We start from the raw sequence: 57,671 nt of genomic DNA on the forward strand, positions 1-57,671 counted from the left end.
ATATCACAGAAGAGGCTTTTGGTGCAGACCATCTCCAGGTTGCTTACTCACTTATTAACCTGGGTGCATTGCAAGGAATACAGGGGCGCTATGCCGAAACAGCGACATCACTGCGACGCGCGCTTCGCATCCGAGAACAGGCTCACGGCCCGGACCATCCCGAAGTTGCCATGGTTCTTAATAACCTCGCGGAGACCCACCGTTTGCAAAAGCACTATACTGAGGCGGAACAACTCTTCCTGCGCACACTGGCTATTCGTGAACGTACGCTTGGTGCAGAGCATCCACTCACCGCGCACCCCATAAGTGGCCTGGCGGATATCTATGTTATGCAAGAGAAATACGCGCAGGCTGAAGAATTTTACCGGCGTGCACTCCAGATTCGCGAGCTGAAGCTAGCGGACAAGCATCCAGACCTGGCAGAAACCTGCCTGGGACTGGCGAATCTCTACGCATGCCAGCAGCGATATCAGGAGGCGGAGACCTTATACCGACGCGTCCTGAGCATACGCGAAGAGGTCTTCGGCGACGCCCACCCGCTCACCGAGGAGGCCCGCTCAGCCTATGCCTCGCTTATCAAGCGACAAGCAGAAGAGACCCCCACCAGGCAAGACGGATAGAACCTATAAACAACCATAAATAGGCAATCCACAAAATGCACTGCGAAACGGTGCATTCTTTTATTTACACTTAGATTGCATACGGTATTCTACCAGCACATGCGTACTTAAAGATCTTCTACCATGATTGGAGTGAGAATGCAGCCCATGCATCGGAAGCAACATGTATTCCTGGCGCTCTTTGCCTTCTTCGTCAGTATTTCGCTTGTCGCCTGCGGAGGCTCAAGCACGGCCTCATCAGCGCCCGCAAAGACTCAGGTAACGCCAAAATCCACCAGAATCGTAGACCGTGATAACGGCTACCTCTACTATACAACGCCACAGGGCATCTACCAGATCCATGCCGATACCGGCCATCCGGGCTGGAAGACACCCCTGGGGAGGGCGCAAGTTGCATTAAGTGAGGACCAACAAACGCTCTACATCTCCAGCGAGAATACGTCGGGACAACCCGCGCTTACCGCGCTCGATAACAGTACAAAGCAGCAGAAGTGGAGCACTCCCTTTGATGGGATAACCGCCTTCCTTGTCCACGGGAACAGCATCTATGTGGCGTCCCTGGGTACCCTCTACCGGGTCGATGCCACGACAGGCAAGGCCACCTGGAAGACCGATCCCGCCAACACTCTAGGCGGAGGACGTGCCTTTATTGAAGCGACGGATTCGCTAGTTTACTTCACATATACGTACAGCGTCAATGCCTATGATGCCACGACAGGTAAGCTTGTATGGCAACAAAAGACGGAAACGTCTACAGAGCAAACGAGCGATCTCAAGCTTGTTGACAATATATTGGTCGATATCACCATTGCCCCTGGTGTAGAGGGACATATCGAAGGTTTAAATCCACAGAGTGGGAAGAAGATCTGGTCCGACGGGGTATACGCGGTAACTGATACGATTGATGTCAGCAAACACCTGGTCTACCTGCTCTACAATGGCGGTGATGATAGCCCCTTTACCAGCCAGAGCGGTCTGGCAGCCATCAAGACCGATGATGGCGCGGGCAGCGTGGCCTGGTCCAACCAATTTCACGCGGATAACCAGACGCTTGCTGTTTTCTCGACCACCAACCAGGGGCAACCAACGGCCTATATCGCAGCCCAATCCGCCAGCGACAACACACCCCAGGTTGTGGCCTATAGCTTGCAGGACGGCCATTCGCTCTGGACAAGCAACGCGACCGCGCCGGGTAGCGGCATCAATACCACCGGAAACAGTACCGCGAAGGTGACTGTCATCCAGCCAGGGGCGGGGAGCGACACCAATACGTACGCCGTCCTGGACAACGGCGCCGTCTATGCCTTCGATCCACAGGGGAAGCAGGTATGGAACAAGCAACTCTACGCCATCAATATCATCTCATATGCATCAGCGTCCAGTACAACTCCAGCCCTTTACATCTTAGGCACCGATCCAAGTACCGACCAGACAAGCAACTTCAACCTGAGTACTGGAGCCAGCAAATATAAAGTGACGAGTGCCAATCCCAATAGTGGCGCGAGCCTCTGGCAGTGGAGCATCCCGGTCTCATATCCCCCTAACGAAATATATGCCAGCGACTTATATGCGCGCGTGAGCGATAAATAAGAAGTTGTCAAGCACCATTTGTATATTCAGAAGGAGCACTTATGTCCAGGTGTATATATTGTGGGGCGGAAAATCCCGAGGACGCGCGCTTCTGTGGTCGTTGTGGCCGAAGCGGTCAGGACGAGCAGAACATCACGGCAACCGAGCGGCATGAGCCAGCGGAAGGCGAGCAGACGCTCATCTTGCCAGAGGGTCTAGCGAGCAAGGCACAGGTCAAGAGCGCAGAGAGGCATGAAGAGCCGCCGCTAGAAGGAGCCATCCCACCCATCGGCATAGGGGCGAGCGGGCAGGGCAGTACTCAGGTGCCTGACGCACCTGGCACACCGCAGGCTCCCCAGGTGACCAGCGCCCCGGCACGCCGGGTACGCCTCAGCCCGTCACTAACGCCGCCGCGAAGTTCTCGGCCAACACGCACGCCTCACAGGGCACATCTACAGCCTCTCAACAGGCGCAGAGTGCATCTCACAAGGGCACAGCTCCCAACACGCAGGCTCAGCATACGGGAGCGGCCCACGCCCAGGCCGGGCAAACCGCCGCGCAGCATACCGTGGTTCATACCGCCATTAAAGGAGGGGCTAGCGCAGCGACCAAAGTGATTGTGATCATCGTTGCCGCCATCGTCGTAGCCGCTGGAAGCGTCGGGGCCTTCGCCTTCGCGCGCCAGAACCAGCACCCACAGCAGACCAACAAACCCGCCTCGTCGACAACAACTCAGCATAATACTGGCGTCAGCTCACAGGTAGGACCAAACACCTTTATCATCACAGGCGCGCTCAACGGCACCTTAGCCAATGTCCAATATACTTCCTGCGAGTATGCCTCACATATGGATGGCACTGGTTACTATTTGCGAGTCGTGGGCACCCTCAATAACCAACCGTATAGCCTCTTGCTCGAGGTAATCAACGCCTCCAGGCCCGGCACCTACACCTACCCGACTGCAACATCCAGCCAACCCAAACCCCTTTTGGACTTCGAGAATGATCCAGGCACGCAAACCTGGATCACGGATGGAAGTACTGGTCACGGGAACATTGTCATCAATAATGACGGCCTCTCTGGAACGCTGGCAGCCGTGGATATTCCCGGTGACAAAGGCAAAAGCGGCAAAAAGATCTCTATCACGGGGAACTGGCATTGCCAGGGTTCGTTTAAAGCGACGCCAACCCCCACATCGACGACCCCGCAGGTCACTGCCAATATCTTTACCGTCAGCGGCGCGGTCCACGGTACGCTGACAATTACCAGCTACCTGACCTGTGGTATGATGCCCAACGGGAGTGCCGTGGGCATGCTAGCAACTGGCACGCTTAACGGCGAGACCTATCATCTGAACTTCCTCTATCCCCACTATCATGGGCCAGGCACTTATACCGACCCCTCATCGCCGGGAAACGTCACGCTGAATTTTAATAATAGCTCGCAGACCTGGTCCACCAACGGCAGCGATGCCCAGGGCAGCGCCACGGTCAATAGCGACAACAATTCTGGTACGCTCAATGCCCTGACCGTGCCCGGTGTGAATGGCGCGTCCGGCACCCATATCACCATCACGGGCACCTGGAGCTGTTAGTGAGCACAATCAGTATGTACTCCAGCCAAATTTGCAGCGGAGGTTACAATGTAAAGAGAACTCTTGAAAAGAAAACTACTAATCCAGGAAACCTCCTAAAAACAATCTGGTAGTACACCAAGAAACACTTGTTAACCACGTCTTGACATGGGAAGGCTTGTTTGGGTCGTTTATGAGGACCCAACAAGCCTTTCTTTTTTGCAGAAATTGTGAAGGTGCCGGGCAGGCATTCGCCCGGCACCTTCACAATTTCTGCAAATTGACTCTTGTAATGTATCGATATGGCTGGGTATAATGGCGACAAACACACTCATTCCGCCACATGAAGGGTATATTTAAATATGGAGATATCTGAACAGCCTGGCAGTGATGCCACGTCGCCAGTGTTGGCGACCGAGCCGCGTCCCGTCTCGCTCCTGGAGCAAATCAACATCAACGTCTTCTGGCTCGCGAACCAGTTCCACTGGAACGCCATTATCTCCGTTATCATTCCCAGCATGGTCGCCAAGCTGCTTGATCCAGCACAGAAGGACATCAATCTGACGCTGGTCGTGGCGTGGGGAACGCTGGCCGCCGTGGTCGTCAACCCACTGGTAGGGGCCATCTCGGACTACGCGACCTTCCGCATGGGACGCCGTCGCCCCTTTATGCTCATTGGCACTATTTTCAATATCCTGGCCCTGGTCGCCTTCGCCTTCGCGCCCTATCTGAGTCCCGGCCTGCTGCTCCCCGCCTTCGCCGTACTCTTCCTCCTACTCCAGGCCAGCAATAACCTCGCCAACTCGCCCTGGAGCGCCATCATCGCCGACAAGGTTCCGGTCAAGCAGCGCGGCCTGACGGCGGGCATCAACGGCCTCTGCCTCCTGCTAGGGACCGCCATCGGCTCTGTCGTCGCGGGCCTGATCATCAATAAGCACGACGCCCTGGATGTCTATAAGAATGAGATCGTCTGGATCTTCCTGCTGATTGCCGTGGTGCAGATCATCGTGGTGGCCTACACCATCTTGACTGTCAAGGAGACGCCGCTCCCGCTGGAGGCGCGGCAGCAATTTCGCTTTGGTCCCTTCATGCGCAAGTTCTTCTTCAAGCCCTCGCAGTATCCCGATCTCTCCTGGGTCCTGCTGGCGCGCCTGCTGGTGCAGATGGGCATCTGGACCATCTTCTACTTCCTGCAATACTATGCCGATGACGTCCTGCACGTCTCGGGCGAGCAGTTTATCGGCGGACAGTTCCTCCCCGTCCTGCTTATCGCCTCGCTGCCGACCTCCCTGTTGGCGGGCTGGGCCTCCGACCGCTGGGGACGCAAGGGCCTGGTCTACCTCTCGGGCGCGATGATGACGCTGGTCTGCATCCTCTTCATCTTCTTCCAGTCCACCAGCATCTCCTTGATCGCGGCCCTCTTCTTCGGCATAGGCTATGGCGCCTACTCCAGCGTCGACTGGGCGCTGGTCGCCGACGCCCTGCCACCCACCGACGAGGCAGGCAAGTTTCTCGGCATCTGGTCCGCCATGGGCATCCTGCCGCAGGTCGTGGGCATCGCCATCGGTGGCATCCTGCTCCAGCTCCTGCATAACACACCCAACCACTTTGGCTATACGACACTCTTCGCCGTCACCGTCATCTACTTCGCCCTCGGCACCGCTGTAATTTACCAGGTGAAGGGCGTGAAGTAAACGGCAACCGTCGCTGGCACCCCACGCCTATGCAGGGGCGAAAGGAGTAGTCTGACCCCTTGGCCGCTCTCCTGAAGGGACTACAAAGTTTGAGGCGTCAATCCTCAAGCCCTCTCTCGAAACGTTGTTAAACTCCCTTGCTTATGGTATCCTTCGTTGAGAGCGAGATAGGCAATGCGATGGCTTGGTTCGCAGGTATCGCTCAGCACTGGACACCGAATGCCCGTCCCAAACAGACGCGGAGCATATTTCTCGATAACATGTGCAGAGGTATTCATCTATGAGTGACCAACAGCGCAAGAATGCCCATCGCCTGATAACCTGGGGCAGGGGATCTCTCATCACAGGAAGCCTGATGATCGTTGCCATGCTTTGGGTGGGTCCCTACCTCAACCTCTCCTGGTTAGGTATCCTCGCGGTTCCTATTGTGCTTGCACTTGTTCTTCTGATCATTGGGCTGTGCTTCACATTACTGGGAAACAGGAGCCTTCGTCACGTCTAAGGGCAGTACATGTCTCAAGGCACATTCTAAGTCTGAGAGGTTGCCGCATCAGCATGCTAAAAATGCAACCCGCGTTTAGCATTTTCTGCGCCTACTGACGTACGCGCCTACGCGACTCATGCCTATTTAACGTTACCTCTACGCCATGCCCGCTCTTTCTTCGCCACCTCCACCAGCGTAGGCGCGTACGTCAGTAGCACTCTCGCCATGGTAACGTTTAGCTTAAAAAATTGATGTGACAAAAATCGTGTTTTGTGCGTTATATATTATGGAGATAGCCTAAGCTAGCTTGGACCCTACAATTTATATAGCTACAAAAACTATAGGATATACCTTCTTAGCTTCAATGTCATACCTTGCCCTGCCAACTTGTGTGGATAGCAGTGTGGAAAGTAGGTGTTATGGCAGATTTCCTCTTTATAGAAGGTTCTGATACTGGCGTTATCGTCGTACATCCTGTCAATGGGCCCGCTTCCCCGGCAGTTCGGGGTATCCCTCTAGAACGCGCTCACCCCTCGCTATTACGGCTGCTCTCAGTACTTTTCCCCGCCGATAATGGGCTTCGCTTCCTGGAGGACTTTCTACGCCTGGCACATCTTGAGCCAGGGACGCCGTCTGCCGAAGTCTCTGAGGAAGAAGGCGCATACGCGGTGGTACGCGTGCGCAACCAGCGCGAGCTGGCGCAGCTCCTGGGCGTGGACTATGACCGGATCAATCGCTATGTACTGCTGCTGCAAAAGATGCGACTACTCACCAGGCGTGACGAAGCTAATGGCATCGCGCTTTCCCTCGCCCTGGGTGAGCCTCGCCTGGCCCATCCCGACGCCCTGGACGCTCTGGCAAGCTACCGACCCAAGGTGGGGACCTTCGCGCTTAAGGTCAAGCAGCGCTGGTTGGCCCTCCTCCAGGCCAGTGATGCCTGTACCATAGCCTGCACACCGCAGTTTGAGCAGGCTATACAACCGGAAAAAGCATCCTCTACACTACATGGACAAATGGTCGACCTGGCGGATGTGGAGCAGACAGCCATCAACCTTTACGGAGCAGCGGCCGCGCGCCGCCTGCTTGAACAGCTCACGAGCCGGACGAGCCTACGCGACACCTCCACAGCGACAGAAGTCGCCCTTTCCAGGGGCGAGTCGCCTTTTGAGAAACGCCAGACAAAAGGCGACTCGTCCACACAGAATGGCGAGTCGCCTTTTGGGATAGCGACTCAAAAAGGCGACTCGCCCATACCAAAAGGCGACTCGCCTGCTACCAGGTCGCCAGGCAAATGGCGACTCGCCTGTGAGAAAATAGGCGACTTCAGGGCGACTTCAGCTCATGCAAAAGGCGACTCGTCTCCAGAGGTGGTAAGTAATCTCTCTAACGTTAACGTTACGTTTAAAGAAATTATAAATATAATAAACGTTAACGTTAAGGAGGTAGCAAGCTACCTGTGTCATGTCTTTGGAGAGGACGCCCAGCGCCAGGGCTACTACCACCAGCTCTACAAGCAGCACAGCAATCCTCAGGCCTGGCTGGGAGCACTTTTAGAGACTCTCCTGGCCCAGCAACGCGGCTCTGTCCGTAATCCAGGGGGCTACTTCTACAAGCGCTGCGCGGCCCTACACAAGGCGATCCCAGCCGAGACCGAGCGATTCATCGCGCAGTTTAGCACCTACACCTATGCCCAACTGCAAGAGCACCTGCGTAGCTCTGGCACAACTTCTCAGGTAAACCCTAGCAGTCAGCAACCAGCCGTTCCGTCACGGCCTGACAGCCTGCCACCTGCCGTCACGCTAAACATTCCCCATGATAGCCAGCGTCCAGGCATGAAAAGGGAGACACTCATCGCTCTCTATCAGCGGATTGACGATGACAAACAGGGCTATAAGCTACGGGTTTTCCCCTACCAACAGCAAGACAGCACTGGCATCCTCCTCCTGGTCGATTCTTTCAACCGTCAACGCTGGATCTACACACCCCAGGAGTGGCACGAGGCCAATGCCCTTCTGCACCAATCTGGCCGGCTGAAAGACATCTTCAATATTCCAGCAGCCTAGAAGACACAGGTTCCAAATATAATATGCGGCTCCGCTTGCAAGGCGGTTGCATCTCTCACTGACACTGCTCCGTTTACATATACCCGGAGGTTAAAACATGAAAGAACGTATGATCCCCAATAATATTGATGCCGAAATTTGCCTGCTCGGTAGCATCTTGCTAGATAATGAGGCCCTGGACCTGGTACGTGACTATGTAAATACGGAGGATTTCTATCGCGAGTCGCATCGCCTGATATACGAAGCGATACTCAAACTAAAACACAATCAGAGCGCAATTGACTTCATCACCCTCTGCGATGCCCTGACAACACACAGCAGGCTAGAAGAGGCTGGAGGAGAGGAGTATATTCTCTCACTCCTCGATCAGCTCCCTACCAGCGCCAATGTCAAGCACTACGCACGAATTGTGCGACGAACCAGCACGGCACGCAAGCTGATACAGACCTCAGGAGAGATCGTGGCACAGGCGTATGAGGGGGCAGAGTTAGAAGAGATACTGGAGCAGGCCGAGCGCAACATCTTTGCGATTAGCCAGGAGCACCTGCTGATGCAGGCCACAGATATTGGCTTTAGCACACTTATGCGCCAATATATGGACACTCTCGAAAAGCGCTTTGAGAACAATGGCAATATCACTGGTATCCCTACGGGCTATGATGAGCTTGATTGCCTGCTCGGTGGTTTTCAGCGCTCCGATCTCTGCATCCTCGCAGCACGCACAAGCATCGGTAAAACGGCCTTTGCCATCAATCTGGCCTATAACGCGACCATACGCAATAAAAGACGCGTTGGCATCTTCAGCCTGGAGATGAACCAGGAGCAACTGGCTCAGCGCTTTGTGGCCCTGGACTCCGGCGTTCAGCAACAAAGGTTGCGCACAGGCGATTTTGAAGATCAGCACTGGGAGCCGCTTGTCGCCAGCATTGGCAGGCTCTCGGACCTGGGCGAGTATGGCATTCGCATAGACGATACTCCGGGCATCACGCTGGCCCAGATGCGTAGCCGCGCCCGGCGCTGGGTCGCTAAGTATAACATCGAGCTGATTATCGTGGACTACCTGCAACTCGTGAGCACCGGCGAGAAGAAGGGCTTCGAGAATCGCCAGCAGGAGGTCGCGGCCATTAGCCGCCAACTCAAGGCCATGGCGCGCGAGCTGAGTGTGCCTGTGCTGGCCCTGGCCCAGCTCTCACGCGCCCTGGAGGCACGCCAATCCAAAGTACCCATACTCTCGGACCTGCGCGAGAGCGGCGGCATCGAGAACGACGCCGACGTGGTGATGTTCATCTACCGCGATGAGGTCTATACTCCCGACACCACACGCCGTGGCAAGGCCGACATCATCATCGCCAAGCAGCGCAACGGCCCCCTCGGCGAGGTCACCCTCCATTTCGACCAGGCCAAGTCCCGCTTCAGCACCCTCTCCCAACTCCCCCAATAATATTACCTGTGTTTCTTTTTGCGGTGGGCCTTGCCGGAATGCTTGCCACCTTGCTTGAAGGAGAGAGGGCGCGAGGCTCTGGTTTGGGCCTCCTCCTGAGAGAGATGGGAGATGACGTCCATGTACTTCCCCATCAATTCGATTGTCTCGGGGTGGTCCACGCCCAGGCGCTTCTCATAGTTGGTCAGCGTCTGCTTCAGGAGCTTCTCAGCCTCCTCGTAGCGCCCGAGAAGGTTGTAGACCATGCCAAGGTTGCCGCGCATCTTATCAAGCTGGGCACTGTTAGCTCCATAGAGACGGCTAGAGGTCTCGTAGCTCTGCTTCATCAGTGGCTCGGCCTCCTCATAGCGCCCCTGAGCCGCGTACAGGTTTGCCAGGTTATAACGCCCAGCCAGCAGGTTTGAGTCATCGGGCGGCACAAGCGATGTGATCATCTCAAGCGATTTGAGGTAGAGTGACTCGGCCTCATCCAGGCGTCCCTGGTACTTGTAGGTGAGCGCCAGATTCCCTAGCGCTCCCACAGCTGGAAGCTGATCAGACTTCCCCTGTTGCTCAAATAGCTCCAGGGCATGCTTAAAGAGAACCTCTGCCTCCTCGTAGCGTGCCTCATGCAGAATCCCATGCCCAAGCAGATTCAGCTTCACTGCCAACACCTCATCATCAAGGTCACCCTTCCGCAAGCCTGTTGGCGAGAACAAACGCCGGAAGAGATCATCCGCCTTCGCGTTCTGCTTCTGCCGCAGGTAGAAGAGGGCAGCGCTCCGTAGAATAAGATCCATAGTCGGGAAGAGGCGCTTCGACTTGCGCGCAATCAGGGCCAGGGCGCGCTTATAGCACTTCTCAGCCTCGCTTGCCTGCCCCATAAGGGCGTAGGCGTCACCTAGCTGGCTGATATCTAAAGCCACGTTGGGGTGACTCTTATCATAGAGCCTTGTGGTGATATCAACGGTGGCTCCCAGCAGTGGCTCCGCCTCGGCCGGTCGCACACGCTCCAGGAGATACATGCCCGCGTGGCGTGTCAGTTGCTCCGCGTCATGGGTGTAGAACTCCTCCTGCCTGATCCAGTCGAGACAGCGTACGATATGGGGCAGGAGAATGTCATGTTTATCCCAATGTTCGACGCTATAGCCTTTAGGCATGCACGTATTAAGGAGCACAATCACGGCATCCGCCCATTGTCGCCTCGTCACCAGCGGATATTTGATGCGCGAGGAGCGCAAACGCTCGCTGATAGGGCGCGTCACTGGCTTCTCCTCGTCCTGCTTTTCAGGAAGCAGGATACGCACGGCCTGCTGGACCAGGGGGTGCAGCGAGAACCAGGAGTTCCTGCTCTCACGGGTGAGTAGGCCGTAATTCTCCAGCAGATCGACGGTCTTCTTCCACTCACGCTCATTTTTGGCCATAGGTCCCAGCACAGGCCCCAGAGAGGCATGCTCATCCAGAAAGAGCCGCTCGGGAACATCATCGGGCGCGAGAAAGGCACAGAAACGCAGCAGGACCTGCGCGGCCGGGTGAAGCGCTTCAATAGTAAAAAAGGTCAAGGAGAAGACAGTAAACAGGGAAAGTGGAAATCCTGCTAATTCCTGTGACACAGCCACCGATGCCTGAAGCGCTTTCTGATACATCTGTTGAAAGTCTGCTAGCGAGTACTTACTCTCCTTGATATAAGCGCCAGCCAGGTTTAGGGCCAGCGGAAAGCCCTCCAGGTCACGCGCGATCTGCAACGCCAGCTCGCGATCCTCAGGCAAAGCCTTGCCCAGCGGATCCCCCAGGACGATACGAGAGGTGCGACGTAGCAGCAGCAAGGCTCCATTCTCCGGGGTGAGAGGCTCCACTGTCAATATGCTTGCTACGTCTTCAGGCAATGGCTCTCGCGTCGTAAGCAGAATGTGCCCCTGGCTTTTGGCGGGCAACAGCTCCCGCAACAGCTCCAGATCTGTGATATCATCGGCGATCAGCAGCCAATCGTGCTGCTTCTCCAGCCAGGCGCGCAGGTTTTTTATGAGCGTAGACTGGTTCTTATCCTCATAGCTTGTGATATCAGCCTCGAAGGCAATCATGTTGCATGAGGCAAAGAACGTTGAGCGATTGCGAGCGTTGAACCAGAATATGCCCTTATACTCGTTTTCGTAGCGATTGGCATATTCCTGTGCGAGCTGCGTCTTGCCCACTCCTGCCGGGCCACATAGGGCCAGCATATCCGTATCTTTGGAGCGCAAACGGCTATGCATCTCTTTGAGAGCACTCGCACGCCCTGTAAAAAATGGGTTATGCTCAAAGGGCGTTGTCTCTTCAAGCATCAGCTCTTTGAGCAGGGGATCGTCGGGAGTAATAATCTTGATAAATTTTGCCAGCTCGCTTTCGCCACTCAGTCCTGGCGTCAGTTTCTCTTTGCGCGATCTCTTGTTACCTTCTTCCATAGCGCCTCCATCCCTTCATCTTCGCCTAACCATATCCAGTTATGTTACATTCACATGGTATCTGCGCCTGTTGACCGCAGTATAACCCGTTCGCCACCACATGGCAAGCTCACCCGCTACTTGCATACTATAGCTGGAGTAAGGGAGTGTGCGGGTGGGCTGGCGAAGCCAGCCCACCCGCACACTCCCTTATCCCTCATACTCCTCGGGGCGGATCTGGATGTAGCGCTCGAACCAGGCAAGCATGTGCTCACGCATGGCTATGGACTGGCTGGGTTTGGGGGTGCCACCGTGCCAGGCGCTGGGGACGCGCACCAGGTCGACGGGAACCTGGCCCATGAGTTTGAGCGCCATGTAGAACTGCTCCGATTGCTCGATGGGGCAACGCAGGTCGTTCTCGGGATGGATGAAGCGCGTGGGTGTGGTAACACGGGCAGCGGCGTTGAGCGGCGAGCGCTCATAGTAATAGGCAGCGCGCTCCTCGTCCCAGGGGAAGCCTTTGGACTCATAGGTCATCCAGGGGCCAATATCTGAAGTACCGACGAAGCTGGCCAGGTTGGAGATGCCCGCACGCGGTACCGCCACCTTGAAGCGCTCGGTATGCCCGATGATATACATGGTCATGTAGCCGCCATAGCTGTAACCCGTAACCACAAGACGCTCAGGGTCGGCCACACCCCGCTCGATGCAGGCATCCACGCCCCGCATAATATCCTCGAAATCCTTACCCCCCCAGTCACCCAGGACGCTGCGCAGGAAGGCCTCGCCATGCCCGGTGCTGCCATGAGGATTGCAATAGAAGACGGCATAGCCCCGCGCTGCGAGATAGGCGTCATAGGGACTACGCCCATCGCCATAGCCCCAGTGAGGACCGCCATGGATCTGCACTAGCAGCGGATAGCGTACCCCCTCTTTCGCCCCGATGGGATAGACCAGCCAGCCATCGATCTCCTCGCCCTCCGCGCCCTCGTAGCTAAATTTCTCGACTCTCGGCCAGGCCAGGTCGCGCATGATATCATCGTAGAGCCTCGTCAGGCGCTCTGGCTCGCCCTCGCTCTCCAGGGGCAGGTGATAGAACTCACAGGGATGCTGCGCCTGCTCCTGCGCCACCAGCAGGCCACGCTCCCCCGGCAAAAGGTGCAGATAATACGTAATGCTCTCGCTCGTCAGCTTCTTCAACGTGCGCCAGACGACCTCCAGGCGGTAGACATGTGCCTGCCCACGCTCGGAGGCGATAAAATAGATGGCCTGCCCATCGTGGCTCCACTGGGGCTTGTAGGGGCCAGGCATGCCGAAGTGGCCGCCAACCCACGCCGAGGTCGCCAGGTCCAGGTCAGGGGTCAGCAGTAGTGTACGGTCGCCAATATTTCCCCGGCGCGTCACGAGATAGAGCCGGGCCAGACTGCGCACGATCCGCTCATCCTGGTCCGCCACGACCATCGCCATCTGGCCATCTGGGGACCAGGAGAAAGACTCAATGGCCAGTTTCCCCTCGGTCAGGCAGCGCTCCTCACCGCTCGTGGGATCAATCGCCCACAGATCGCGGACCCAGATGCCCATAAAGCGATCCTCGCGCCGGTTGCTCAGGACGCCGATCTCCTGGCTATCAGGCGTCCAGGCAGGCTGAGCGTGCTCGTAACGTCCACGCGTCAGGCGGCGAATCTGCGCTGGATCTACCGCGCCATTCTTGCCAGGGGCGGGCATAACAAAGAGGTGCGCCTGCGTGTCGTAATAGCCTCGCCCATCACTGCGATAGTCGGGATCATTAATGACGCGCAAGCGGTAGCGCCGCTCCTCATCACGCTTCTTACGCTCGGACTCGGAGAGACTCTTAAGGCCAACGAGCAGGTCGTCCTCGTCCTCCAGTTCAGCAGAGGCAGTAAAGGCGATCCAGCGCCCATCGGGCGACCAGGTGGCCTCGTTGACGCCATGCAGCATTATGGTGAGCTGGCGCGCCTCCCCGCCATCGGTATCAATCAGCCAGAGCTGGTTCTGCTCCCCCTCACGATCCGAGAGGAAGAGCAGGCGCCGGCTATCAGGCGCCCAGGCCGGGAAAGACTCGCTCTTCGCGCTCCGGGTCAACTGGCGTGGCTCGCCCTCAGCCTGCCCCTGCTCATCAAGGTACAAGAGATAGAGCGCGCTTCGCAGCGTATCCGCCTCGCGCTCCGCGTAGTGCATCTCAAAGGCCACGCGCCTGCCATCGGGCGAGACCGCGACCTGCCCCAGCGTGCGTAGCGACCAGAGATCCTCCACGCTAAACTTCCGTGTAACTGGCATACAACTATCCTCTCTTTGCACATGCAGGTTTATTCATTCTCAGGATACATTACAGGAGGAGAAAAAAGTAAGAGTAGGACCGGCAGGCGTGTAACGTTTTGCCCACTCTGACGTTGCACTGGTTGAGATATCTCAAGAGACAAATACAAACGAGGAAAAGAAGTTGCTACATAAAGGAAACATGGATGTTCCCATCCCGCTCCCCCTCTGGGGAGACGCCTCGCTGTGTGCTCAGCTTTACCGTGAGTGTGCGCCAAAACTGCTGGCCTATCTGCGGCGGCATGTGCCCACGCAGGAGGACGCGGAAGACCAGCTACTCGAAGTCTTTCTCGCCGCGCTAGAGCATGAGGCACGCCTGGCAAAGATGGACGCGGACGAGCGACGCGCCTGGCTGGGAACAGTTACCCGCAACCGCGTCATCGATTTTCATCGGCGCACGCGCAGACACCCCATCCTTCCGCTGGAGAAGGCCGAGGAAACGCCCGGCTCTCGCTGGGAACAACCAGAACATCTAGTCTTGCGCCACGAAACATACGCGAACTTACACAGTTCTATTCAGAATCTCTCAGCAATCCAGCAAGAGGTGCTCCAATTGCGCTTCACACTCGGACTGCGCAGCACCGAGATTGCCAAAATACTGCATAAGCGCGAAGGAGCCGTACGAACTATGCTTTCGCGCACCCTGAACGCCTTGCGCGACCTCTACAAGCAGAAGGAAGGAGGGAGAGAGTGAACAAGCAGGACAAGCATACCAGCTTTCACCCACAGACCGTTGACAAACAGATCGACGCCTACCTCGCGGGCAGGTCAGCCAATGGACAGGCATCCGACCGCTATACCCAGGCAAGCGTACGCGACGTACAGGCCTATTTTGCGCCACCCGAGCAGGATGAGGCCCTGCAACGCGTCTGGCAGCGCTTCGCCGCGCAGCGCGCAAATCTCCAGAGGCTCCAGGCGGGACAGCAAACTCCCCAGGTTCTGCCAATAACAGGGAGGAGCAGATCGACGCAACAGAAAAACACTCATCCGCGCGGGCGGATATTGAGCGTTATGGCCGCCGTCATCGTCGTCGCCCTGCTCATCGGGAGTACAATGTTCCTCTTCCAGCAGGCCCGGCAGACTGGCAACCCAGCGGGGCAGGGACAGCACCAGACAGCCATGTTTGCCCGCGTCAACCAGACGCTCTATCGCCTGGATATGCAGACGCACCGCCCCCTCTGGCAATTTCAGGCACCCCCAGGACAGCCCGCACTTGCCACCGTCAATGGGCATTATATCGATGGCATGGCTATTGATAGCACCTATTATGCCTGGGGGTATGACGGTCGGCAGGCGGTGCTGTACGCACTCGATATCGCTAATGGCAAGCTACGCTGGCAACATGATACCTATGGAATGGGGGCTATCGCCGCCTCCGGGAATACGGTCGCTCTCCCATTCATCAAAGGCACGAACCTGGAAGTCGCCGCGCTCGATATCATACATGGCACCCCCAGGTGGGAACATATTCTGAGTCCGGTCGCTAGAACAAAAACGCTGCCATCCACGATCAGCCTCTTTGGGGCCTCGAATACAGCGGTCTATGGAGCCGTAAATATCCCCGAAAATCACAGCGGCCTGCGCTTCGCCCTGAGTGTCCAGGATGGGCAGTTCATCTGGCAGCAGAAAGAGGTATATGATGCCTCCATTTCCTATGCGGCTCTGGACCAGGGATTTCTCAGTGACGATGTATTATGTGTCACGCAGCATCTGAACTGGCAAAATCCTGGGCACATTCCCGAGTCGCAGAGCGTCATCCTGGGTTATGATGCCCACAGCGGCAAGCAGCTCTGGAAGTCCTCATCGATTGCTTGGGCAACAACAGCCACGTTGGCCAATAGAGTTCTATACCTGGAGACACCTCCTGATTCTGCGGGAGCGCACTATGGAAGCATCTATGCCTTCTCGTCCAGGGATGGAAGCTTACGCTGGCAATATCAGGAACCAATACAGAACCCACACCCTCTTATTACCGAAGAAGGGATCTACCTTATACAGGATGGCGGGAAACAGGCCGGGTCAACCCTGGTGGTGCTAGATCCCGCGACCGGCAAGCAACGTTGGACCCACGCCTTTCACAACCCGGTCACCGTTGAGTATCCTCCTGCGGCTGATGATAACCAGGTCTATCTTAGCCTGCCAGGGAACACCATCCAGATCCTGCGTGTATCAGATGGCAAGCCACTTAGCTCGTTCAAAGTAGACCTACAGCATGTCGATCCAAATAATCGTATCCTCTTGCAAATAGTCAAGCTCTAAAATAAACAGGCATACAAAAGGCGTCCTCCATTAGAATGGGGACGCTTTTTGTATGCCTTGAACGAGGCTGGTTCCAGCGATACACTGGCTTATTTTGCTGTGGTCAGGCTAGTTTTCTCGCGTTTGTCACGAACCATATAACTAAAAAAGTAGTCGGTGAAAGATGCCATTGTAGTGCTTCGCACAGAAAGTTCATCAGTAGTTCTACACATAAAACATGCATGGCATGTTTTATGTATGAAATTCAAGGGAGGAACTTGATGAGGCTTTTGCGTCTCTCCACAAAGACGGTTTGTTTCGTTACTTTTAGCGGGCTATGCGCGCTCCTATTGCTCCTTGGCACAACCTTTTCCGCATCAGCGGCCAGTGTCAAGGCAAGCGTACCAACAAAGATTGTAACCCATCACCAGGCAATCGCCTGGGGACCAGGTGGCATGTATGGTAGCACCGGTGTCCCAGTCAATGTCCCTGGCAGTGGTACCGGTGGTGGCGGCAGTGGTGGCCCTGGCAGTGGCACCGGTGGTGGCGGTTGGGGCGGCTATGGTGGTGGTCAAAGTACTGGCGGTGGCTGGGGCAGCCAGCGAGGCGGTTGGAATGGCGGCAACACTGGTTGGAATGGTGGCAACACTGGTTGGAATGGCGGTAGCAGTTGGGGTGGCAACACCGGTTGGAATGGTGGCAACACCGGTTGGAATGGCGGTAGCAGTTGGGGTGGGACTGGCGGCGGTTGGGGCGGTCAAGGCAGCAGTTGGGGCGGGACTGGCGGCGGTTGGGGCGGTCAAGGCAGCAGTTGGGGCGGGACTGGCGGCGGTTGGGGCGGTCAAGGTCGCGGGACCGGCGCGTATGGTTGGGGCGGCCCGGGCACGAGATGTCCTGCTGGTGCCTTTTGTTAATGTCGCTTTGGGACAGAGTCAAACAAAGAGCGTAATGCATCACTAAGAGAGCCTGAAGCAAAGGCGTCTCCCATTCTAATGGGGGACGCCTTTTATAGTGTCTCGTGGAAGGGACGACGCTACTAAAGTACGCGTCTACATATATGGTCATATGTAGACGCGTACTTTAGTAGCGTCGGGCTATCCCTACTGGACGGAGCCTTCGTAGATGCCCATGATCGTGCCCAGGAACTTGAGAGCGTCTTCCTTCTTGCGCTGGAAGGAGTTGCGGCCCATGATTGAGCCAAAGCCGCCACCATCGCGAATGGCGCGCACTTCGTTGAAGACCTGGTCATCGCCAGCGGCCGCGCCACCGGAGAAGATCACGATGCGGCGACCATCGAAGGAACTCTGAATGACGTGCTTCACGCGCTCAGAGAGGGTCGAGATTGGAATCTCATATTTCTGGTAGACCTTCTGAGCCTCGGCCAACTCCACCTTCGCGCTAGGCAGCTTCACCTTAATAATGTCCGCACCCAGTTGTGCCGCGATCTGCGCGGCATAGGTCACGACATCAACGGCGGTCTCGCCCTCTTTGCTGATGCTGCTACCACGGGGATAGGACCAGACCACCACGGCCAGACCGGACGCCTTGGCCTCAGCGGCCAGATCGCGCAACTGCTCATACATGATCGTGCGCTCGGAGGATCCAGGATAGATAGTGAAGCCAACCGCGACACAACCCAGGCGCAACGCATCCTCGACGCCCGCGGTCACCGCCGAAATAGGATCGCGCTCGTCGTTCAATACGTCGTGGTTGTTACATTTGAGGATCAAGGGAATCTCGCCCGCATACTCCGAGGCACCAGCCTCCAGGAAGCCCAGGGGCGCGGCATAGGCATTACAACCAGCCTCAATCGCCAGTTGGAAGTGATAGCGGGGATCATAACCCGCGGGATTGGGCGCGAAACTACGCGCGGGACCATGCTCGAAACCCTGGTCAACTGGCAGAATGACCATCTTGCCCGTGCCACCCAGGCGGCCATGATTGAGCATACGCGCAAGATTGGTGCGCACACCGGGATTCTCGCTGTTATACCAGCTTAAAATTTCTCGAATACGATCAGTCATTTTCTTCGCTACCTCTGTACTCGTCATTAAGTCAGAAAACTACCTTCTTATACAAAAAACAACCCCACTCGCGTGGCTAGCGCTCCGCGCTCAGTTTTTCGCTAGGAAGTATATCCACATACATTGTGGCTGCTCCATTGTACCATGAAATGGCGCAGCCTTACATGTAGCAACATGTTTGCTTTGTGTCCAAACAATATCCAACTCATCTTCATTACGTTAGCATATATTAGCGTTTCAGTGAAGATGTGGTTCGCCAGAACACATATAACATTGTACATCATCTCGTGTGAGATCGGCATAGCAAAATGTGCCATATTGTTGGCATTAAAAATAAGCATATTTTATACATGCCTATACTCCCATACATAAACATACCAATTTATAGCCCGATCATAAATAAGTGTTACTCCTCCCCTAATTGACACGTTTCAATACCAGACAGGGGGGACAAAGTAAACGTTTCATGTTTTGACTGATAGCGATACACAGAGACACGTTCTGGCACAAAGCTGTAAGACCGCAACAGCGAGACCAGAAATGTGCTCCTCATAGCTCTTCATAGCTCTTCTAAAAGGGTAAGCAGCCTTCGTTCTATGTATAGGACAGAGAAGTTGTGTGTCTGCTATTTGTAAGCATGTTTTGAAGGAGTTTTTTATGGGTGGTTTTGAGCATCTTTTGCAGGCAGTGAAGCAACAGCAGCAGTTGATGGGAGAGTTGGAGGCGGAGAATCAGGAATTACGTCGTCAACTCACTGAACTGCGAGAAGGCCAGGGCATTTATCTCGATATCAATGGGCAGCGCTTCGCCCTGACTGTCGATGGTATCATCGCCGAGGCCAGCAGCTCGACCTTCGCACCCGTGGTAACCATCGAGGCGACCGAGGCTGAGGCCAAGGTCGAAGAGGTATCACTTGCCGAGTACAACGTGGTTCCACAACAGGTAGAGGAAGAGGTCGCAGCGGAGGAGGAGCTACCCGCTCTGCCCGCAGCCCCAAAGACACCCTTCCTGGAAGAGATCATGATCGATGAGTTTGTAGCCCAGACGACCAGCCCCATATCTGTCTGGAATGGCCCGGTTAAAGAAAAATCCCTGGAGTCAATCGACGAAGAGCAAAAAGCCGCTCTCCGCCAGGCTCTCTCGGGCAGCTACATCCTCGAATAGAGTATTTACATATCAAGAAAATGGCGACCCGGAACTGAAAGCTCCGGGTCGCCATTTTCTTGACGCATCGCCTTCTACTTGCTTCATTTCACGTCGAACGTGATGGTAGCATCGGTAAAGCCGCTGTTGTCCGGAGCGTGGAGTGTGAGCGTGAGATGTTTCTGATCCTGGGGCACGAGGAAGGTGATCGTACCACTGGTCCCCTGTGTCTCTTTATCAAAGGAGACGGGCAGCGTCGTCAGGGCAGGCTTGGCGGTCGTGCTACCAGCCGCCAGGGTGGCGTAGTCGAAGGCCGAGCCGGGAATGGCCGTCTGCTCCAGAGCGCTATTCACCTTAAGCGTTACCGTTACATAGCGCATCCCCTTGCTGGCCTGCTTACCATCGATGCTCCACTGCGTTGTCGCGCTATCCAGCATCCAGTCGAGACCATAGAAGGATTCTTTGGAGTCCAGAGCCTTGCCGATTTGCGTGGTTTGTGGCTGATAGGTGCTGGCACCAGAGTTCGAGCCAAGAGAAACGTCCATCTGGGCCTCGTTCGCGCCCCCCAGGCGCAGCGCAATTTGCCCCGTATTGGTCCCGCTGGGAACGGCGAAATCAACCCAATCGCTATGGGACTTCCCCGCAGCCAGGCCCGCGTTACCATTGACATACGTCGGCTGGACAACCTTGCCGCCAGGCAGCACCAGCCGCGCGATATCGCTATAGACCATGTTGACGGGCACGTTCGTCTTGTTGTCGGCCAGGAGATGGACACGCAACATGCCATCGCCCGCCGAATGCGGATCATCGACAAAGCGTTGGGCCTGTTCTAGCCTGGTAAGAGTCACATCCACGCCCGCGTACTTCACGGTGGTATTCAGCGTTTGCGAGGTGATCTGAGGCTGTGTGGCATTCTGCACGAGAAGCGCATAGGCCAGGTAGCCGCCCGCACCCACAAAGGCCAGCAACAGGAGGATAATCAACAAGGTGCGCCCAATGCCACCTCGGCGCTTCGGTTGCGGAGGTGGCATCGGAGTTGGCCCTGGCTGATAGGCCCAGGCAGGCTCAGAGGTCGGAGGCGCACCTTGAGGCCCAAAGCCGGGCTGGCTTATCGGTCCTTGCTGAGGGAATGGCGTCTGTGGAGGCATAGGCGAGACTGGTAGTGGCGTGGCGCGGTCCATAGCCTGAACATTCGCGCCCGGCGCATCTTGCCGCGCAAACATATCAAAGTTACAGCGCGGACAATATCTACTGGCTGCCGATACCTCGGCGCCGCAATTGGGGCAATAGCGGGGTTGCACGTCTCTTCTCCTCACTCTCTGAAAAAGCAAGTTTCCTGGTCCCAGTCCCCCCGCCCATCCTCAACGCAATCTACCAGGCATAGATAGCTCTATATCATAGAACGTGTCTGAAGCCATCAAATACACATCCATATATCTCAATCGAATAATCTTGTCTTCTGCTACGTAGTGTAGCATATTTGGCCTCAGGTGCTGTGATCTTGCTTACAATTTGATGCCGAAAGAGGAAAGAGGGGTGCTGGCAATGCGGTTTCGCTGCATTGCCAGCACCCCCTTTCCTCTTTCGATACAGATCCTTCTTAGGGAGCGGCGCTGTAGAAGGCGTCCAGGTTGGGCGTGCCAAGGCCGGTGGCGAAGTCCCAGCCCTGCGAGGCGCGATAATACAGGTTATCGCCCTGGGTGATATCAAAGTAGGCCTGCCCTTTATCCGCCTGGTAGAAGGTCTGCGGGCCATAGGAGAAGCTATGGCGCTGCTGCATCTTGCCCTGGTTAACTAGCGCCATGCCAGTTGCCCAGATGGGTGCCGCTGCGCTTGTGCCGCCTACGGCGCCCCACTGGCCCTTAAAGTAGACCGCCAGGCCATAGGCCGCCGCCGAGACATCCGGCACCTGGCGCATCCCCCGGCTATATTGATTCTTGGTACCAGGAGCGTTCTGCCAGCTCGGCTGCTTAAAGAGGATGCTGTTGCCACCACCGCTGCCCCACTGGTTCTTACAGCTATTCCCCGAGTTATCGGACCAGACAACCTCCTGGTTGCGCTGGCGATTCTGGCTAACCTGGAGGATGGTGCCACCCACCGAGGTAATCCAGGGATCACTGCCAGGATAGCTGACCGCCAGCTTGCCATACTGACGACTACCGAAGGCGCCGCAGTCACCACTGGCAACGAAGACGCTCATATGCTCCACACGCGTCAACTGCTGCAAGGTGCTATCGAGCGCGCGCACATCGTCCTGGGAGACCTCGTTCTCGGGCGCGCCCAGGCTGATGCTGACAACGCTGCCGCTATTGGCACCATTGGTGTTGTCGTCGAGGATGCGCTGCAACATGTCGTTGACGCGCCCCCAGACATTATCATCGGCGTTACCATCGGTCTGATAGAGCTTGATATTGACCGAGCGCGCCAGGCCCGCTGCCATCTGTACATCAAGCGTAGACTCGCCCAGGGCATCCTGCGGGGCGCTATCGACGTTGACGACCGAGAGATGGCCCTTAAATTGAATACAATCAAAGTAGTTCTGAATATCATCCCGATAGGAGCCATCGATCTCGACCAGGTTGACCGTCATATTCTGCCCATTCCAACCCTTGTTCCACATACGATCAAAGCCATAGGCGCCCGCGACATCCTTGGGGAAGAGCGTCTGGTCAGGTGGCGAGCAGTCCTGCTGTGGCGTGCTGGCCTGCTGCGTGGAGAGTATCTGCCCGGAGGTCAGTAGCTGGTGTGAGCTTGTCGCTTGCTGCTTCGAGTTTGTCTGTTGTGTGAGGCCTTGCAGGGTGTGCACGGGCTTGGAACTATAGTTGTCAAGACCCGTGACCGACTCGATGGAGCTGGTCATAAAGGCGGGGACCTTGGGGGCCGTCTCCGGGCCATAGAACTCGCGCCCGTTATACTTGCGCACCACAAATTTAGTCTGCAAGAGCTTTGCCAGCGTGCTGGCCTTAGCGTCAAAGGTCAGGTAGGTATGCAGCTTGTTCAGCTTTAAAGCAATACCCTGAGGCGAGAAGAAGTCCTTGAACTTCTGATAGGTCTGATCATCGATGCCTACCTTCTTCGCGAAATCCTCCAGGTGCGAGGGCTTCCCTGGCTCAATCTTGGTTCCCTCCATCTTCTTGAGCCAGTCCTGGTTCATCTTGAGTGTCACCCCAACATGCAGTTTCTGACTATCGGGAACCGGCCTGACCACGGGCGCCTTCAGCGCGTCAGGCGGAATATTAAGCTGCAAATCCGAGAACTGGACGGCAGTGCTCGGGTCACACGCCGCCAGGGGAAAAATCAGGAGCATTAATCCAACAAGCGCCATCAAAGCACTTCCTGAGCGGCGCCAATTGAAGATGGGCCGCCACGTGCCAGCCCTTTTATAGAATATATTCAATGTATTCATGAACTTACATGCCTCCACAATGAAGCCGCATTCGTCGCCATGTCAGGCGCTCCTCGCGTCTGCTTCTCTCTGGTTTTTACCTGTTATATGACTCTTAATTAAGAGCATATGTACTCTTTGCAATTCTCTGTTAGTATCACGGACAACCCGCGAAAATCAGTTCAAAAACGCAAATCTTCTCCACCCCACCTCACGTGCTCTTCAGCTTGTTGGCTGCTTTATATATAGACAGAGACACAGACAAACGCACATGTATGGTCTGGTCCAGCACAAACAGTAAGTTTGTCGGGAACTCAGAGAAAGGAACACAGCATGTCTAAACGGTTTGCCAGGATGAGCACATATACGCTCATCCTGCTGTGCGCATTCACACTCTATATGTCCTTTGGACAGGCCCACGCGGCTCGTACCGCAAGCATCGCAGCCGTCAGGCCCGACAAGGTTCAGCACCGCATTCAGGGTCCCGGCGAGATCAATATCGGCTTCGGCAATGCTGGTCTGGGCAATGCTGGTCTGGGCAATGCTGGTCTCGGCAACGCTGGTCTCGGCAATCCTATCAACAACCCCAACATCAACATTGGGCTGGGTAATCCTAATCTCAACCCCAACGTCAACATTGGGCTGGGTAATCCTGGTCTCAACCGTTTCAACGTCAACATCGCTACCAATCCTGGCATGGGCAACGTTGGCTTCAACCGCTTCGGTATCGGCAATGCTGGCATCGGCAATGCTGGCATCGGTAATGTTGGCTTCAACCGCTTCGGCATCGGCAACGCTGGCCTCGGTAACCTTGGCTTCAACCGCTTGGGCAACGTTGGTCTCGGTAACGTTGGCATGGGCAACGTTGGCTTCAACCCTAACCTTGGTAACGTTGGCATGGGCAACGTCGGCTTCAATCCGGCTCTGGGTAACGCTGGCTTTAACCGCTTCGGCATCGGCAATGCTGGTCTCGGTAATGTTGGCTTCAACCGCTTGGGCAATGTTGGCCTCGGTAATGTCGGCTTCAACCGCTTGGGCAATGTTGGTCTGGGTAATGTTGGCTTTAACCGCTTCGGCATCGGCAATGCTGGCCTCGGTAATGTTGGTCTCGCCAATGCTGGCCTCGGTAACGTTGGCTTCAACCGCTTCGGTAATGTCGGCCTCGGTAACGTTGGCTTCAACCGCTTGGGCATCGGTAACGCTGGTCTCGGCAACGTCGGCCTCAACCGCTTCGGTAATGCTGGTCTCGGCAACGTCGGCTTCAACCGCTTCGGTAACGTTGGTCTCGGCAACGCTGGCATCGGCAATGCTGGTCTGCGTGGCGTGAATATCAACATACGCTAGCCAATAGCACCTGCCCTGGCTCACCGAGTGAGCGAGCCATCGATAGATGCACTACATGGGACAGAGGCATGCCTCTGTCCCATGTAGTGCATCTATCCCGGCTATACCCAGGCGCTGCAATTCGTGGTATAATGAGCTGAATTTCGAAAAAATATTCTACAACATAGATCCAGTGGGGATGCCGCGTTATGCCAGATTTTAAAGTTGAGTCACCTTTTGAACCGACCGGTGATCAGCCCCAGGCGATTGCAGAGCTTGCCGAGGGCATTCGCAATAATCAGAAATTTCAGACCTTGCTTGGCGTCACTGGTAGCGGTAAAACTTATACCGTGGCCAAGGTGATCGAACAGGTGCAGAAGCCAACCCTCGTGCTCGCACCCAATAAGACACTTGCCGCTCAGCTCTATAGCGAGTATAAAGAGTTCTTCCCCAATAATGCCGTCGAGTATTTCGTCTCCTACTATGACTACTATCAGCCAGAGGCCTATATCGCCCGTACCGATACCTACGTTGAAAAAGAAAGCATGCTCAATGAGGAGATCGAGAAGCTACGCCTCTCCGCCACACGCAGCCTCTTTGAGCGTCGCGACGTCTTGATTGTGGCCTCGGTCTCCTGCATCTATGGCCTAGGCAGCCCCGAGGAATATGGTGAGGTGGTGCTGACCCTCAAGGTAGGTGAGGAGCGCCGCCGCGATAAAATTCTGCGCCACCTGAACTCTATCCAGTATGAGCGCAACGACGCCAACTTCGTACGTGGGCGCTTCCGCGTGCGCGGAGATGTGCTAGAGATCTTCCCGGCCTATGAAGACGTCGCCGTACGCGTGGAGTTCTTTGGCGACGAGATCGAGCGTATGACCGAGATCGATCCCCTGACCGGCGAGGTCCTGGGACAGCGCACACGCCTCGATATCTATCCCGCCAAGCACTGGGTCACAACCCAGGAGCGCCTCAATAAGTCCATCTCTCTGATTGAAGAGGAGTTGGAGCAGCGCCTGGAGGAACTGGAGTCTGAGGGCAAGCTGCTAGAGCATGCTCGCTTGAAACAGCGCACCAACTTCGATATCGAGATGCTGCGCGAGACCGGCATCTGCTCAGGCGTCGAGAACTACTCACGTCACCTGGCGGGCCGGGCCGCTGGCGAACAGCCCTGGACCCTGCTCGACTACCTGCCCGAGAACTTCCTGCTGGTGGTCGATGAGTCGCATATCTCTCTACCCCAGGTGCGCGGCATGTTCGCGGGCGACCGCTCGCGTAAACAGGTCCTGGTCGACTACGGTTTCCGCCTCCCCTCGGCCCTGGATAACCGCCCCCTGACCTTCCCAGAGTTTGAACACAAGCTCAAGCAGGCCATCTTCGTCTCCGCCACACCCGGCCCTTACGAGTATGAGCATAGCCAGGCCATTGTGGAGCAGATCATTCGCCCGACCGGCCTGATCGATCCAGAGATCACCGTTCGCCCCACACGTGGGCAGATCGATGACCTGATCGCCGAGATTCGCATACGCGTCGAGAAGGGGCAGCGCGTCCTGGTCACGACCCTCACCAAGAAGATGGCCGAGGACCTCGCCGACTACATGCAGGAGCTCAGCATCAAGGTCCACTACCTGCACTCCGAGATCGACACCATTGAGCGTGTCGAAATCCTACGCGACCTGCGCCTGGGCGTCTACGACGTCGTGGTTGGCATCAACCTCCTGCGCGAGGGCCTGGACCTGCCCGAGGTCTCCCTGGTCGCCATTCTGGACGCCGATAAAGAGGGCTTCCTGCGCTCAGAAGGCTCGCTCATCCAGACCGTAGGTCGCGCCGCCCGCCACGTCGAGGGCAGCGTCATCATGTACGCCGACAACGTGACACGCTCGATGCAGCGCGCCATCGACGAGACCAACCGCCGCCGCAAGATCCAGGAGGGATATAACGAGCAGCACAACATCACTCCACGCGGCATCAAGAAAGAGGTCAAAACCCTCTCCGAGCGTCTTAAGGCCATGGCTGGTCCCGAGGCAGGGGCCGACGGCAAGACCGCAACCGCCGTCGCAGGCATCCCCAAAGACGAGGCCCTGCGCCTGATCAAAGACCTCGAATCCCAGATGCGCTCAGCCGCCAAGCAGCTCGAATTCGAGAAGGCCGGCCAACTCCGCGACCAGATCATCGAGATTCGACGTCTCATGCTGGAATAGCCAGCGAGTAAACAGTTACAGCCATGGGGGCGAGATCACGCGTGATCTCGCCCCCATGGCTTTTCTCTGCGGCAGAGGTATGTTACACTAAAAAAGTCAAATACACCATATATTCCTATTTCTACAGATACACTGAGGACTCCAAATGATCAATCTTAGCCGCACCGAGGTCGCCTATAGCAACGCCCGCATCTGGAAGCTATAATTGCGCGATACGGGCCGAACGTATGATCGCAATCATCAAATTAAAAACCGCTATCCTAGAAAGGGGAGCATGGCATGGAGACCGTACAGCAAGCTGAAGACGATGCTCAAGATGGAGCAGCATCTCACCTGCCACGCCTGCGCTGGACGCGCATTCTAGCCATCAGCGTCTTTGCGCTGGCCTTAAACTTCCAGTGGGCCGCGCTGGGTACAATTATTCTGCCCAGCCAGGTCTTTAAAATGGTGGGTGATCTTGATAAAGGCACCGCCCTGGCTTTTGTCCTTATCCCAGGGGCCTTCGTCTCCCTCTTCTCTAATCCCTTGTTTGGCTGGTTAAGTGACCGCACGCAGGGACGGCTCGCCATCTGGGGCCGCCGCCGCCCATATATCCTGCTGGGCACCCTGGCGAGCGTGTTCTGCCTGGGCTGGATGGCCACAGCCCCCAATGTCCTCACCCTCGCCATAGCCTACGCCCTCACACAGTTTGTCAGCAACGCCGCGCAGGCCCCGTTTCACGCCCTGCTGCCGGATATCGTGCCTCCCGAACAGCGAGGCCTTACTTCAGGCGTCATCAGCCTGATGCTCATTTTTGGCAATATTGGGGGCGTCCTGGTGGCAGGTAACCTCATCAACTCATCCCTGCCCCTGGCAAGCTACACTCAGGGCCTCTGGCTGACCTACAGCCTGATCATCGCCGTCTTGCTTGTTTTTATGCTGATCACACTCATCTTCGTCCGCGAACTACCAGTCTCGGCACGAAGCAGGGAGGCGGGACAAGCGACAACAGGCACGGCACGCAAGCCCTGGTATACCCTGCCAGCCGTGAGAACGCTGGCCGCCTCGCTCGTGGTAGCGCTGCTGGCCTGGGGTCTTATGACCCTCTGGAATGCCTGGCGCATCGCGGGCCTTGAGATCAGTAGCAACTTTGAGCAGGTCATTATCGAGGTCATCATCACGGTCGGCATCCTGCGCCTCTTCGACTTTCGACCGCGCCGCGATCCCGACTTTGCCTGGGTACTTGCCACACGCCTGATCATGATGCTAGGCATCTACACCATTCAGTCCTTCTTGCAATACTACATGCGTGACGTGATCCATGCCCCACACCCCGAGCAGCAGACAACCACCTTCCTGATTATCGTCTCGCTCACCAGCCTGCTCAGCGCCTTCGCCGCCGGCTGGATCTCCGACTACCTGGGGCGCAAGCGCGTGATCTACATCTCGGGTGCGCTCATGGCGGTCGTGGGCGTGGTCTTTGTCGTTACCCAATCGCTACAACTCGTTATCGCCGCCGGGGCCATCTTCGGCCTGGGTTATGGCGCCTACCAGAGCGTGGACTGGGCGCTCGTCGCGGACACCCTACCCTCGAAGAAGAATCATGCCCGCGACATGGGAGTCTGGAATGTCGCGCTCTCGCTCTCACAGGTCATCGCCCCCGTCCTAGGCGGCCCCCTGCTGGATAGCTTCGCCCGCGCCGGACACCCGGTCCTGGGCTACCAGGTCATTTTCGGTATGTCGATCATCTACTGCATCGTGGGCACCATCACCGTCCGCTTCATCCGCGGCGTGAAGGGGTAAAATATGCATTGATTGTGATGATGTGCAAAGTACATCATCACAATCAATGCATATTTAGAATTCTACCGGCAGGCTAGTGAGGCCCCGCAAGATGGGGCTAGGATTCCACATGAGTTGTTCAGGCTCGCAGGCCAGGCGCAGATTGGGCAGGCGTTGCAGCAGAGTGTTAATGGCAATCTGCCCCTCCAGGCGTGCCAGCGGCGCCCCCAGGCAATAGTGAATGCCCTTGCCAAAGGCCAGATGTTGGTTCTCCCGGCGCGTAATATCCAGTACTTGTGGATCAGTGAACTGGTGCTGATCAATATCAGCGGCCACCAGAGAGACAAACACCATCTCGCCTTTGCCTATGACCTGGCTATGCATCACAATATCCTCGCTCGCCCAGCGAGGGGTAGAGAGCGTCACCGGAGCCGTGTAGCGCAAGAGTTCCTCAATAGCTGATGGCAGCAAAGATGAGTCCTGGCGCAGCAACTCCATCTGCTCAGGATGCAGCAACAACGCCAACATACCATTGCCAATCAGATTCACCGTCGTCTCATGTCCCGCAACGATGAGCAGGAAGATCGTTGAAATCAGCTCGTTCTCATGGAGCCGATCGCCACCCTCCTCGGCCTCGACTAAGGCGCTCGTCAGGTCATCAGCAGGACGAGCGCACTTAGCTACCAGGAAATTCTTGATGTACTGGACAAATGCCTCCAGGGCGGCCAGCGCCTCCTGCGGTTGAGATCCCACAGAGTTCGCTATGATCGTTTGCGACCAGGTACGAAACTGTAGACGATCCTCAACAGGAATCCCCAGCATCTCTGAAATGACTGTGATAGGCAGAGGAAAGGCAAAATCGGCAATGAGGTCCATTCTTCCTGATCCCTGTACGGCCTCCAATAACTCATCCGCGATCTGCTGAATGCGTGGGCGCAGTTGCTCAATCATGCGTGGCGTGAAGGCCCTGGAGACCAGGCCGCGCAGGCGCGTATGATCAGGCGGATCAACGGTGAGCATATCGCGGCGAAAGGCGAGGAAGCGCTTAAAAATGTCTTCCTTCTCATCAGTAGATGCCTGCTCTTGTTCTGTGAGCCCGAATTTCAATGTGTCTTTGGCGAAGCGTGGATCTTTGAGAACGGCTACGGCATCCTCGTACGTCGTTGTCATCCAGGCGCCTGTACCAAAACCAAAGGGTGCCGTGAGAGGAAGAAGCGGCCCCTGCTCGCGCAAGTGCGCAGCAAAAGCGACCGGGTCATGCTTTGTCTCCTGGGACAGGAGATCAGCGAATGATATCTGTTTCATCCTATTGTATGTCCTTTCGTTCATTTTCCAGGCTGTAAGGATCGCGTCCCAATTCCACTCAGGAGCGCATCTACAGCCATTTCTGGCTCAAAAACTGTCTGTGTATTGGGAAAGAGCAGTTCGGTAAAGAGGTTGCCATATGCCAGAGAAATGACAATCTGATAGAGGATAAACGTCGCATCCATATCCTGACGCAGCTCACCACGCTCCTGGGCGCGTTCGACAACCTGGCGAAACTGCTGCAAACGCGGAGTCGCCAGTTTGTCATAAAAGGCCTGGTAGATCTCGGGTCTTGACTTGATCTCGGCAATCATTTTGGTAAGCAACTTGCCCATCAAGGCATTGCGCTTAAAAAGTTCGTGTGCTTCCTTAGCAATATAGAGCAAGTCATCGCGAATATTCCCTGTGTCGGGCAGAGGATGCTCGCCGCGAAACAGGTCCAGCGCCTCTTTGATCACATTCTCTTTTGAGGACCAGCGACGGTAGATGGTGGTCTTGCCCACCCCGGCCCGCTCAGCAATCGCCTCGATACTCAAGCCCTGAAGACCCTCCTCGGCGAATATTTCGAGCGTTGCCTCCAAAATGGCCTGGTGGGACTGGACGCTACGCGGACGCCCAGCCTTACGCACCGCCAGCCCAGGTTCAGTTTCATTCATCTACAGTCGCTCTCCTCTCTCCCTCTTTTGACGCTTTACAAATTCAAATACGATACGGTAACGTATCTATTAAAGGGAGTATACCATTACAAATTACGAAACGCAACGGCATCGTATCATTATCATCAATAAATAGGCCATCATCACGCGAGGCGAGTTCCCTACCATAGATGTGGCTCAGTAGCGGGCTAACGCAGGCCCATCTCGATCAGTAGCTCTTTCATGAGGTCGGGGCGGTTGGTGAAGAGGCCGTCAGCGCCTAGCTCGATAAGCTGGCGCATCAAGGGCTTGTCATCAATCGTCCAGTAGTAGAGGTCCATGCCCCGGCGGTGCGCGCCCCGGATCAGGGCTGAATCTTTCAGATTGACGTTACTATGGACATCGGGAATAGCCAGCAACGTCGATTGGCGACGATAGAACCAGGGCAGGCGCGCCTTATGGGCGAGTACAAAGCTGGTCACCTCGGGCTGGCCCGCGCCAGTTGCCACCTTGCCCCCGCTCAGCTTTTGAAAGCGCGTCACAATCTCCTGTTTAAAGGAGGAGACGATCACGCGCCTCTCCATGCCATATTCCTGGATCAGCGCCCAGAGCTTCTCCTCAATCTGGGAGGGACCACCTTTGGGATAGGTATCTTTGACCTCGAAGTGCAGATAATACTTCGCGGCATACCTGCTGAAGATCTCCTCCAGGGCGGGGATGTAGACCCCCTGGCCGCGATAGCTATAGCGTCCCTCCAGGTCGCGGAAATGATAGCCTGCGTCCAGCTTTTGCAACTCGTTCAGGGTATAGGCGTTCACACGCCCACTCCCATTGGTGGTGCGATCCACCGTCGCGTCATGGATGCCAACGATATGCCCATCCCTCGTCATATGGATATCGATATCCAGAAAATCGACGCCACCGATGGCATCGGCCACATCGAAGGCCGCCAACGTATTGGTCGGCGCCAGCAGCTCACCCCCCTGGTGCGCAAAAATATACGGCTTCTTCAGCTCAGGAAAGAGGTTTGACATATTCTGTATTACCATAGTCTTTTCTTTCGCATACGTTAATTGATTAAATAATGTGGGCTGGTGGGCAGGCTGCGCCCACCAGCCCACATTATATAACCTCTTGCCAGGAGTATTGTTCTGTCATATCCTATAGGGCATTGGCATCACGCCTCCCAATGTTTTATATTCCCATTCCCGGAAAGGACTTTTTCGATGTCGCATCATGACTCTCACCATACAGAGGACGAGCAGCACCAGCAGCACCAGCCAACGCAACAGGAGTATTTAAGCGGGCAGCGCATTTTGCCTAACCGCGTCCGGCCCAATATGACGATCACCGAGTTGATGGACGAGCAGTTCCAGGCCTATAACTCCGCGCGCCTGCACGAGGCGTCGCGCCTCTTCGTGGAGAAGATGCTCAATCCCGAGCAGAATACGACCGTGGGCCTGACCATGGCGGGCGCGCTGACACCTGCTGGCCTGGGTGGCTGCCTGATTACACTGATGGAGTATGGCTTCATCGACTTTATCGTGAGCACGGGCGCCAACCTCTACCATGATATGCACCACGCCCTGGCCCTCTCGCTGCATCGCGGCGACTTCCGCCTCGACGATACCAAGCTCCAGGAAGAGCATGTCGTGCGTATTTACGATATTCTCTTTGAGGATCGCGTGCTGCTGGATACTGACGCCTTTGTGCGCGAGGCTCTCAATAGCCTGCCCAATCGCCCCATCGCGACCTCTGAGCTGCACCATCACCTGGGCACTCAACTCCTTAAAGCAGGCGTCAACCCGGAGTACTCGGTGCTGGCCCAGGCCGCGGCCTGGAATGTGCCAATCTACACCTCTTCGCCCGGCGACTCCTCGATTGGTATGAACGTGGCGCGTAACGCCCTGGAGGGCAGCAAGCTCACCCTCGATCCCCTGGCCGATGTCAACGAGACAACCGCCATCGTACACCATGCCGACCAGAACGGCGTCATCATCCTGGGCGGCGGTAGCCCCAAGAACTTCTACCTGCAAACCCAGCCTCAGCTCTGGGAGGTCCTGGGCATCCAGAAGGGTGGTCACGACTACTTTATTCAGATTACCGCCGACGCGCCCCACTGGGGTGGGCTCTCGGGCGCGACCCCCTCTGAGGCCGTCTCCTGGGGTAAGATTAAGCCCGATCAACTCAATGATACCGCCGTGGTGTATGGCGATTCTACCATCGCGCTACCCCTGCTCACCGCCTATGCCGTCAGCAAGGCCCAGCCGCGCCCGCGCAAGGAGCTGTACGCAAAACGCGAAGCACTGCTAACAGAACTCAAAGATGCGTTTGAGGCCCATAAGCAGTTTCGACCGTAGAATAGACTCGATCTAATCACGAGTCTGGTTTCTCATTAGATGGAGACCCACCTGGCAATTAGGTAGACAAGGAAGCAAACAGCCAGGTGGGTCTCGACTGGTGTTTAGGTGGAGTGCGACTGGTGTTTAGATGGACCCTTGCTGGTGTTTAGGTGGAAGAAAGCTTGTTATTAGATACAATTTCGTCCTATTTTCTTTGCATTTTCTTGACAACCTAATATATAATATCACTCGTGCGTAAAATTTGAAGAAGCGATGCGCACCCGAAGTCTCGGCAATCGTGGCTCCTTATAATTCGGAGGGACACGCCACGCTTTTAACCCGGAGGAAGTAAACGATGCTTGTACATTTGATGTTGGAACTCTACAACTGCGCCCCCGAAACCCTCAATAGCGAGCCCCTGCTGCGTCGCGTTCTCGACCAGTATCCTGATCGCGTAGGCATGGAAAAAGTCAGCCCAGTTCACCTGTATGATATTGAAACATCTAACCCACTAGATGCTGGTATGTCTGGTTTCGTGGTCATCGCTCAGAGCCACATCAGCCTGCACGCCTGGCCCGAGTATGGCGAAGTAGACATCGACATCTGCTCCTGCAAAGAGTTCAGCCAGGAAGATGCCATCGCCTTCGCCAAAGAAGTCTTCAAAACCGACGACGTTGAGTCCCATTTCATCGTGCGCGCAACCCGCTCCCTACGCCCCGACGAGCCAGATCCAAAGCGCCTTGAGGCCGCCATGGAAGCTCGCCGCGCCAAGAAGGCCGCCGCGGAGGTGCGCTAAAGGCAACAAGCGCAAGGCGAAGAGTATCCCTTCGGGTTTCCTCTGCCGCCTCAAATTCTACTGATAATAGAGAGTAAGGTGCCGTTACATCGTAGTTACAGCGTTCTTACTCTCTATTTTATTTATCAAATTTCTCTCCAAAGCTCTTCTATAGTATTCATTACCTCCTCTACATGCCTCTCCCCCTTGACAACTAGCGCCCGTCTGCTACCATATGCACGTAATAGAGAACGCTGCGCTCATTTTTATTGCCTGTGGTGAGCCTCAAAGGTCAACGTTTTCTCTACGTCAAGCATAATTACATCAGAGCTACGGCTCTCCTCGCCACCTGGCGGTGGCTCGCAGGGGTTAGGGGATGTTGTGGGCGTGGCGAATGCCACGCCCACAACATCCCCTAACCCCTGCGAAGCGCCGTAGGCGCAGAGAAAGGCCTTACCAGGCTCTACTGCTCTGTCAACATTGATTGGAAAGGTGGGGAGTGCAGAGGGGCTGACGCCCCTCTGCGTCTAAATCCCCTCCCGCCGTAGGCGGCTTGAAACCTTTCCAATGAAGATTGACAGAGTACTACCTGGTGAATTACAGAAAAAAATAAAAGGATAGAGATACATGGAATATTCTTCCATTAGCCAGTTTGGTGCCCCTGATGCCCCCCACTGCAATCCAGAGACGGCGCAGGTCACTATTATTCCCGCGCCACTAGAATATAGCGTCTGTTATATGAAAGGGACCGAGCATGGTCCCCAGGCCATTCTCGATGCCTCCAGCCAGATGGAGCTGTACGACGAAGAGCTCGACTGCAGCCCCATCGAGATCGGCGTCTATACCCGCCCCGTCCTCGACTATAGCGGCATGGACCACGCCGAGGCCCTCAAGGCAACCGGACAGGCCGTCCGTGAGACCCTGGAGAAGGGCCAGCTCCCCCTCATCCTGGGTGGCGAGCACTCGCTCTCCGCACCCTGCATCGCAGCCGTTCACGAGAAGTATCCCGACCTGACGGTGGTGCATATCGACGCCCACGGTGACTTGCGCGACGAGTACGAAGGCACCCCACTCTCACACGCCAGCATCGAGCGCCGCGTGGTGGATATGGGCATCCCCCTGCTGGAGATCGGCATTCGCAGCTTCAGCCCGGAGGAGGCCGAGTTCCTCAAGTCCGGCCCTAATGTCGCTGTGGTCTGGGCCTACCAGATCGCCAGGGGCATCGCACAGATTCCCTGGGAGCGCCTGGGCAAGCACGTCTATCTGACCATCGACCTCGACGCCATCGATCCCAGCGAGATGCCCGCTGTTGGCACGCCCGAGCCGGGTGGTCTCTCCTGGTACCAGGTCCTCGACCTCGTGCGCGAGATCTGCCAGCGCAGCACGGTCGTCGGCATGGACGTCGTCGAACTCTGCCCCATGGATGGCCAGACCCGCGCCGACTTCCTGGCCGCCAAGCTCGTCTACAAAATGATCGGCTACCGCTTCAACCCCAACCAGAAATAGCATTGTAGGGACCATGCTGGCATGGACTTATTCGCGCAGAGCGAGCACTTCTGCTGGCGAGGAGAGTCCATGCCAGCATGGACCCTACTCGTGGCAATCTTCCAGGCGTTCATATACAATACAAAGAACTTGTTAAGAAAATCTTGTATGGAGAGCACACCTTATGCGCCAGCTTGCCCAGAAGATCACATCCACTCAGCCGCGTATGCCTCGCAGTTTCTTCCTCATCGCGCTGAGCAGCCTCTGCCTCCTGCTCCTCGCACTCGGCCTGGTGGCCTGCGATTCAGGGACCGCGAAGCAGAAACAGATCAAGACGATTCAGCAGGCGAAGGCCAACAAGCAGGTCACCTATAGCGTCGATCCCCAGGACGTGGTTATCCGCACGCTCTATGGCGGAGGACTCAAAGGCTCGCTCTCGCTCAGTCCGGTGCTCAGCATCTATGGCGATGGCACCTACATCCTGGGAACTGAGCGCACAGGCAAGCTCACCCCCGACGCCCTGCAACAGCTCCTCGACGCACTCGTCAACACCTACGATCTCCCCGATTTCAGCCAGAAGCAGTTTATCGACATTCAGGACCTCAACGCCACCTATCTGCAACTCGCGCTCAACAACCAGCAAACAGAGTTTGCTTATGGGAGCTTTGGCTACTACCAACCCAAAGCCCAGGAGCTTGACGAGTATACCCGCCTGGGCAAAGCCCTGACCGCCATCAATAACGCCGTCAACGCAACAAGCAGCCAGCCCTACAAGGCCTCGACCTACGCCCTCCTGGCGCGCAGGACCTTCAGCGCCGATCCCCAGCGCGACTACCCCTTCTGGCCCCTAAGCGACTACACGCTAGAGCAGGCAGCCACCTATGAGTGTGGTAGCATTCCTCCCAATGAGAACACGCCCAACCTGGAGACCCCTTGCCTCAAGTTCACCATCCCCAGCCACGCCCTCCTGCTCAACCACGGGCAATACCAGAGTCTCAAAGCCAGCCTGAACGGCAATAGCGGCACCATGAGCGAGGCTGGACTCTACTACACCCTCACCCTGCGTCCCCTGCTCCCCGACGAGACACAGACCAAAGCGCTCGCCATGTTCGGTAGCCAGCAAACCCAATTCACACCCATTCCCCTGGCCTTTGCACCATAGCCCAAACATATACACACACTGGAAATAACAGAAAAATAGCTGCCAGCCTGGCGTCATGTGAAAGGTTTGCTACAAGGGATCGGCATACATATCTTCGGTCACTCCTAAAATACAATCTCTTCTATATTAAGGATCGCACTACTCAAACCCTCTTGTGGCATTTGCGCTGACCTCTGGGAATACATAGTGCTTCCGGGTGTGTTTATGTTACTGAATAGTCGGCCGAAGAGAAATATGGTATACTGTAGGCAGACGCGCCCCCCTACATAGAAGCATCGAACCCTACACGCTCTTTATGCGCGTCAAAGGATTTTTTCGAGGTTGGTGTGGCATGACCGACGGGAGGGACAAACGATCTTGCCGTTATCCACCATTCTTAATTACATTACATACCCCCATAACAAGAGAAGACACTTTTGAAAGGAACTATGACCAGAAACTTCAATCCACAGCGAAGAGATGGCGCGCGCCCACCGTACCGCGATTCATCCTCTTTTGGTAAATCTGATGGTCAGCAACAGGGCAATACTCAACGCCCAGGCAAAGTACGCCTCAATCGCTCCATTGTTGATCGCGCCTGGCAAAATGGGGCCCAGCGCAATCACGCAGACTACCGCCCACGCACAACCAGCAACAACTCATTCAATACGCCTTCTAATGGTCAGCACTCCCGTCCCAACCATTACAACGGCAATACCGGCGCTCCCAACTATAATCGCCCCAATCAGCATACTGGCTCTCGCCCCGGATTCTCCTCTCCATCACATGACCAGGCCCAGTATCCAGAGCGTCGACGTCCCTACAACAACAATAATAATACGAATACGCCAAATTTCGCGCGCCGTGGCAATGAACAGCCTGAATGGGAGTCGGGGCAGGAGCGTTACCCCTCCCATGGCGGACCTCGCCCACATGGCGGCCGCTTCCAGGGTTCAACTGGCCCTCGCCGTCCCTACGGTGCAGGCCCCAACCGTTTCGAGCAGGACCAGGCACCGCGTCGCTTCGAGCGCGATTCTACACCTCGCCGCTTCGAGCAGGATCAGCCTCCTCGCCGCTTCGAGCGCGATTCTACGCCTCGTCGTTTTGAGCAGGATCAGCCTCCTCGCCGCTTCGAGCGTGATTCTACGCCTCATCGCTTTGGCCAGGACCAGCCTCCTCATCGCTTCGAGCATAATTCCGCTCCCCGGCGTTTTGAGCAGGATCAGGCACCGCGCCGATCCCACACAGGTCACTTCGAGGGCGACTACGAGTCGTTTAACGAAGAGGCTCGCACGCCTCGCCCACGTAACTTTCGCCAGGCCGAGAAGACTCAGCAGCCTGAGTTCCATGTGACCCGCCTCCCCGATGGACGCGTGCTCAAGGGACCTCGCCCGGTACAGCGTCGCAACGCCGAGTTCTGGACCGGGATCGACGAGGACGCCGATAACTTACTCAAGCCCGTCACACCAGCCGAGCCTGCCGAGGGGACACCAGCCAAGAAAAAAGTGGCCAGGAAGCAGGATGCAGACAAGCCGTCAGACGCGAAGGCCAGAAACCCTCGCGCGAAGAAGGCTACCAAGGGTGAGAAGAAACCACGCACACCTCGGGGACCTAAGCCCTCGCATCCCGGCTATAAATGGCCCTCACAGGACTAAGCTACTGGCTCGACACATAGGGTATACTAGGTATATCCGTTGACCAGGACCTGGCCCTAGAGGGTCAGGCATACAAGAACAATTCACGTAAGAGTGTCCGGTCATCGCAGAGAAGGCTGGGCACTCTTCTTAGCGCTAAAGGCGTCTTGACCATATCCGATCATTTCGCAATCTCGCACTTGGAGTTGCCAGATGCTTTATCCCAGTTACCTTCAACTCTATGAAACCGGTGAACTAGCCGAGCGCGCGGCTGCTGCCTGGGAAGTCCTACGCAGTTGTACTATCTGCCCACAGAACTGCCGCTGCAACCGTATCGCGGGCAAGACTGGCGTCTGCCACTCGGGGACCGAGGCCATCGTCGCCTCCTGGAACGTCCATCGCCGCGAAGAGCCGCCCATCAGCGGGACGCGGGGAGCCGGAACCATCTTCTTTGGCTACTGCCAGGCTCGCTGTACCTACTGCCAGAACTTCTCGCTCAGCCAGGGCGGCCTGGGCCATCGTGTCACCCCCGAACGCCTCGCGGACATGATGATGTATTTGCAGAAGAAACGCTGCCACAACCTGGACCTGGTGACTCCAACCCACTTCGTACCACAATTCCTGGCAGCCCTGGTCATTGCCTGTGAAAAGGGGCTACGCCTGCCGATTGTATACAACTGTGCAGGCTATGAAAACCTGGAGACATTAAAACTCCTGGACGGCGTCATCGATATCTATTTACCCGATGCCAAGTACTCAGACAACAAAAACGCACTGCGCACCTCGAAGATGCCTCGCTACGTGGATTATAACCAGGCGGCGCTCCGCGAGATGTACCGCCAGGTTGGTCCCCTACAGCTCGATGAGGAAGGCATAGGAAGACGTGGGCTGCTTATCCGCCACCTGGTCATGCCTGAGGATATCTCTGGTACACGTGAGGTCCTGCGCTGGATCGCCGAGGAACTAGGGCCAGATACTCCCATTAGCTTGATGGATCAATACTTTCCCGCCTGGAAAGCCGTCAACGATCCCGTGCTCAATCGACGCTTAAGCTGGAGCGAGTACCGCACGGCCCTCGATGTGCTCGATGAGTTCGATTTCACCAATGGTTATGTCCAGGAAGACCTGGTCGAGATCGATACCACCGCTGAGGTGTAATAAATTGGTGTCATGGTGTGGAGGTGCCAGGCGGTCTGCAGACCGCCTGGCACCTCCACACCATGACACCAATCGGGATAATTGGAATACCTTAACAAGCTTGGACAAAGCGCGTTATAATCAGATTACTACCTATTAGAAAACCTGAGCGCGAAGCGCTAGCCGCGACAGCGGCGTTGGTTTTCGCATAAGAGGTTAGTAACTACCTTGTTAAACTTTAACATAGCTCTTTTTTATGATCGTTCGTACCTATAAAGTCGCTTGTTTCGCCTTGTCAGAGCGCTGACAGTCAGGGGATGCCTTAGTACTGTGCCTACAGACATCCAAAGGCAACTACCTCCTTATGCGAAAACCAACGCCGCTCACGCGCTCAGGTTTTCGGGAGGCACTACCATGAGGAAATGGAGAATCCTACCATGAACACAACGGCCACTTTGAGCCGACTCTTTGCCGGTATCCAGGCTGATCTCGACACGGTCGATAAGACGTTTCAAGAGCGAGCAACCTCAGGGCTGACGATCCTCAACTCGGCCTCGATGCATGCCCTGGGCGCGCCAGGCAAGCGACTGCGTACCGCGCTCACCCTGCTGGCTGGCAAACTCAATACCTACCGCTTTGAGAAGCTGCTACTCTTGAGTGTGGCCTTCGAAATGACGCATCTAGCTACGCTCATTCACGATGATATCGTTGATGAGTCGAGCACCCGGCGCGGCAACCCCACCGTCAATGCCCTTTTTGGCGATAAGATCGCGATCCTGCTTGGCGACTACTACTTCGCCAAAACGGCGGGCCTGATCGCCGACATCGAGGACCCCCGTATCGATCACCTCTTCTCCGACACTGTCGCCACTGTCTGTGAGGGCACCATCCTGGAGATGATGACGGCAGGCAATATCGATCTGAGTAAAGAGACCTACTATGAGAAAACCAGGAGCAAGACCGCCTGCCTGATGGCCGCCTGTAGCAAGGGTGGCGCGATCATCAGTGGCGCGACCCCGGAAGAGATCGAACTGATGCACGCCTATGGCATGCACCTTGGTACCGCCTTCCAGATCATTGATGATATCCTTGACTATACCCAGGATCAGTCAACGATTGGCAAGCCCGTGGGCAATGACCTGCGCCAGGGCATGGTCACGCTCCCCCTCATCTATGCCTTGCAGGATGCGCCCCAGAACGGGCATTACCAGCAGGTGAAGACCCTGCTTGGGGAGAAGGTCCATAAAGACGAGGAGATCCGCGAGATCGTGGAGTGGGTCACCCAGGGCAACGGCGTGAAGCTGTCGCTGCTGGATGCTCATGCCCAGGCCAACAAGGCGCGCGAGGCCCTCTATCACTTCCCAGCCTCGCCCGACCGCGATGTGCTTGATGAACTGATCGATTTTGTCCTGATGCGGAAGAAATAACTATTCATAAACTCTACAAGGATGCCTCTTAGCTATGTCTGCAAAATTGTCTCTCGAAGAAAAATTTAAGGAAACTGGCGGCAAGAAGCCCTATGTGCGGCGTCTCTTTGGGCGTATCGCGGGCATCTATGATCTCATGAACCGCCTGATGAGCCTGGGACTCGATCCCTACTGGCGCAAGCGGGCCGCACGCTACCTGGCCCTGGCAACTGGCGAGACTGGCCTCGATCTGGGCGCGGGCACCGCTGACCTCTCGATCTCGGTCATTCGCAACTCGGGACCCGGTACCCATATGATCGGGATGGATATCACGCCTGAGATGCTGGAGGTTGGCGAGAAGAAACTCAGGCGCATGGGCCTGCAAGACCGCATCGAGCTACGCGTCGGCGACGCCGAGAATATCGATCTCCCCGACAACAGCGTCGATGGCTGCTGCTCCGCCTTTACGGTGCGCAACCTGACCAATATCGGCAGGGGCTTCAGCGAGATGCTGCGTGTTGTGCGCCCCGGCGGGCGCGTCGTCTGCCTGGAGATCAGTCACCCACCTGGCAAGATCTTCGGTACGCTCTTCTATCTCTACTTCTACAAGCTTGCCCCCCTCTTTGGCACCATCCTGGGCAAAGCCTTCGAGGAGTATAACTACCTGCCCAACTCACTGACGACCTTCCCCAAGGCTCCCCGCGTCAAGGAGATCATGGAGGAGGCCGGCTGGCGCGATGTGCGCTACTACTACCTCAACGGTGGTCTCGTCGCCATCCACGTCGGCACCAAACCCGAGTGAGCAGGGCCGCACGTGGCCCGACGCTGCAAAAGCCCGTATCATTATATGAAGACGCGTGCTTCAGTAGCGTTGGGCCTCTTTCTCATAGAAATCCCTGGCTGGCCCAGACCAGGACAATCACACAGAGCATGATCGCGCCCAGCCAGAGCAGGGATTGCAGCAGATCGTTGCCCTCGCTCATGGGCGGGAGATCCTCTGGCTGTGGAAGCTGTGACTTATCTTCATCCTCCAGGTCACCAAGCATGCTGGGGAGCATCTGGGCCACGCTATCCGTCGAGCGACGCTCGCCCGGGAGGGCGCTATTAAAAGAGACCGGGGCCACGCTGGTAAACGAGGCGCCCGAGGCCGAGACAATCGCTCCCATGCTCGATGTCGTCCCCCCCATGCGCCAGGACAGCAGGTCCTGCTTCAGTTCAGCGGGACTTTGATAACGCTGAACAGCCAGGGGGCGCAGGCCACGCGTAAGTATGGCATCTAACCGCGACGAGACCTGAGGTGCGACCCGCCTGGCGGGCGTAATCGTATTGCTCGCTGGATCATGCTCAGGCGCTCTCCCCGTCACAGCATGATAGGCTGTCGCCAGCAGCGAGTAGAGATCCGAGCGCACATCGAGTTTACCACTTCCCATTTCGGGCGCGGCATAGGGCGAGAGGCGCGCCTGCTCCCGGTCAACCTCATACTGCCCCCCAGAACCAGACTGCACAACCGAGAAACCCGTCAGCGCGTATTGCGCACCATAGCGGCTGATTACAATATTTTCGGGACAGATCAAGCCATGCATAAGTGGGGGCTTTTGCGTTGAGAGCGCCTCCAGGACCTCCGCGATATGCACACAGAGGCACACAACCTCCTGTTCAGAGAGAGGCCCTGCCACGCGTTGTAGGCGTGCTATGAGCGTCTCGCCCTCCAGTGGCTCAAAAACAAAGAAGTTGCGCCCATGCTCCATAAAGGCATCCCAGAGTGCGGGGACACGCGGAAGGCGACCAGCCTCCATCAGGGCCACGGTCGCGTTCCGTAGCAGGGCCTGGGTGCGCTCGCGTCCCTCCGCCAGTTCAACCTCTTTGATTAGCACCAGGGCACCCGCGCGCTGAGCATCCTGGGCACGCCAGGTCGTTTCATAGGTACCTGGCTTCCACTCATGACGCGTTTGCGACTCGCTCAAGCGATAGCGCCCATTCCGCAGAAGGGACCCTGAGACCAGGACGGGCGCGTCAAAGGTTCCTGGCTGACTGGTATCACCCAGCGGGCGCGCCCCCATCCCTGAGCGAGCAGACTCGCCACCCGCCTGCTCGATACTTCGTAGCGACGCAACATTATTGGCCAGGCGGTTCACACGTGCGGGCAGCGACGATGGCGAGAACTCGCTGCGACCAGGCTGGGCCGGTAAGGACTGAGAGCGCAAAGGTGGGGTCATCTGCGGGTAACCCGTCAGAGCCTGCGCAGAGCGAGGCGTCGCGTCCGGGGAGCGCTGCCCCCCCGCCCCCCCCGGACGCGATAACGATCCTGGAACCGCCTGGGATACTCCAGGTGGAGGCGTAGCAGCGTAGCGCGCCTGCCGCACACGCTGCTCATTGCGTTCTCGCAGGGGACTGCGCGCTTGAAACGTCGAGGCGGTCGCCGTTGCCTTGCGCGCTTCGCCACCCTCATCTTCAGGGGGTGAGCCTTGCGTCTGCGTAGCCGCCGCGTCCTGGGCAGCGGTCCCCGTACTCGTCACTGGGACAAACATTTCACACCGCTCACAGGGCTTCTGTGTCACATCCCCCTCATAACCACACCGCGGACACACCATCTCTTCTTACCACCTCTCAACTCGCTAACAGATCAAATGCTCCTTCGATAAATTGATATGGAGCGGCGAGCTATCCTTATACAGGCCAAATGATTCCAAGAAAATAAAATAGCATACTGACTCTTCAAGTATAAGCTTACGCTCGGAAGGTGTCAATATACGTATCTACTTGTACTATTTTATCTCCTGGACTGAAAAATTTTCTATCTTCTTGTGCATCAAATACATAATTATGTTACGCTAATCTTTGCCTTTGCGGCCAAATAAATGAGAAACAATTCTTTGTGCTCAAAAACGTGAGAGAGCTTTTTTGAAAGCTCTCTCACGTTTTTGCAACTCTCGATTTCGATATCGAATGCCAGTGGAGAGGTAGACGCCCTCACCAGTGCCTACAATGAGGAACCGACTATCTCTCCACCTTGGGAGCGTTTTTGGGAGGAACGCTCAAAACCTTCGCTGATTAGCGGCACTTCCCGGCTGGCATGACCATCTGAGACACCAGGGTGTTTGGACTTGTGACCAATACGCCTCCCGGCGCTGGATAGGTATGGTCACCTGGAAGACTTCCTTGCCATGTGAACGTGTAGTTTGAGAGGTACTGACCAGGCAGAATAGTTAACTTTTCCGCCGTTTGGGAACGCCCATTGTTGGTGGTATAGGAGAACACAATCGTTCCCCCATTTGGGCCTGAGACGATATGAAAGACGGCATTGTAGGTGACTTGAATATAAGAGCCGCATCTCCATAGCGAGGTGGTGCTTGGGGTGACAGACATGTCAATGCTTGTTACCCTGAAGGTTGAGGCGTTCGTCGTGATCACATTGGTTGAACCGCTCATCCTGACTACATTGGTTGAGGCGTTCGTCGTGACTACATTGGTTGAAGATGCTGAGTGTGAGTGAGATGGGGAAGTTGTTGCTGCATTAGCTATACGGCTACCTATGACACTCCCAAAGGATACTATTCCTACTACAAGCAAACAGACTATGATGGCGAATGTTTTCCTTGTCCTGTTGTCGTTCCACATTGAGGTACCTCCTTTGCAGAACCCCCGTAGACGAGAGTGGGCTGTGTTTGGCCTTCTCGTTTGATATCGTTACCCAACATGAGCTGCGACATCAAAAACCTACTACTCTAGTAATGCTTGCAATTGTTATTTCGTTCCGGTCCAACACATCATCTTCCAAAGAGTTGCTAAAATAGTGTCTGTGAAGATGCCCTTTACTTTCTCCTTCATGCTTCCCCCTCTCGCTCTTCGGCGAGACGCTGGGTGACCTTCTGTGCCATTTCGCTAAAGACGCGTGCCGCCGCCGATTCGGGCATACTTACGACCACTGGATAGCCCTGGTCGCTCATTGAGACCACGCCGGGGTCCAGGGGGATATCGCCGAGAACCGGAATGGAATCAAGGGCATTGCGCTGCTCAGTGCTACGAGGAAAGACCTCAAATAGTTCTCCACAGTGGGGACACAGGACGCTCCCCATGTTATGCACCACGCCCAGCACCGGCACATGCGCGCGCTGGAACATCGCCAGCGCCTTGGCGGTATCGATGCGCGCTATATCCTGGGGCGTCGTGACCAGGACCGCGCCATCCACAACGAGCTCACGGCAGAAAGTATCCTGCGGCTCGCTCGTGCCGGGTGGCAGGTCAATCACTAAATAATCCAGCTCGCCCCAGTCCACGGAGAAGAGCAACTGGCGCATCAACAGCCCCAGCGCATCGGGCATCGGAGCCACCGCCTGCTCCTCACCTATAAAGAAACCTACTGAAATAATTTTAACACCATAGCGCGTGAGTGGCTGAATCTTGCGCTGCTGAGTCTTGAGGTCCGCCAGGGGCAAAGCCGCGCTCCAGCCCTTGCTCTCCGACCGCTTACGCACTCCTAACATCAAGGGAATACTGGGACCATAGGCATCGCCATCCAGCAAGCCCACAGACGCTCCCTGTTTCGCTAACGCGACCGCCAGGTTGACGCTGACCGTCGATTTACCCACGCCCCCCTTCCCGCTTCCCACAACCAGTAACGCACCAATATTCTCCAAACGCTTGCGTGCTTCTTTAGGCATCAGAATTACACTCCTTGTCTCTTTCTCAACCTTATCCCGTTAGTATAGAAGCAGTATAGTATGTATACATTAATACTGCCAGTCCTGAGCCTCTTTCATATACGTGTTAAGCATCACCCCTTCCCATCACTTTTTGATGGGAAGGGGTGATGCTTGCGTGGAGAGAGACAAGGCGACCTGAGCCAGCTTACTACTTATCCGAAAACCTGAGCGCGAAGCGCTACAGCGGCGTGCTCAAACATTGAGCCTTCTTGTATCTCTTCCTTATTTACCTCCATTGTTCCGATCCCTTTCATTCCGTGATTGACACAAGAGCCACGTAAAGTCGTCCTTCTCCCACAACGCCCCCACTCTTTGTGAACTCCGTCGGCGCGCGCGTTTTAGATAGTACTGGCCAACTATATTTAAGCATTGACTTGATAAAGCTAATGGTTTATAATGTGTCCATGGATATGTTTGTTGCGCTCTCCGATCCGACACGACGGGCCATTTTAGAACTCCTTGCCAACTGCGGCGAACTCACAGCCACAGACATCTACGGGCACTTTCCTGTCAGCCCACAGGCGGTCTCGCAGCACCTCAAGGTCTTACGCGAGGCCAAACTGGTGGTGATGGAAAAACGCGCGCAGAAGCACCTGTACCGCCTCAATCCACAAACACTGTCTCAATTTGAAGCATGGGTTCAGCAGACGAGACAGAGGTGGGAAGAGTGTTTTGAGGCACTAGATAAAGTGCTCGAACGGGAAAAACAGAAACGCGTGAAGGACGAACCAGAAAGCAGGTGAGAGGATGAATATGCATACGTAGGACCCCATGAGAAAAGTTCTTCTCAACATGCCGATGACGCTTGATGGCTTCTTCTGCGGGCCAAACGGCGAGTTGGACTGGATGTCGCAGAAGTCGGACCAAGAGCTCAACGATGACATTGTTGCCTTCTTTCAAGAAGTTGATGATGGATTTATTGGCTACCCGACGGCTTCCGGGATGATTCCCTACTGGCTGGGTGTCGCACAAAACCCTTCGGCATCTTCGGAAGAGCGTGCCGTTGCGCGGTCCGTGAACAGATTACACGCGTTTATTCTCTCGAACAGGGAAGAAAAACTCGCGTGGGAGAATACAAAGCTGCTTGTGGTAAAGAGCAATGACGAGCTGGTTGAAGCAGTACAAAAGATCAAGCAGCAGCCGGGAAAAGACCTGGGTGTGCCCGGCGGCATTCGCACCGCGCAAACGTTTGTGCGCCTCGGCTTGGTTGATGAGTACGTGCTGATGGTTCATCCTGTCGTCATCGGCCAGGGGCAAAGTGTGTTTACCACTAAGGTCAATCTGGAGTTGGTAGGCGTGAAGACATACAAGTCTGGCGTCATGCGCGTGTGTTACCGGCCACGCTAAGCAGTGGAGTTTGAAAGGAAGCAACGAGAAATGGCAGGCAAGAACAAAACAATCGTTACCGCAGAACCAGGGATACAGGAAATGATCATCACGCGCGAATTCGACGCGCCGCGCGAGCTTGTGTTTCAAGCGTTTACCGATCCAGAGCTTGTCCCGCAATGGTGGGGGCCGAGACGTCTTTCAACCCTGGTTGATAAGATGGACGTGCGATCTGGTGGCCTGTGGCGCTTTATCAATCAAGACCCTGACGGCAACGAATACGGCTTTCATGGAGTGTATCACGAAGTCTGCGCGCCCGAACGCATAATCGACACCTTTGAGTTCGAAGGGCTGCCGGAAGCAGGACATGTGTGCCTCGAAACGCTCACCCTGGAAGCCTTGCCCGGCGGCAGGACCAGGCTTACCACTCAATCCGTCTTCCAGTCGGTTGCTGACCGTGATGGTGCACTCCAGAGCGGTATGGAAGAAGGACTCAACGATTCTTACGCGCGCCTCACAGAACTGCTGGAAACGATGTAGTAGCATAGCATTCACAAAGATTGGAGAAACACCATGGGAAAAGTTACGTTTGGCCTTTCGGTCTCGCTCGACGGCTTTATCGCTGATAAAAATGATGATGTCTCAGAAGTCTTCGCCTGGATGGGACACGCTATGGAACATTTCTATGAGGTCATAGGCGATCAACTCAACGAGGGCGGCGTAGTGATTATGGGACACCGAAGCTTTCATCAGATTGATAATGAGCAGGGGTGGATCATGCCTGATGGCACACCTCTTCCCGGCCCGGTGATTGTCTTGCAATCGCAAGCTCGCGAACCCCTGCAACAGGGCCAGACGCAGTATTACTTTGTCACCGAGGGCATCGAGAGCGCGATTGCCAAAGCCAGAGAGCTTGCAGGCGAGAAAAATATTGCCCTGCACGGGGCCAGCGCGGTCCAACAGGCTCTGAAGGCGGGCCTGCTCGACGAAATCAATATGAGCATGGCCCATGTCCTGCTGGGTGAGGGCGTGCGCCTCTTCGATCACCTTGGCTCAAAGCCGATCCACCTGGAACATATTCGCACGCTTGAGACGCCGGGCGCCACCCATCTCTCGTTTCGCGTGATGAAGTAAGACTGGCTTCGTCTCTCTGAGAAAGGAAAGGAGACCATCATGTCTGGGGACAACACCCAGCACCAAAATGGTCATTTAGAGAGGAGAAAACACGATGACAGATGACTCCACCCATATTCAGGCAAAGACGCCTCCGCCTCAGCCAAACCCTGCACTCACCCCCCTTGAGGGATTGGTGGGCGATTGGGAGATGGAACTCTCCAATGCGGCTTTTCTTCCTCGTCCATCCGACAGAGTAAAAGGGGGACCGGTCTTGATCGAGTGGGTGCAAGATGGAGCCTTTCTGGCGCTGCGCATGGGCGACAAATCGCCGAATCCCCCCCATGCTCTCTGGCTCATTAGCCGGGATGACTCGGCCTCCACCTATACCGTGCTCTATTATGACGCGCGGAGCGTTTCGAGGGTTTATGAGATGAGCTTCTCGGAGAGAGCGTGGAAGATGTGGAGGGAAGCGCCCGGCTTCTGGCAGCGTTATGAGAGTACTGTGAGCAAGAACGGCAAGATTATTACCGGCCATTGGAAGAAATCTGCTGATGGCTTCAAGTGGGAGCACGACTTCGATGTCACCTATACCAGGCTGAACCAGGACTGGCCACAAGGAGGGAATTTATGAAGACGTACTCACAAGGTTTACGCGAGCTGTGGACCTGAGTCGCCCCCGAGCCGAGATTATGCAGCTCTTTGGTGTCTCCAGTGCTACGATTAAACGATATCTGAAACAACGACGAGAGGAAGGGCATGTGCAGCCCAAAGCGATTCCTGGTCGCCCGCCGAAGAAACGGACACAGGTGGAAGCCGGTGTCCTGCCTCAATTACAGGCGCACGACGACGCCACATTGGAGCAACACTGTGCCATGTGGGAGCAAACGCACAGCGAACGGGTGAGCCGATGGACCATGAGTCGGGCGATCAAACGGCTGGGCTGGACGCGAAAAAAAGTCGCTCGGGGCAACAGAGCACAATGAAGAGGAGCGGGCTGCGTGGCAAGCAAATGCGAGCAAGCTTCCGATAGAAGATCTGGTCTTTATCGATGAAACTGGCTCCACTATTGCCTTAACGCCTCTGTATGCTCGCGCACCCAGGGGAGAGCGAGCTAGAGGAAGTGTGCCACGCAATCGTGGAAAGAATACGACGCTTATCGCTGCACTTTCTCTGGAAGGCATGGGGACCGCGCTGATTCTGGAAGAATCGGCCAACACGACGGCCTTTGAACTGTATATCGAACAGGTTCTGGCTCCTGGCCTTCATGCAGGCCAGATCGTGGTCATGGACAATCTCCAGGCCCATAAAAGTGCCCGAGTACAACAAGCCATCGAAGCGAAAGGTTGCCAACTCCTCTTCTTACCCGGCTACTCACCTGACCTCTCCCCCATCGAAGAGGCGTTCTCCAAACTCAAGACGGCCTTGCGACGAGCGGGAGCCAGAACGAGAGAAGCGCTGGAAGCAGTAAGTAGTCAAGCTTTACTCACCATTACCGCTCAAGATGCACAAGGGTGGTTCCAGCATTGTGGCTATGTTCTCACCCACGAAAGGAAGAGCTAAATAAAAGCTCAATCTTTGAGCACACCGCTGTAGGCACGCCAGTGACGTTGGGTTTCGGAACAAGATCTTAGTGTAGTGAAATGGGTTACGCACCACATGCCCCTACAACCGCTTGTGGGCCACAAAGCTGGGTGCCCATACCTATGCCCGCAGAAAAGCGTACCTGGTTTCCAGGCAGAAGTGTCAATGTCGCTTCTGAACCAACGGGGCGCACATTTCCAGCCGAAATTGTCCCATAAGCGACATTACCATCTACCCTGGAAAACTGTATATTTTCTGTATAGCCGTCGAGAATACCTCCCTGTGACGAATCACACGGCTGCTTTACCCCAGGACCACACCAGGTATAGGTGCGCGCACCAAAATGTGCCTGACCATCCGCGTTAACCGCCATGTCTGCCCCATGAGCATACCAAAAACCAACAAACCTGCTGAAATCAGGCACCTTCTCCGACATATATGTATCAGTTGCTATTGAAGTTAAACGTGTAGCAGCCCTGGCAGCATCAGTGGTATATCCCATGAGCAGCAGCGCAAACAGCCCACTTAATACGGTCAGAACAACAGCTTTTGCAAAAAGTCTCACTGAGCTCCCCTTTTCGCTTTAGCACATCAAAACACTTTAATGTGTTAAAAAACCATAAAAGTACTACCAATCTTAATATGAGCAGGCACTACAAAAACACTTTATCTCTGGACACCTGTATTTATATCACTCTGAACAAACACCAGCACACTTACAACATCGGGCTCTTATAAACGGCTGCTTGCCTGAGATATGCTACAATGGCGGGCGAGACATATGTACAGGCTATCTCAATTTAGGAGCTCTTTTCTATGTATCGTTTGCTGGCACTCGACCTCGACGGCACGCTGCTCGATCCTAAGCGCGCGATCACGCCACGTACGCATGAGGCACTCAAGCGGGCCGTTGAGGCGGGCGTGACCCTGGTGATTGCGACCGGGCAGACCTTTCCCGCGCTCCTCTCGCTCTGCCCCGGCGTTCCCCTCAACGGACCACAGATCGTCTATAATGGCGCGATCATCGCCGACGTAGCAGACGGCTCGCCCCTCTATGAACAACTCGTTCCAGATGAATATATTCTGCCCACGTTGGGTGCCCTGCAGGAACAGGATGTCTTTCGTGTCTACCATACCCACGAGCGCGTCTTCGCCGACACGGGAACGCCCGGCGCCAGGAACTGGTATCTTCCGCCCGCACCCACAGCCATAGAGGTCCCGGACGTGGCGGAGCTCTATCCCCAGCCCTGCATCAAGCTGGTGGGAGTCTGCGATCCAGCCGAGCTGGCACGCAAACGCGTGTATTTTGAGGAGCTCTTCGCCTCGCAGCTCTACGTCACCCAGGCCGCCTCGGACCTGATTGAGTTCCTGCATCCCGCAGTCTCCAAGGGGCGCGCCCTCCTGAAGATCGCCAGTATGCTTGGCATCTCCTCAACCGAGATCGCCGCCATTGGGGATAATCATAACGACATCGACATGCTGCGTTTCGCGGGCCTGGGCATCGCCATGGGCAACGCCTCCGAGGAAGTAAAGGCCGCCGCCCACCATGTCACGCGCAGCAACGCCGAAGATGGTGTAGCCCTCGCCATCGAGGAGCAGATCCTGCCCTTCGTTACCCCGGCATAGCCACAATCCTGTAGGGTCCATGCTTGCATGGACTCATCCGCACGCGGTACTATATAAGCCAATAGGGAAGATATGTTGTAGTGACTCACAAAGGGAGAGCTTCAAAGATGAATGACGAACAGAATCAAGCACCTAATAATCTGGTGAAGGACCAGATTATTCCGGCCTTTACGCTGCCGGGACCCGATGGTATGCCGCATAGTCCCTGGGATTATAAGCAGCGCGAGCATCTACTACTGCTCTTCATCCCCAGCCTCACCGATGCGCGAGCGCGAACATGGCTCAGTAGCTTCGTGGAGCAGTACCGTGCCTTTCGCGATGAGATGTGTGCTATTCTAGCCATCACGCCTGATCCTGTTCTGAAAAACCTCCAGGTCCAGGAAGAGCTGCACCTGCCTTTTCCCCTGCTAGCCGATCCGCAAGGGAGCGTTATCGCACGCTATACGCAGTGGGACTCCGCCACACGCACACTGCTTCCAGGCGTGGTGCTGGCGGATCGCTATAACGCGCTTTATCAACAGGGCTTCGCACAGGATGAAGAGGCTCGCCCCTCCATCGCAGAGCTATTGGCCGATCTCCGCTATATCAATACGCTCTGTACGCCCTGAGAACACCGGCCCCCGGCGCTCCCGCCCGGCTATCGCTTCTACAGTAAAGAGGTTGCTTGCTCATGACAGACTACAATACTAACTGGCACCTGGATACGCAGCTCATCCATGAGGATCGGAGAGCACGCTCGCGCTACCAGACTGGCACACCAACCGTCCAACCTATTCACGCCAGCACGACCTATATCCACGAGAGTTGCGAGGCCCTGGACCGGGCCTTTAGTGGCAAGACGCCCGATGGGGACGCCGCCTTCGTCTACGCCCGCCAGGGTAATCCCAACGCCCAGACGCTTGAAGACGCCTTGGCCCGTGCCGAGCGAGGCGTAGGAGCCATCACCTTCGGCTCAGGCATGGCGGCCATCAATGCCGCGCTCATCACCGCAGGCCTGACCAGTGGGACCAAGATTCTGGCCTCCAAAGACCTCTACGGCCCCTCGATTGGCCTCTTGCAGGCCCACTACATCCCCAATGGCGTTGAGGTCGTACTCAAAGATCTCTGCGTGCCGGAGGTTGGCGCCATCATTCGCGAAGAGCAGCCAGACGTCGTTTATTTAGAGACCATCTCCAATCCCCTGGTCAAGATCGCCGATCTCGACGCCATTAGCGCCGCGGCGCAAGAGGTCGGGGCCATTACCGTGATCGATAGTACATTCGCGACCCCCTATTTAATTCGCCCACTCGAACACGGCTTTGACCTGGTCGTCCACAGCACCACCAAGTATATCAGCGGGCATGGAGATAGCACAGGTGGGGCCGTCATCAGCTCCAAGAACTCGCTGATGGGGAACTTGCGCACCAACGCTAACCTGCTGGGCGCCATGCTCAGCCCCTTCGAGGCGCACCTGACCATGCGCGGCCTGCGCACCCTGGCCCTACGCATGGAGCGCCATTGCGGCAACGCCAACCAGGTCGCGGCCTTCCTGAGCGAGCATCCCGCCGTCGAGTGCGTCCACTTCCCCAGCCTCGCCAGCCATCCACAGCATGCGTTAGCAGAGCGCCTCATTGGCCAGGGGCGCTATGGTGGCCTGCTCTCCTTCGAACTCAAGGAGCAGAGCCAGGAGGCCGTCTACCGCTTTATGAACCGGCTCCAGCTCTGTCTACCTGCCACGAGCCTGGGCGATGTCTTCTCGCTCGTCAGCTACCCGCCCATGTCCTCGCACCGCACGCTCGGCGACAAGGAGCGCCGCAACCTGGGCATCAACCCCGGCTGCATCCGCCTCTCCGTTGGCATCGAGCACATCGACGACATCCTGAGTGATCTGGACCAGGCGTTGAGAGGGTAAAAGTGTAGAAAAAGAAGAAAAGGAGCGTGGGGCATACCCCACGCTCCTTTTCTTCTTTTTCTACTGATGGTTATTTTGTATGCCGGACATATTTGCCAGGGATCTGGTCCTGGGGCTCCATGCTTTCAGTGCTGGAGAGGACGTAGAGCATGGAGGTGGCGGGATTGACCCGCAACTCGTTCTCTACGGAGCGCACACCTGGGAATGTGTTGGCGATCTCTTCTGCGGTCTGCTTCTGCGCCTCATCGTGGACGCTACCGCTCAGGCGGACGTTGCCCAGGCGTGGATAGACACCAATTGGTAGTTCCTGCGTGCGGGGGTCATGCGCCATGGCCATCGCGAGCTGACTAGCCAGTGTATCGTCGGCGATCAGACGATTCTTGATCTCCAGCAGGCCGGGAACGCCCAACGCCTGGTTGGTGACGATATCGGAGCGCAGCGAGCTGGAGATGTTGCCATCCAGGTAGAGCACGCTATCCAGCACACGCATATCTATGCCCTTGAAGTCCACGTGGAGCGGCCCCAGCTCGAAGAGGATCTCTTCGACCTCGTTCTGAAGCTCGCTATCGGGGCGATAATTTGGCAGGCTCTGCAAGGTAGACTCGGGCAACGAGGCCTCGATGCGCCCACTCTCCAGACGTGAGAGATAGCGCCTCGCCAGCAGTACGTCCTGCCCCTTCAGGCTCTTGGCGACCACATAGGCCAGTTCGCCACTGCCAGGATGCGCGGCGATCAGGTAAAGCACGCCCGTCGAACCCGATTCGCTATGATGCACCTGCGAATGGCTATCGAACATCGCCGCGCCGGGTGCTTCTTTGCGCGCCTGCTCCAGCTCATCACGCGAAATAGTCAGGTTGACGCCATTGCTGGAGGCGCTCGCGACCGTGTTGAAGGGCACATAGACGGTGCGGCCCATAAAGCGACCTAAGCGCACACCCAGCACAATGGCCCGCCAATCTCGGGCATCAAAGCCTATATGGGTCAGCGTCCCACTCTCACCATCGGAGCAATAGACCTTGCTGCCAAAAATAAATTTCTGCATCTCAGAGATTGATGTCGTCGTCGTTTCCATAAAACATTATTCCTGCTTTATTATGTAAGATACTCTCAGCGTCTGCGACGCTTCTCAGGGGGTATGGTATGTGGTGGGCAAAGACCAGTGGCCTTTGCCCGCCACATACCATACCCCGCGAGCCACATAGTGATGAGAAATCTTGAGGTAGATACACTTTTCTAAAGTATACAACAAACAGTGCCAGTGAACATTAGTAATTGCTCACTGACACATTCATCAAATCTACTATCTAGTACACGTTTCTCAGCTACATTTGGGTCAGTACCCTACGGCGAAAGCCGAGGGCTTGGAGTTGTGTCTGAACTCCACCGCAATTCAGCATACCTTTTCAGGCGTGCTGCTTTGGCTTCATCGTCCGACACATCAGGGCGTACTGACAAGAGGCCCGTTCCTATCCAGTCTTGCCGGATAAGAAGCGTTCGCATCGCAATGTTTCTTGCACCAACCAGATCGGCATGGAGCGTGTACTGACAATTCTGACAGAGAAAGAGCAAGCCCTTGTGAGGACGATTCTCTTTGCAGGCATGCCCACATTTGGGGCAGGCCTGCGAGGTGTAGTTGGCATCCACCTTGATCGCCATACTTCCATGCAAGGGCGCTTTATAAGCGATCATACTGTGCAACTCTGCAAAGGACCATTTGGAAAAGGCACGATTGGCTTTGCGCTGTTTTGCACTTTTGCCTTTCCGTCGTTTGGTATGCTCGCGAATATCTGTCAGATGCTCCAGTCCAATCAAGCTTTGAGAATATCGGGTAACAATCCGTTTACTCACGACATGATTGGCGTTGGCTTTCAACCGTCTCTCTCGTCCACTGATGGCGACGAGCCTTCTCGTCGCGGAACGAGTGCCTTTTTTTTGCAGACGCCTTCTCAGTCGTGCACAGTGGTCCGATTTGGCAAGTGTAGAGATGTCAGCATAGAAGGTGCAATTCCCTTGCATTGTCGCCGTGACGGCAAGGTATCGCATCCCCACATCCACGCCAACGACTTGCTTGTGTGTTTCGGGGGGAGGATCAGCCATCTCCACGTCTAGGGAGACAAGGAGGTAAAATTGCTTCTTGGCTTTGTCATACCAGAGTTTCGATGCGCCAATCTCCGTACCACGCTGGATCAATGCCACATGCTTATTGTAGCCAGTATAGGGCACAACGATACGTCCATCGAGCGTGAGAAGACTCACGTGCTGCTCTTTCTTGAACGTGTAGTCTTTCTTATACTGGTAGGTCAGCGTGGGAGAGAGAAACGTAGGAGCCTGATCAAGCCCTTTATAACGTTTCTTGGTGAGACCTGCCTTACGATGAGCAGCATTGTTCTTCACCTTTGTCCAGAGGGCTTTATACGAGGCTGCAACTTGGCGAGGAACAGAACAGGCCATTTGCGAAGGCAGATGAAAACGGAGGCGGACCTCTTCGTAGGTGGCATCTTGCAAACGAATAGCATTACTCAATTTGCCATTCGCAAAGGCGTACTGGCTCACATAGTTGAGTGAGTCACGATAAGCCAGTTGCGTTGTACGTAATGCCTTGAATTGCTCGGGCGTTGTATTCAATTTGAGTTTAGCTGTTAATACCGTTTTCATACTCTAAATTATACCGCAGTTTTCATCTGACTGTCAACAATACATGAGCAGATGAAAGAATGTCTACGGCGTATTCCACCCAAGCCACCAACAAAGGAACGCCGCATTCCTCCCCATGCCTGAAAGGGCAGGGGCATCCTGCGGCGTTTTCGGTGAATGATATGGAGAGCCCCTGGTGGTCATAGGCCGCCAGGGGCTCTCCATATCATTCACCCAAGCAAGCGCCGCAGGAGCGAGAAGTCATACCGACGACATGGTTTTGGCCTGCTGGCGACGCTGGCGGCGCGCTCGCAGCCGCTTCACGATCTTCGTGCCTACAAAGATGAAGAGCGCGAGACAGAGCACGACAATCACGACCATCACCGTAGGCGCCAGCAGCGAGAGTATGACCGAGATGATCATCCCGATGTCTTCCAGGATGCTGATTCCGATGTTAAGAAAGCCCGCCGTTCCCACGGTTGAGGCAGCACGTGTGGTGGCCTTGGTCGCGTGCGTCACGCCCGCGATACTACCACCCACGATCAGTGGGATCGCCAGGGCAGCCCCGGAAGTATGACCAGAGGCGGCCGCGGCCACCAGCGCGCCCGCGATGGGACGCACTACGGTATGAATGATATCCCAGACATGATCCACACCAGGGATTTTATCCGCGAAGAGATCGGCCAGGGCCAGGATGGCCAGCGCGATCATAAACCAGTCACTTGTGATATACGCAAAGTCAGGATTGACTTTGTACAGGTGAAAGAAACGCGCCGCGATCGCGTACGACAGGAGTGGCATATAGGCGTTAATGCCCGATGAGAAGGCCAGGCCAATGCCAGACGCTGTAATATCCATGCATTCCTCTTGATGAATCAGTTATGAAAGCTTGATGCAAAAAAACCACAACACCCGAATATAGATTCTACGTATAAGGACGCACAAATGTTCCATGGATCAAATCTGACAGATCAAGCAACTACACATGCAAATGTTGTAGCGCTTCACGAGGGCCAAAGATGCTCTCCAGGGCTTTGGGAGCGTAACGCGCCACAATCTCCTCGGTAATCGCGTTGGCGCGACAGATCTCACCGAACATGCTGGCGCTGCGCCGGGGTGTACGCCGCTGCGTTCGAGGGTCCAGATCGATCAGGCCAAAGCGCACATGCCAGCCATTATTCCACTCAAAATTATCCACCAGAGACCAGTAGAAGTAGCCCTTCACCGGGATGCCATCCTGAATGGCGCGATGCGCCTGCGCCAGGTGCTCCAGAATCGCGGCTGGTCGCCGATCATCGCGGGCATCGCAGAAGCCATTTTCGCTGATGTACAGCGGCTTATTGCCACGCGTGCGCCGGTAGACCTCGTACAGGACGCGATACATCCCCTCGGGATAGATCTCACCGAAATGGCCATCCAGCCCCTCGTCATTGCAGACCGCGCCCGGGCGGATCGAGCGCCTGCCAAAGGCATCGCTCGTCGCACCTGGATCGAAGCTCACCAGTTCGCGGGTATAGTAGTTGACCCCATGATAGTCGCGTGCGCCTGTCGCGCGCCGGATACCTGGCGTAAGCAAATTCCAGGGGAAGGCATAGCGGCCCTCCTCTGCGAGCTTGAGCGCGTTCCAGTTGAAGAAGGAGTCCTGCACGCCTGCCACGGCGTGATCGAGTGGAGAGAGAAAGAAGGCAGGATCGAGGAGGCGGTAATGCAGGCAGTAGCCAATGCGCGCCTGAGGCTGGTGCAGCCGTACGGCGTAGAAGGCCTCTACATGGGCGCGCATGAGGTTATGCAGGACACGCAAGGCGCGCAGCAGATCGCGCTCACCCGGCGGGAACTCGCCCATCTGGTAGCCCTGAACCGCGTAGACGTTTGGCTCATTCAGCGTCACCCAGAAGTCGCAGAGGTCCTTGAGTGCCCGTGTCACATAGTTGATATAGCGCAGGAAGTAGCGCACATTCTCGCCACGCGCGAAGCCGCCACGCTCCGCGAACCAGAGCGGCTCGGTAAAGTGGTGTAGCGTCACCACGGGCGTCATATTGCGGCGCCGCAGATCCTGAAGCATCTCGCGATAGCGCTCAAGCGCCGAGCCATCCCATACTCCCTCGCGAGGCTCGATACGGCTCCACTCCAGGCTCAAGCGTAGCGCGTTATTCTCCATCTGTTCCGCCAGCTCAAAATCCTGCTCGGCGTTCTCCCACCAGTTGGCGGCCTGCCCACACTCCTCGCCACTGAGGATGTGACCCTGTTGCTCCCAGCGATACCACTGGTTATTGACATTGCCTCCCTCGCACTGGTGCGACGAGGAGGCGGTCCCCCACAAAAAGCCTTTGGGGAAGCGTAACTCACGTTGTTTCGCCATCGTAACCCTCTCCGACTTTGGCGGCCCGCTACTTGCGTACGCGGCTACTAGCATCTACCACTAACGGGCTGACAGGCAATTTTTCTCTATCCTACCATGATACACGAATGGATGCCTGCTCTTGCCTCACCTCTCCATGACCACTTTCCACATATGATACCTGATACACGAAATTCACTCTACAAAATATATGGGTTGTTTCTCAGGACGCAAAGACGCCAGAGGGCCGATTCCCCCAAGGGGGAATCGGCCCTCTGGCGTCTTTGCGTCCTGAGAAACTCTCTTATTCGCGGATGCCGCGGGCGGGCAGCGGGCGAACCAGC

51 protein-coding genes (2 of these 51 only partly in view) are annotated in these 57,671 nt (G+C 55.9%); 34 read left to right on the top strand and 17 right to left on the bottom strand.

Annotation, left to right across the window (positions count from 1 at the left end):
- The 8 genes from JMJ16_RS21440 to dnaB form a co-directional block, all read left to right on the top strand.
- Positions 1 to 620: the 3' end of a tetratricopeptide repeat protein gene (locus tag JMJ16_RS21440; protein ID WP_201384843.1), read on the top strand. Its footprint begins 1,264 nt before the window's first position; only the last 620 of its 1,884 coding nucleotides appear in the window; its start codon lies beyond the left edge, outside the window; its stop codon occupies positions 618 to 620.
- A 147-nt stretch (positions 621 to 767) separates the two neighbouring features.
- On the top strand, positions 768 to 2,210 hold the full coding sequence (locus tag JMJ16_RS21445; protein ID WP_201384845.1) for a PQQ-binding-like beta-propeller repeat protein: 1,443 nt from the start codon (positions 768 to 770) through the stop codon (positions 2,208 to 2,210).
- A 41-nt stretch (positions 2,211 to 2,251) separates the two neighbouring features.
- Positions 2,252 to 2,806, top strand: a complete 555-nt coding sequence (locus tag JMJ16_RS21450; RefSeq protein WP_201384847.1) for a zinc ribbon domain-containing protein — start codon at positions 2,252 to 2,254, stop codon at positions 2,804 to 2,806.
- Entirely contained in the window at positions 2,758 to 3,783 is a 1,026-nt protein-coding gene (locus JMJ16_RS21455) for a hypothetical protein (protein ID WP_201384849.1), read from the top strand. Before JMJ16_RS21450 ends, JMJ16_RS21455 begins: the two co-directional genes overlap by 49 nt.
- Before the next feature lie 341 nt (positions 3,784 to 4,124).
- Entirely contained in the window at positions 4,125 to 5,456 is a 1,332-nt protein-coding gene (locus tag JMJ16_RS21460) for an MFS transporter (protein ID WP_201384850.1), read from the top strand.
- 280 nt (positions 5,457 to 5,736) lie between these two features.
- Complete coding sequence (locus JMJ16_RS21465) at positions 5,737 to 5,958, top strand: hypothetical protein (protein WP_201384852.1); 222 nt, start codon at positions 5,737 to 5,739, stop codon at positions 5,956 to 5,958.
- Positions 5,959 to 6,359: 401 nt separating this feature from the next.
- Entirely contained in the window at positions 6,360 to 8,003 is a 1,644-nt protein-coding gene (locus JMJ16_RS21470) for a hypothetical protein (protein ID WP_201384854.1), read from the top strand.
- Positions 8,004 to 8,100: 97 nt separating this feature from the next.
- A complete protein-coding gene (gene dnaB / locus JMJ16_RS21475) occupies positions 8,101 to 9,444 on the top strand; it encodes a replicative DNA helicase (RefSeq protein WP_201384856.1) in 1,344 nt (447 codons plus the stop codon).
- A gap of 2 nt (positions 9,445 to 9,446) precedes the next feature.
- Here the strand turns inward: dnaB and JMJ16_RS21480 are convergent, their stop codons facing one another.
- Both JMJ16_RS21480 and JMJ16_RS21485 read right to left on the bottom strand, forming a co-directional pair.
- Positions 9,447 to 11,864 carry a tetratricopeptide repeat protein gene (locus JMJ16_RS21480; protein WP_201384858.1) on the bottom strand — a complete coding sequence of 806 codons (2,418 nt, stop codon included), beginning with the start codon at positions 11,862 to 11,864 and terminating at the stop codon, positions 9,447 to 9,449.
- Between the two features lie 189 nt (positions 11,865 to 12,053).
- Complete coding sequence (locus tag JMJ16_RS21485; protein ID WP_201384860.1) at positions 12,054 to 14,141, bottom strand: S9 family peptidase; 2,088 nt, start codon at positions 14,139 to 14,141, stop codon at positions 12,054 to 12,056.
- Positions 14,142 to 14,304: 163 nt separating this feature from the next.
- On the opposite strand from JMJ16_RS21485, the gene JMJ16_RS21490 reads away from it, so the two are divergent.
- The 3 genes from JMJ16_RS21490 (at position 14,305) to JMJ16_RS21500 (ending at position 17,378) form a co-directional block, all read left to right on the top strand.
- Positions 14,305 to 14,874, top strand: coding sequence for an RNA polymerase sigma factor (locus JMJ16_RS21490; protein WP_201384862.1), 570 nt, complete (start codon positions 14,305 to 14,307; stop codon positions 14,872 to 14,874).
- Positions 14,871 to 16,439 (top strand): PQQ-binding-like beta-propeller repeat protein, encoded by a 1,569-nt coding sequence (locus JMJ16_RS21495; RefSeq protein WP_201384865.1) that lies wholly within the window; start codon positions 14,871 to 14,873, stop codon positions 16,437 to 16,439. Before JMJ16_RS21490 ends, JMJ16_RS21495 begins: the two co-directional genes overlap by 4 nt.
- 438 nt (positions 16,440 to 16,877) lie before the next feature.
- The gene (locus JMJ16_RS21500; RefSeq protein ID WP_201384867.1) at positions 16,878 to 17,378 is read left to right on the top strand and encodes a hypothetical protein; all 501 of its coding nucleotides are present in this window, start codon (positions 16,878 to 16,880) and stop codon (positions 17,376 to 17,378) included.
- A 140-nt stretch (positions 17,379 to 17,518) separates the two neighbouring features.
- Here the strand turns inward: JMJ16_RS21500 and JMJ16_RS21505 are convergent, their stop codons facing one another.
- The gene (locus tag JMJ16_RS21505) at positions 17,519 to 18,442 is read right to left on the bottom strand and encodes a class I fructose-bisphosphate aldolase (RefSeq protein ID WP_201384869.1); all 924 of its coding nucleotides are present in this window, start codon (positions 18,440 to 18,442) and stop codon (positions 17,519 to 17,521) included.
- Positions 18,443 to 19,099: 657 nt separating this feature from the next.
- Between JMJ16_RS21505 and JMJ16_RS21510 the strand changes: the two genes are divergently transcribed.
- On the top strand, positions 19,100 to 19,606 hold the full coding sequence (locus JMJ16_RS21510; protein ID WP_201384871.1) for a hypothetical protein: 507 nt from the start codon (positions 19,100 to 19,102) through the stop codon (positions 19,604 to 19,606).
- 83 nt (positions 19,607 to 19,689) lie between these two features.
- Here JMJ16_RS21510 and JMJ16_RS21515 read toward each other — a convergent pair whose 3' ends face one another.
- Both JMJ16_RS21515 and JMJ16_RS21520 read right to left on the bottom strand, forming a co-directional pair.
- Positions 19,690 to 20,886 carry a zinc ribbon domain-containing protein gene (locus JMJ16_RS21515; protein ID WP_201384873.1) on the bottom strand — a complete coding sequence of 399 codons (1,197 nt, stop codon included), beginning with the start codon at positions 20,884 to 20,886 and terminating at the stop codon, positions 19,690 to 19,692.
- A gap of 299 nt (positions 20,887 to 21,185) precedes the next feature.
- Positions 21,186 to 22,910: a protease pro-enzyme activation domain-containing protein gene (locus tag JMJ16_RS21520; protein ID WP_201384875.1), complete on the bottom strand. Its 1,725-nt coding sequence runs from the start codon at positions 22,908 to 22,910 to the stop codon at positions 21,186 to 21,188.
- Positions 22,911 to 23,303: 393 nt separating this feature from the next.
- Here JMJ16_RS21520 and JMJ16_RS21525 point away from each other — a divergent pair, with 393 nt between their 5' ends.
- The 3 genes from JMJ16_RS21525 (at position 23,304) to JMJ16_RS21535 (ending at position 28,273) form a co-directional block, all read left to right on the top strand.
- Positions 23,304 to 24,314 carry a hypothetical protein gene (locus JMJ16_RS21525; protein ID WP_201384877.1) on the top strand — a complete coding sequence of 337 codons (1,011 nt, stop codon included), beginning with the start codon at positions 23,304 to 23,306 and terminating at the stop codon, positions 24,312 to 24,314.
- A gap of 188 nt (positions 24,315 to 24,502) precedes the next feature.
- Positions 24,503 to 26,491 carry an excinuclease ABC subunit UvrB gene (gene uvrB / locus JMJ16_RS21530; protein WP_201384879.1) on the top strand — a complete coding sequence of 663 codons (1,989 nt, stop codon included), beginning with the start codon at positions 24,503 to 24,505 and terminating at the stop codon, positions 26,489 to 26,491.
- Positions 26,492 to 26,770: 279 nt separating this feature from the next.
- Positions 26,771 to 28,273 (top strand): MFS transporter, encoded by a 1,503-nt coding sequence (locus tag JMJ16_RS21535; protein WP_201384881.1) that lies wholly within the window; start codon positions 26,771 to 26,773, stop codon positions 28,271 to 28,273.
- A 54-nt stretch (positions 28,274 to 28,327) separates the two neighbouring features.
- Here the strand turns inward: JMJ16_RS21535 and JMJ16_RS21540 are convergent, their stop codons facing one another.
- From JMJ16_RS21540 to JMJ16_RS21550, 3 genes are all read right to left on the bottom strand, one after another.
- Positions 28,328 to 29,557 (bottom strand): cytochrome P450, encoded by a 1,230-nt coding sequence (locus JMJ16_RS21540; protein ID WP_201384883.1) that lies wholly within the window; start codon positions 29,555 to 29,557, stop codon positions 28,328 to 28,330.
- A gap of 20 nt (positions 29,558 to 29,577) precedes the next feature.
- Positions 29,578 to 30,213 carry a TetR/AcrR family transcriptional regulator gene (locus tag JMJ16_RS21545; protein ID WP_201384885.1) on the bottom strand — a complete coding sequence of 212 codons (636 nt, stop codon included), beginning with the start codon at positions 30,211 to 30,213 and terminating at the stop codon, positions 29,578 to 29,580.
- 188 nt (positions 30,214 to 30,401) lie between these two features.
- A complete protein-coding gene (locus JMJ16_RS21550; RefSeq protein WP_201384887.1) occupies positions 30,402 to 31,241 on the bottom strand; it encodes a glycerophosphodiester phosphodiesterase in 840 nt (279 codons plus the stop codon).
- A gap of 177 nt (positions 31,242 to 31,418) precedes the next feature.
- Here JMJ16_RS21550 and speY point away from each other — a divergent pair, with 177 nt between their 5' ends.
- The 8 genes from speY to JMJ16_RS21590 all read left to right on the top strand — a co-directional run bounded on the left by speY (position 31,419) and on the right by JMJ16_RS21590 (position 40,914).
- Positions 31,419 to 32,552, top strand: a complete 1,134-nt coding sequence (speY, locus tag JMJ16_RS21555) for a deoxyhypusine synthase (RefSeq protein ID WP_201384889.1) — start codon at positions 31,419 to 31,421, stop codon at positions 32,550 to 32,552.
- Positions 32,553 to 32,889: 337 nt separating this feature from the next.
- Positions 32,890 to 33,330: an S-adenosylmethionine decarboxylase family protein gene (locus JMJ16_RS21560; protein ID WP_007910412.1), complete on the top strand. Its 441-nt coding sequence runs from the start codon at positions 32,890 to 32,892 to the stop codon at positions 33,328 to 33,330.
- Positions 33,331 to 33,936: 606 nt separating this feature from the next.
- Positions 33,937 to 34,815: an agmatinase gene (gene speB, locus JMJ16_RS21565; RefSeq protein WP_201384891.1), complete on the top strand. Its 879-nt coding sequence runs from the start codon at positions 33,937 to 33,939 to the stop codon at positions 34,813 to 34,815.
- A gap of 163 nt (positions 34,816 to 34,978) precedes the next feature.
- Positions 34,979 to 35,956 (top strand): hypothetical protein, encoded by a 978-nt coding sequence (locus JMJ16_RS21570; protein WP_201384893.1) that lies wholly within the window; start codon positions 34,979 to 34,981, stop codon positions 35,954 to 35,956.
- A 428-nt stretch (positions 35,957 to 36,384) separates the two neighbouring features.
- Complete coding sequence (locus tag JMJ16_RS21575) at positions 36,385 to 37,590, top strand: hypothetical protein (RefSeq protein ID WP_201384895.1); 1,206 nt, start codon at positions 36,385 to 36,387, stop codon at positions 37,588 to 37,590.
- A gap of 192 nt (positions 37,591 to 37,782) precedes the next feature.
- A complete protein-coding gene (locus JMJ16_RS21580) occupies positions 37,783 to 38,727 on the top strand; it encodes a 4Fe-4S cluster-binding domain-containing protein (protein ID WP_201369032.1) in 945 nt (314 codons plus the stop codon).
- 416 nt (positions 38,728 to 39,143) lie between these two features.
- Positions 39,144 to 40,133, top strand: a complete 990-nt coding sequence (locus tag JMJ16_RS21585; protein ID WP_201384897.1) for a polyprenyl synthetase family protein — start codon at positions 39,144 to 39,146, stop codon at positions 40,131 to 40,133.
- A gap of 34 nt (positions 40,134 to 40,167) precedes the next feature.
- Positions 40,168 to 40,914, top strand: coding sequence for a ubiquinone/menaquinone biosynthesis methyltransferase (locus JMJ16_RS21590; RefSeq protein WP_201384899.1), 747 nt, complete (start codon positions 40,168 to 40,170; stop codon positions 40,912 to 40,914).
- An 82-nt stretch (positions 40,915 to 40,996) separates the two neighbouring features.
- Here JMJ16_RS21590 and JMJ16_RS21595 read toward each other — a convergent pair whose 3' ends face one another.
- A complete protein-coding gene (locus JMJ16_RS21595) occupies positions 40,997 to 42,670 on the bottom strand; it encodes a protein kinase (protein ID WP_201384900.1) in 1,674 nt (557 codons plus the stop codon).
- 493 nt (positions 42,671 to 43,163) lie between these two features.
- Positions 43,164 to 43,478 carry a hypothetical protein gene (locus tag JMJ16_RS54540; RefSeq protein WP_236601652.1) on the bottom strand — a complete coding sequence of 105 codons (315 nt, stop codon included), beginning with the start codon at positions 43,476 to 43,478 and terminating at the stop codon, positions 43,164 to 43,166.
- On the opposite strand from JMJ16_RS54540, the gene JMJ16_RS56065 reads away from it, so the two are divergent.
- A complete protein-coding gene (locus JMJ16_RS56065; protein ID WP_255553225.1) occupies positions 43,477 to 43,605 on the top strand; it encodes a hypothetical protein in 129 nt (42 codons plus the stop codon). The genes JMJ16_RS54540 and JMJ16_RS56065 overlap by 2 nt on opposite strands.
- A gap of 331 nt (positions 43,606 to 43,936) precedes the next feature.
- On the opposite strand, the gene JMJ16_RS21605 is transcribed toward JMJ16_RS56065, so the two are convergent.
- The gene (locus JMJ16_RS21605) at positions 43,937 to 44,773 is read right to left on the bottom strand and encodes a P-loop NTPase (RefSeq protein WP_201384904.1); all 837 of its coding nucleotides are present in this window, start codon (positions 44,771 to 44,773) and stop codon (positions 43,937 to 43,939) included.
- A 446-nt stretch (positions 44,774 to 45,219) separates the two neighbouring features.
- Between JMJ16_RS21605 and JMJ16_RS21610 the strand changes: the two genes are divergently transcribed.
- From JMJ16_RS21610 to JMJ16_RS54550, 7 genes are all read left to right on the top strand, one after another.
- The gene (locus JMJ16_RS21610) at positions 45,220 to 45,558 is read left to right on the top strand and encodes a helix-turn-helix transcriptional regulator (protein WP_236601653.1); all 339 of its coding nucleotides are present in this window, start codon (positions 45,220 to 45,222) and stop codon (positions 45,556 to 45,558) included.
- Positions 45,559 to 45,586: 28 nt separating this feature from the next.
- A complete protein-coding gene (locus JMJ16_RS21615; protein WP_255553226.1) occupies positions 45,587 to 46,162 on the top strand; it encodes a dihydrofolate reductase family protein in 576 nt (191 codons plus the stop codon).
- A gap of 30 nt (positions 46,163 to 46,192) precedes the next feature.
- Complete coding sequence (locus JMJ16_RS21620) at positions 46,193 to 46,681, top strand: SRPBCC family protein (protein WP_201384910.1); 489 nt, start codon at positions 46,193 to 46,195, stop codon at positions 46,679 to 46,681.
- Between the two features lie 33 nt (positions 46,682 to 46,714).
- The gene (locus JMJ16_RS21625) at positions 46,715 to 47,275 is read left to right on the top strand and encodes a dihydrofolate reductase family protein (RefSeq protein WP_201384912.1); all 561 of its coding nucleotides are present in this window, start codon (positions 46,715 to 46,717) and stop codon (positions 47,273 to 47,275) included.
- A 94-nt stretch (positions 47,276 to 47,369) separates the two neighbouring features.
- Positions 47,370 to 47,888, top strand: a complete 519-nt coding sequence (locus tag JMJ16_RS21630; protein ID WP_201384914.1) for a hypothetical protein — start codon at positions 47,370 to 47,372, stop codon at positions 47,886 to 47,888.
- A gap of 28 nt (positions 47,889 to 47,916) precedes the next feature.
- Positions 47,917 to 48,240, top strand: coding sequence for a hypothetical protein (locus JMJ16_RS54545; RefSeq protein WP_236601654.1), 324 nt, complete (start codon positions 47,917 to 47,919; stop codon positions 48,238 to 48,240).
- Between the two features lie 43 nt (positions 48,241 to 48,283).
- Positions 48,284 to 48,817 (top strand): IS630 family transposase, encoded by a 534-nt coding sequence (locus JMJ16_RS54550; RefSeq protein ID WP_236601691.1) that lies wholly within the window; start codon positions 48,284 to 48,286, stop codon positions 48,815 to 48,817.
- A gap of 85 nt (positions 48,818 to 48,902) precedes the next feature.
- Here the strand turns inward: JMJ16_RS54550 and JMJ16_RS21640 are convergent, their stop codons facing one another.
- Complete coding sequence (locus JMJ16_RS21640; protein ID WP_201384916.1) at positions 48,903 to 49,403, bottom strand: hypothetical protein; 501 nt, start codon at positions 49,401 to 49,403, stop codon at positions 48,903 to 48,905.
- A gap of 251 nt (positions 49,404 to 49,654) precedes the next feature.
- On the opposite strand from JMJ16_RS21640, the gene JMJ16_RS21645 reads away from it, so the two are divergent.
- The 3 genes from JMJ16_RS21645 to JMJ16_RS21655 all read left to right on the top strand — a co-directional run bounded on the left by JMJ16_RS21645 (position 49,655) and on the right by JMJ16_RS21655 (position 52,355).
- Positions 49,655 to 50,464, top strand: a complete 810-nt coding sequence (locus JMJ16_RS21645; protein WP_201384918.1) for a Cof-type HAD-IIB family hydrolase — start codon at positions 49,655 to 49,657, stop codon at positions 50,462 to 50,464.
- Between the two features lie 107 nt (positions 50,465 to 50,571).
- Positions 50,572 to 51,072: a peroxiredoxin gene (locus tag JMJ16_RS21650; RefSeq protein ID WP_201384920.1), complete on the top strand. Its 501-nt coding sequence runs from the start codon at positions 50,572 to 50,574 to the stop codon at positions 51,070 to 51,072.
- Positions 51,073 to 51,134: 62 nt separating this feature from the next.
- Positions 51,135 to 52,355, top strand: coding sequence for a PLP-dependent aspartate aminotransferase family protein (locus JMJ16_RS21655; RefSeq protein WP_201384922.1), 1,221 nt, complete (start codon positions 51,135 to 51,137; stop codon positions 52,353 to 52,355).
- Positions 52,356 to 52,425: 70 nt separating this feature from the next.
- Here the strand turns inward: JMJ16_RS21655 and JMJ16_RS21660 are convergent, their stop codons facing one another.
- From JMJ16_RS21660 to JMJ16_RS21680, 5 genes are all read right to left on the bottom strand, one after another.
- Positions 52,426 to 53,427, bottom strand: coding sequence for a BON domain-containing protein (locus JMJ16_RS21660; protein WP_201384924.1), 1,002 nt, complete (start codon positions 53,425 to 53,427; stop codon positions 52,426 to 52,428).
- 269 nt (positions 53,428 to 53,696) lie between these two features.
- Positions 53,697 to 55,010: an RNA-guided endonuclease TnpB family protein gene (locus JMJ16_RS21665; protein ID WP_201384926.1), complete on the bottom strand. Its 1,314-nt coding sequence runs from the start codon at positions 55,008 to 55,010 to the stop codon at positions 53,697 to 53,699.
- Positions 55,011 to 55,250: 240 nt separating this feature from the next.
- Entirely contained in the window at positions 55,251 to 55,847 is a 597-nt protein-coding gene (locus JMJ16_RS21670; protein WP_201383870.1) for a DUF4126 domain-containing protein, read from the bottom strand.
- 121 nt (positions 55,848 to 55,968) lie between these two features.
- Positions 55,969 to 57,348 (bottom strand): glycoside hydrolase family 1 protein, encoded by a 1,380-nt coding sequence (locus JMJ16_RS21675; protein ID WP_201384928.1) that lies wholly within the window; start codon positions 57,346 to 57,348, stop codon positions 55,969 to 55,971.
- Positions 57,349 to 57,631: 283 nt separating this feature from the next.
- Positions 57,632 to 57,671, bottom strand: partial view of an FAD-dependent oxidoreductase gene (locus tag JMJ16_RS21680; RefSeq protein ID WP_201384931.1) — the final stretch only. The gene runs 2,366 nt beyond the window's last position; 40 of the gene's 2,406 nt are visible here — the last part of the coding sequence; the start codon falls outside the window, past its right edge; its stop codon occupies positions 57,632 to 57,634.

Source organism: Ktedonobacter sp. SOSP1-52 (assembly GCF_016587395.1).

What these genes read in the sequence shown, in the direction of transcription:
- JMJ16_RS21445 (WP_201384845.1), top strand. Translation starts at nt 768, where the DNA reads ATGCATCGGAAGCAACATGTATTCCTGGCGCTCTTTGCCTTCTTCGTC.
- JMJ16_RS21450 (WP_201384847.1), top strand. Translation starts at nt 2,252, where the DNA reads ATGTCCAGGTGTATATATTGTGGGGCGGAAAATCCCGAGGACGCGCGC.
- JMJ16_RS21460 (WP_201384850.1), top strand. Translation starts at nt 4,125, where the DNA reads ATGGAGATATCTGAACAGCCTGGCAGTGATGCCACGTCGCCAGTGTTG.
- JMJ16_RS21465 (WP_201384852.1), top strand. Translation starts at nt 5,737, where the DNA reads ATGAGTGACCAACAGCGCAAGAATGCCCATCGCCTGATAACCTGGGGC.
- JMJ16_RS21470 (WP_201384854.1), top strand. Translation starts at nt 6,360, where the DNA reads ATGGCAGATTTCCTCTTTATAGAAGGTTCTGATACTGGCGTTATCGTC.
- dnaB (WP_201384856.1), top strand. Translation starts at nt 8,101, where the DNA reads ATGAAAGAACGTATGATCCCCAATAATATTGATGCCGAAATTTGCCTG.
- JMJ16_RS21480 (WP_201384858.1), bottom strand. Translation starts at nt 11,864, where the DNA reads ATGGAAGAAGGTAACAAGAGATCGCGCAAAGAGAAACTGACGCCAGGA.
- JMJ16_RS21485 (WP_201384860.1), bottom strand. Translation starts at nt 14,141, where the DNA reads ATGCCAGTTACACGGAAGTTTAGCGTGGAGGATCTCTGGTCGCTACGC.
- JMJ16_RS21500 (WP_201384867.1), top strand. Translation starts at nt 16,878, where the DNA reads ATGGTAGCACCGGTGTCCCAGTCAATGTCCCTGGCAGTGGTACCGGTG.
- JMJ16_RS21505 (WP_201384869.1), bottom strand. Translation starts at nt 18,442, where the DNA reads ATGACTGATCGTATTCGAGAAATTTTAAGCTGGTATAACAGCGAGAAT.
- JMJ16_RS21510 (WP_201384871.1), top strand. Translation starts at nt 19,100, where the DNA reads ATGGGTGGTTTTGAGCATCTTTTGCAGGCAGTGAAGCAACAGCAGCAG.
- JMJ16_RS21520 (WP_201384875.1), bottom strand. Translation starts at nt 22,910, where the DNA reads ATGGCGCTTGTTGGATTAATGCTCCTGATTTTTCCCCTGGCGGCGTGT.
- JMJ16_RS21525 (WP_201384877.1), top strand. Translation starts at nt 23,304, where the DNA reads ATGTCTAAACGGTTTGCCAGGATGAGCACATATACGCTCATCCTGCTG.
- uvrB (WP_201384879.1), top strand. Translation starts at nt 24,503, where the DNA reads ATGCCAGATTTTAAAGTTGAGTCACCTTTTGAACCGACCGGTGATCAG.
- JMJ16_RS21535 (WP_201384881.1), top strand. Translation starts at nt 26,771, where the DNA reads ATGGAGACCGTACAGCAAGCTGAAGACGATGCTCAAGATGGAGCAGCA.
- JMJ16_RS21540 (WP_201384883.1), bottom strand. Translation starts at nt 29,557, where the DNA reads ATGAAACAGATATCATTCGCTGATCTCCTGTCCCAGGAGACAAAGCAT.
- JMJ16_RS21545 (WP_201384885.1), bottom strand. Translation starts at nt 30,213, where the DNA reads ATGAATGAAACTGAACCTGGGCTGGCGGTGCGTAAGGCTGGGCGTCCG.
- JMJ16_RS21550 (WP_201384887.1), bottom strand. Translation starts at nt 31,241, where the DNA reads ATGGTAATACAGAATATGTCAAACCTCTTTCCTGAGCTGAAGAAGCCG.
- speY (WP_201384889.1), top strand. Translation starts at nt 31,419, where the DNA reads ATGTCGCATCATGACTCTCACCATACAGAGGACGAGCAGCACCAGCAG.
- JMJ16_RS21560 (WP_007910412.1), top strand. Translation starts at nt 32,890, where the DNA reads ATGCTTGTACATTTGATGTTGGAACTCTACAACTGCGCCCCCGAAACC.
- speB (WP_201384891.1), top strand. Translation starts at nt 33,937, where the DNA reads ATGGAATATTCTTCCATTAGCCAGTTTGGTGCCCCTGATGCCCCCCAC.
- JMJ16_RS21570 (WP_201384893.1), top strand. Translation starts at nt 34,979, where the DNA reads ATGCGCCAGCTTGCCCAGAAGATCACATCCACTCAGCCGCGTATGCCT.
- JMJ16_RS21575 (WP_201384895.1), top strand. Translation starts at nt 36,385, where the DNA reads ATGACCAGAAACTTCAATCCACAGCGAAGAGATGGCGCGCGCCCACCG.
- JMJ16_RS21580 (WP_201369032.1), top strand. Translation starts at nt 37,783, where the DNA reads ATGCTTTATCCCAGTTACCTTCAACTCTATGAAACCGGTGAACTAGCC.
- JMJ16_RS21585 (WP_201384897.1), top strand. Translation starts at nt 39,144, where the DNA reads ATGAACACAACGGCCACTTTGAGCCGACTCTTTGCCGGTATCCAGGCT.
- JMJ16_RS21590 (WP_201384899.1), top strand. Translation starts at nt 40,168, where the DNA reads ATGTCTGCAAAATTGTCTCTCGAAGAAAAATTTAAGGAAACTGGCGGC.
- JMJ16_RS56065 (WP_255553225.1), top strand. Translation starts at nt 43,477, where the DNA reads ATGTCAATGCTTGTTACCCTGAAGGTTGAGGCGTTCGTCGTGATCACA.
- JMJ16_RS54540 (WP_236601652.1), bottom strand. Translation starts at nt 43,478, where the DNA reads ATGTCTGTCACCCCAAGCACCACCTCGCTATGGAGATGCGGCTCTTAT.
- JMJ16_RS21605 (WP_201384904.1), bottom strand. Translation starts at nt 44,773, where the DNA reads ATGCCTAAAGAAGCACGCAAGCGTTTGGAGAATATTGGTGCGTTACTG.
- JMJ16_RS21610 (WP_236601653.1), top strand. Translation starts at nt 45,220, where the DNA reads ATGGATATGTTTGTTGCGCTCTCCGATCCGACACGACGGGCCATTTTA.
- JMJ16_RS21615 (WP_255553226.1), top strand. Translation starts at nt 45,587, where the DNA reads ATGAGAAAAGTTCTTCTCAACATGCCGATGACGCTTGATGGCTTCTTC.
- JMJ16_RS21620 (WP_201384910.1), top strand. Translation starts at nt 46,193, where the DNA reads ATGGCAGGCAAGAACAAAACAATCGTTACCGCAGAACCAGGGATACAG.
- JMJ16_RS21625 (WP_201384912.1), top strand. Translation starts at nt 46,715, where the DNA reads ATGGGAAAAGTTACGTTTGGCCTTTCGGTCTCGCTCGACGGCTTTATC.
- JMJ16_RS21630 (WP_201384914.1), top strand. Translation starts at nt 47,370, where the DNA reads ATGACAGATGACTCCACCCATATTCAGGCAAAGACGCCTCCGCCTCAG.
- JMJ16_RS21645 (WP_201384918.1), top strand. Translation starts at nt 49,655, where the DNA reads ATGTATCGTTTGCTGGCACTCGACCTCGACGGCACGCTGCTCGATCCT.
- JMJ16_RS21650 (WP_201384920.1), top strand. Translation starts at nt 50,572, where the DNA reads ATGAATGACGAACAGAATCAAGCACCTAATAATCTGGTGAAGGACCAG.
- JMJ16_RS21655 (WP_201384922.1), top strand. Translation starts at nt 51,135, where the DNA reads ATGACAGACTACAATACTAACTGGCACCTGGATACGCAGCTCATCCAT.
- JMJ16_RS21660 (WP_201384924.1), bottom strand. Translation starts at nt 53,427, where the DNA reads ATGGAAACGACGACGACATCAATCTCTGAGATGCAGAAATTTATTTTT.
- JMJ16_RS21665 (WP_201384926.1), bottom strand. Translation starts at nt 55,010, where the DNA reads ATGAAAACGGTATTAACAGCTAAACTCAAATTGAATACAACGCCCGAG.
- JMJ16_RS21670 (WP_201383870.1), bottom strand. Translation starts at nt 55,847, where the DNA reads ATGGATATTACAGCGTCTGGCATTGGCCTGGCCTTCTCATCGGGCATT.
- JMJ16_RS21675 (WP_201384928.1), bottom strand. Translation starts at nt 57,348, where the DNA reads ATGGCGAAACAACGTGAGTTACGCTTCCCCAAAGGCTTTTTGTGGGGG.